The sequence below is a fragment of the Lederbergia wuyishanensis genome (assembly GCF_022900255.1).
GTDB lineage: Bacteria > Bacillota > Bacilli > Bacillales > Bacillaceae_C > Lederbergia > Lederbergia wuyishanensis.
In genome coordinates this window covers 173,015-223,148 of sequence record NZ_JALIRM010000010.1, presented here as the reverse complement: position 1 = coordinate 223,148, position 50,134 = coordinate 173,015, and the positions used below count along the sequence as shown (strand labels likewise).

At 36.4% G+C, this 50,134-nt stretch carries 51 protein-coding genes, 9 tRNA genes, 2 rRNA genes and 1 riboswitch (1 of these 63 only partly in view); of the genes, 39 read left to right on the top strand and 23 right to left on the bottom strand.

Going from position 1 to position 50,134, the window contains the following annotated elements; all coding sequences use genetic code 11:
• From MT489_RS14865 to MT489_RS14815, 11 genes are all read left to right on the top strand, one after another.
• Positions 1 to 118 (top strand): 23S ribosomal RNA (locus MT489_RS14865); the annotation flags it as partial.
• A 107-nt stretch (positions 119 to 225) separates the two neighbouring features.
• Positions 226 to 341: ribosomal RNA gene (rrf, locus tag MT489_RS14860) — 5S ribosomal RNA — on the top strand.
• 12 nt (positions 342 to 353) lie between these two features.
• A tRNA-Asn gene (locus MT489_RS14855) sits at positions 354 to 428 on the top strand.
• Position 429: 1 nt separating this feature from the next.
• Positions 430 to 502 (top strand) — tRNA-Thr (locus MT489_RS14850).
• Positions 503 to 522: 20 nt separating this feature from the next.
• A tRNA-Glu gene (locus MT489_RS14845) sits at positions 523 to 597 on the top strand.
• A gap of 49 nt (positions 598 to 646) precedes the next feature.
• Positions 647 to 722: transfer RNA gene (locus MT489_RS14840), tRNA-Val, on the top strand.
• A 5-nt stretch (positions 723 to 727) separates the two neighbouring features.
• Positions 728 to 803: transfer RNA gene (locus MT489_RS14835), tRNA-Thr, on the top strand.
• A gap of 15 nt (positions 804 to 818) precedes the next feature.
• Positions 819 to 903, top strand: a tRNA-Tyr gene (locus MT489_RS14830).
• 64 nt (positions 904 to 967) lie between these two features.
• Positions 968 to 1,042: transfer RNA gene (locus tag MT489_RS14825), tRNA-Gln, on the top strand.
• A gap of 1 nt (position 1,043) precedes the next feature.
• Positions 1,044 to 1,116, top strand: a tRNA-Lys gene (locus MT489_RS14820).
• Between the two features lie 69 nt (positions 1,117 to 1,185).
• Positions 1,186 to 1,261: transfer RNA gene (locus MT489_RS14815), tRNA-Ala, on the top strand.
• A gap of 17 nt (positions 1,262 to 1,278) precedes the next feature.
• Here the strand turns inward: MT489_RS14815 and MT489_RS14810 are convergent.
• A complete protein-coding gene (locus tag MT489_RS14810; RefSeq protein WP_244682338.1) occupies positions 1,279 to 1,929 on the bottom strand; it encodes a hypothetical protein in 651 nt (216 codons plus the stop codon).
• Positions 1,930 to 2,090: 161 nt separating this feature from the next.
• On the opposite strand from MT489_RS14810, the gene rocF reads away from it, so the two are divergent.
• Positions 2,091 to 2,987, top strand: a complete 897-nt coding sequence (rocF, locus tag MT489_RS14805) for an arginase (RefSeq protein WP_244682337.1) — start codon at positions 2,091 to 2,093, stop codon at positions 2,985 to 2,987.
• A 30-nt stretch (positions 2,988 to 3,017) separates the two neighbouring features.
• Here the strand turns inward: rocF and MT489_RS14800 are convergent, their stop codons facing one another.
• The gene (locus MT489_RS14800; protein WP_244682336.1) at positions 3,018 to 3,188 is read right to left on the bottom strand and encodes an aspartyl-phosphate phosphatase Spo0E family protein; all 171 of its coding nucleotides are present in this window, start codon (positions 3,186 to 3,188) and stop codon (positions 3,018 to 3,020) included.
• 199 nt (positions 3,189 to 3,387) lie between these two features.
• Here MT489_RS14800 and sigW point away from each other — a divergent pair, with 199 nt between their 5' ends.
• From sigW to MT489_RS14770, 6 genes are all read left to right on the top strand, one after another.
• Positions 3,388 to 3,951, top strand: a complete 564-nt coding sequence (sigW, locus tag MT489_RS14795; RefSeq protein WP_244682335.1) for an RNA polymerase sigma factor SigW — start codon at positions 3,388 to 3,390, stop codon at positions 3,949 to 3,951.
• A 10-nt stretch (positions 3,952 to 3,961) separates the two neighbouring features.
• Positions 3,962 to 4,603 carry an anti-sigma factor family protein gene (locus tag MT489_RS14790; RefSeq protein WP_244682334.1) on the top strand — a complete coding sequence of 214 codons (642 nt, stop codon included), beginning with the start codon at positions 3,962 to 3,964 and terminating at the stop codon, positions 4,601 to 4,603.
• Between the two features lie 165 nt (positions 4,604 to 4,768).
• Positions 4,769 to 5,599 (top strand): diadenylate cyclase CdaA, encoded by an 831-nt coding sequence (cdaA, locus tag MT489_RS14785; RefSeq protein WP_244682333.1) that lies wholly within the window; start codon positions 4,769 to 4,771, stop codon positions 5,597 to 5,599.
• Positions 5,592 to 6,836 carry a CdaR family protein gene (locus tag MT489_RS14780; protein WP_244682332.1) on the top strand — a complete coding sequence of 415 codons (1,245 nt, stop codon included), beginning with the start codon at positions 5,592 to 5,594 and terminating at the stop codon, positions 6,834 to 6,836. Before cdaA ends, MT489_RS14780 begins: the two co-directional genes overlap by 8 nt.
• Before the next feature lie 34 nt (positions 6,837 to 6,870).
• Positions 6,871 to 8,220 (top strand): phosphoglucosamine mutase, encoded by a 1,350-nt coding sequence (glmM, locus tag MT489_RS14775; protein ID WP_244682331.1) that lies wholly within the window; start codon positions 6,871 to 6,873, stop codon positions 8,218 to 8,220.
• A 421-nt stretch (positions 8,221 to 8,641) separates the two neighbouring features.
• Complete coding sequence (locus tag MT489_RS14770; RefSeq protein WP_244682330.1) at positions 8,642 to 8,863, top strand: hypothetical protein; 222 nt, start codon at positions 8,642 to 8,644, stop codon at positions 8,861 to 8,863.
• Between the two features lie 33 nt (positions 8,864 to 8,896).
• Here the strand turns inward: MT489_RS14770 and MT489_RS14765 are convergent, their stop codons facing one another.
• The 3 genes from MT489_RS14765 to MT489_RS14755 all read right to left on the bottom strand — a co-directional run bounded on the left by MT489_RS14765 (position 8,897) and on the right by MT489_RS14755 (position 12,128).
• Positions 8,897 to 9,715 carry a flagellin N-terminal helical domain-containing protein gene (locus MT489_RS14765; RefSeq protein ID WP_244682329.1) on the bottom strand — a complete coding sequence of 273 codons (819 nt, stop codon included), beginning with the start codon at positions 9,713 to 9,715 and terminating at the stop codon, positions 8,897 to 8,899.
• A gap of 114 nt (positions 9,716 to 9,829) precedes the next feature.
• Positions 9,830 to 10,936: a 5-methyltetrahydropteroyltriglutamate--homocysteine S-methyltransferase gene (locus MT489_RS14760; RefSeq protein WP_244682328.1), complete on the bottom strand. Its 1,107-nt coding sequence runs from the start codon at positions 10,934 to 10,936 to the stop codon at positions 9,830 to 9,832.
• Between the two features lie 58 nt (positions 10,937 to 10,994).
• The gene (locus tag MT489_RS14755) at positions 10,995 to 12,128 is read right to left on the bottom strand and encodes a methionine biosynthesis PLP-dependent protein (protein ID WP_244682327.1); all 1,134 of its coding nucleotides are present in this window, start codon (positions 12,126 to 12,128) and stop codon (positions 10,995 to 10,997) included.
• 73 nt (positions 12,129 to 12,201) lie between these two features.
• Positions 12,202 to 12,306: riboswitch (SAM riboswitch) on the bottom strand.
• A gap of 190 nt (positions 12,307 to 12,496) precedes the next feature.
• Here MT489_RS14755 and MT489_RS14750 point away from each other — a divergent pair.
• On the top strand, positions 12,497 to 13,603 hold the full coding sequence (locus tag MT489_RS14750) for a GGDEF domain-containing protein (protein WP_244682326.1): 1,107 nt from the start codon (positions 12,497 to 12,499) through the stop codon (positions 13,601 to 13,603).
• Here the strand turns inward: MT489_RS14750 and MT489_RS14745 are convergent.
• The 6 genes from MT489_RS14745 to MT489_RS14720 all read right to left on the bottom strand — a co-directional run bounded on the left by MT489_RS14745 (position 13,600) and on the right by MT489_RS14720 (position 18,466).
• Entirely contained in the window at positions 13,600 to 13,755 is a 156-nt protein-coding gene (locus MT489_RS14745; RefSeq protein WP_244682325.1) for a hypothetical protein, read from the bottom strand. The two genes, MT489_RS14750 and MT489_RS14745, sit on opposite strands and share 4 nt — an antisense overlap.
• 105 nt (positions 13,756 to 13,860) lie before the next feature.
• On the bottom strand, positions 13,861 to 15,000 hold the full coding sequence (locus tag MT489_RS14740; protein ID WP_244682324.1) for a hypothetical protein: 1,140 nt from the start codon (positions 14,998 to 15,000) through the stop codon (positions 13,861 to 13,863).
• 11 nt (positions 15,001 to 15,011) lie between these two features.
• Positions 15,012 to 16,274: a hypothetical protein gene (locus MT489_RS14735; protein ID WP_244682323.1), complete on the bottom strand. Its 1,263-nt coding sequence runs from the start codon at positions 16,272 to 16,274 to the stop codon at positions 15,012 to 15,014.
• 3 nt (positions 16,275 to 16,277) lie between these two features.
• On the bottom strand, positions 16,278 to 17,153 hold the full coding sequence (locus tag MT489_RS14730; protein ID WP_244682322.1) for an ATP-binding cassette domain-containing protein: 876 nt from the start codon (positions 17,151 to 17,153) through the stop codon (positions 16,278 to 16,280).
• Between the two features lies 1 nt (position 17,154).
• Positions 17,155 to 17,916, bottom strand: a complete 762-nt coding sequence (locus tag MT489_RS14725) for a hypothetical protein (protein WP_244682321.1) — start codon at positions 17,914 to 17,916, stop codon at positions 17,155 to 17,157.
• Positions 17,909 to 18,466 (bottom strand): RNA polymerase sigma factor, encoded by a 558-nt coding sequence (locus MT489_RS14720; RefSeq protein WP_244682320.1) that lies wholly within the window; start codon positions 18,464 to 18,466, stop codon positions 17,909 to 17,911. Before MT489_RS14720 ends, MT489_RS14725 begins: the two co-directional genes overlap by 8 nt.
• Positions 18,467 to 18,693: 227 nt before the next feature.
• On the opposite strand from MT489_RS14720, the gene MT489_RS14715 reads away from it, so the two are divergent.
• Positions 18,694 to 19,329 (top strand): hypothetical protein, encoded by a 636-nt coding sequence (locus tag MT489_RS14715; protein WP_244682319.1) that lies wholly within the window; start codon positions 18,694 to 18,696, stop codon positions 19,327 to 19,329.
• A gap of 50 nt (positions 19,330 to 19,379) precedes the next feature.
• On the opposite strand, the gene MT489_RS14710 is transcribed toward MT489_RS14715, so the two are convergent.
• The gene (locus MT489_RS14710) at positions 19,380 to 19,925 is read right to left on the bottom strand and encodes a short-chain dehydrogenase (RefSeq protein ID WP_280518638.1); all 546 of its coding nucleotides are present in this window, start codon (positions 19,923 to 19,925) and stop codon (positions 19,380 to 19,382) included.
• 327 nt (positions 19,926 to 20,252) lie between these two features.
• Between MT489_RS14710 and MT489_RS14705 the strand changes: the two genes are divergently transcribed.
• Positions 20,253 to 20,708, top strand: coding sequence for a GNAT family N-acetyltransferase (locus MT489_RS14705; protein ID WP_244682317.1), 456 nt, complete (start codon positions 20,253 to 20,255; stop codon positions 20,706 to 20,708).
• 90 nt (positions 20,709 to 20,798) lie between these two features.
• Here the strand turns inward: MT489_RS14705 and MT489_RS14700 are convergent, their stop codons facing one another.
• The 5 genes from MT489_RS14700 to MT489_RS14680 all read right to left on the bottom strand — a co-directional run bounded on the left by MT489_RS14700 (position 20,799) and on the right by MT489_RS14680 (position 24,416).
• A complete protein-coding gene (locus tag MT489_RS14700; protein ID WP_244682316.1) occupies positions 20,799 to 21,524 on the bottom strand; it encodes a TerC family protein in 726 nt (241 codons plus the stop codon).
• Positions 21,525 to 21,861: 337 nt separating this feature from the next.
• Positions 21,862 to 22,116, bottom strand: coding sequence for an NUDIX domain-containing protein (locus tag MT489_RS22195; RefSeq protein ID WP_280518637.1), 255 nt, complete (start codon positions 22,114 to 22,116; stop codon positions 21,862 to 21,864).
• Between the two features lie 27 nt (positions 22,117 to 22,143).
• Positions 22,144 to 23,097: a bile acid:sodium symporter family protein gene (locus MT489_RS14690; RefSeq protein WP_244682315.1), complete on the bottom strand. Its 954-nt coding sequence runs from the start codon at positions 23,095 to 23,097 to the stop codon at positions 22,144 to 22,146.
• A 43-nt stretch (positions 23,098 to 23,140) separates the two neighbouring features.
• Complete coding sequence (locus MT489_RS14685) at positions 23,141 to 24,166, bottom strand: DUF2332 domain-containing protein (protein ID WP_244682314.1); 1,026 nt, start codon at positions 24,164 to 24,166, stop codon at positions 23,141 to 23,143.
• Positions 24,144 to 24,416: a hypothetical protein gene (locus tag MT489_RS14680; RefSeq protein WP_244682313.1), complete on the bottom strand. Its 273-nt coding sequence runs from the start codon at positions 24,414 to 24,416 to the stop codon at positions 24,144 to 24,146. The genes MT489_RS14685 and MT489_RS14680 overlap by 23 nt, the downstream gene beginning before the upstream one ends.
• A 73-nt stretch (positions 24,417 to 24,489) precedes the next feature.
• Here MT489_RS14680 and MT489_RS14675 point away from each other — a divergent pair, with 73 nt between their 5' ends.
• Together MT489_RS14675 and MT489_RS14670 are read left to right on the top strand one after the other, a co-directional pair.
• A complete protein-coding gene (locus tag MT489_RS14675; RefSeq protein ID WP_244682312.1) occupies positions 24,490 to 24,894 on the top strand; it encodes a VOC family protein in 405 nt (134 codons plus the stop codon).
• Positions 24,891 to 25,373 carry a tetratricopeptide repeat protein gene (locus tag MT489_RS14670; RefSeq protein WP_244682311.1) on the top strand — a complete coding sequence of 161 codons (483 nt, stop codon included), beginning with the start codon at positions 24,891 to 24,893 and terminating at the stop codon, positions 25,371 to 25,373. The genes MT489_RS14675 and MT489_RS14670 overlap by 4 nt, the downstream gene beginning before the upstream one ends.
• A gap of 22 nt (positions 25,374 to 25,395) precedes the next feature.
• Here the strand turns inward: MT489_RS14670 and MT489_RS14665 are convergent, their stop codons facing one another.
• Positions 25,396 to 26,184 carry an HAD family hydrolase gene (locus MT489_RS14665; protein ID WP_244682310.1) on the bottom strand — a complete coding sequence of 263 codons (789 nt, stop codon included), beginning with the start codon at positions 26,182 to 26,184 and terminating at the stop codon, positions 25,396 to 25,398.
• A gap of 15 nt (positions 26,185 to 26,199) precedes the next feature.
• Positions 26,200 to 27,219 (bottom strand): S66 family peptidase, encoded by a 1,020-nt coding sequence (locus MT489_RS14660; protein ID WP_244682309.1) that lies wholly within the window; start codon positions 27,217 to 27,219, stop codon positions 26,200 to 26,202.
• Between the two features lie 144 nt (positions 27,220 to 27,363).
• Between MT489_RS14660 and cypC the strand changes: the two genes are divergently transcribed.
• The 14 genes from cypC to MT489_RS14595 all read left to right on the top strand — a co-directional run bounded on the left by cypC (position 27,364) and on the right by MT489_RS14595 (position 42,627).
• Entirely contained in the window at positions 27,364 to 28,620 is a 1,257-nt protein-coding gene (gene cypC / locus MT489_RS14655; protein ID WP_244682308.1) for a CYP152 family fatty-acid peroxygenase CypC, read from the top strand.
• 412 nt (positions 28,621 to 29,032) lie between these two features.
• Positions 29,033 to 30,835, top strand: a complete 1,803-nt coding sequence (gene glmS, locus MT489_RS14650; RefSeq protein ID WP_244682307.1) for a glutamine--fructose-6-phosphate transaminase (isomerizing) — start codon at positions 29,033 to 29,035, stop codon at positions 30,833 to 30,835.
• A 1,210-nt stretch (positions 30,836 to 32,045) separates the two neighbouring features.
• On the top strand, positions 32,046 to 32,168 hold the full coding sequence (locus tag MT489_RS22190; RefSeq protein WP_280518636.1) for a hypothetical protein: 123 nt from the start codon (positions 32,046 to 32,048) through the stop codon (positions 32,166 to 32,168).
• A 246-nt stretch (positions 32,169 to 32,414) separates the two neighbouring features.
• Positions 32,415 to 32,786, top strand: a complete 372-nt coding sequence (locus MT489_RS14645; RefSeq protein WP_244682306.1) for a group-specific protein — start codon at positions 32,415 to 32,417, stop codon at positions 32,784 to 32,786.
• Positions 32,787 to 32,802: 16 nt separating this feature from the next.
• Entirely contained in the window at positions 32,803 to 33,318 is a 516-nt protein-coding gene (locus MT489_RS14640; RefSeq protein ID WP_244682348.1) for an RNA polymerase sigma factor, read from the top strand.
• Positions 33,299 to 33,544, top strand: coding sequence for a hypothetical protein (locus MT489_RS14635; RefSeq protein WP_244682305.1), 246 nt, complete (start codon positions 33,299 to 33,301; stop codon positions 33,542 to 33,544). Before MT489_RS14640 ends, MT489_RS14635 begins: the two co-directional genes overlap by 20 nt.
• 222 nt (positions 33,545 to 33,766) lie before the next feature.
• The gene (locus MT489_RS14630; RefSeq protein WP_244682347.1) at positions 33,767 to 34,231 is read left to right on the top strand and encodes an NUDIX hydrolase; all 465 of its coding nucleotides are present in this window, start codon (positions 33,767 to 33,769) and stop codon (positions 34,229 to 34,231) included.
• 113 nt (positions 34,232 to 34,344) lie between these two features.
• Positions 34,345 to 35,016: a 5'-methylthioadenosine/S-adenosylhomocysteine nucleosidase family protein gene (locus MT489_RS14625; RefSeq protein WP_244682304.1), complete on the top strand. Its 672-nt coding sequence runs from the start codon at positions 34,345 to 34,347 to the stop codon at positions 35,014 to 35,016.
• Between the two features lie 248 nt (positions 35,017 to 35,264).
• Positions 35,265 to 35,759, top strand: coding sequence for an NUDIX hydrolase (locus tag MT489_RS14620; RefSeq protein ID WP_244682303.1), 495 nt, complete (start codon positions 35,265 to 35,267; stop codon positions 35,757 to 35,759).
• 329 nt (positions 35,760 to 36,088) lie between these two features.
• The gene (locus MT489_RS14615; protein WP_244682302.1) at positions 36,089 to 36,523 is read left to right on the top strand and encodes a hypothetical protein; all 435 of its coding nucleotides are present in this window, start codon (positions 36,089 to 36,091) and stop codon (positions 36,521 to 36,523) included.
• A gap of 1,076 nt (positions 36,524 to 37,599) precedes the next feature.
• Positions 37,600 to 39,828 carry a bifunctional metallophosphatase/5'-nucleotidase gene (locus tag MT489_RS14610; protein ID WP_244682301.1) on the top strand — a complete coding sequence of 743 codons (2,229 nt, stop codon included), beginning with the start codon at positions 37,600 to 37,602 and terminating at the stop codon, positions 39,826 to 39,828.
• Positions 39,829 to 40,320: 492 nt separating this feature from the next.
• Positions 40,321 to 40,983: a Type 1 glutamine amidotransferase-like domain-containing protein gene (locus tag MT489_RS14605; protein ID WP_244682300.1), complete on the top strand. Its 663-nt coding sequence runs from the start codon at positions 40,321 to 40,323 to the stop codon at positions 40,981 to 40,983.
• A gap of 425 nt (positions 40,984 to 41,408) precedes the next feature.
• Positions 41,409 to 41,846, top strand: a complete 438-nt coding sequence (locus MT489_RS14600; protein ID WP_244682299.1) for a VOC family protein — start codon at positions 41,409 to 41,411, stop codon at positions 41,844 to 41,846.
• A 157-nt stretch (positions 41,847 to 42,003) separates the two neighbouring features.
• Positions 42,004 to 42,627 carry an ECF transporter S component gene (locus MT489_RS14595; RefSeq protein ID WP_244682298.1) on the top strand — a complete coding sequence of 208 codons (624 nt, stop codon included), beginning with the start codon at positions 42,004 to 42,006 and terminating at the stop codon, positions 42,625 to 42,627.
• 302 nt (positions 42,628 to 42,929) lie between these two features.
• Here the strand turns inward: MT489_RS14595 and MT489_RS14590 are convergent, their stop codons facing one another.
• Positions 42,930 to 44,150 (bottom strand): dicarboxylate/amino acid:cation symporter, encoded by a 1,221-nt coding sequence (locus MT489_RS14590; RefSeq protein WP_244682297.1) that lies wholly within the window; start codon positions 44,148 to 44,150, stop codon positions 42,930 to 42,932.
• Between the two features lie 376 nt (positions 44,151 to 44,526).
• Entirely contained in the window at positions 44,527 to 44,937 is a 411-nt protein-coding gene (locus MT489_RS14585) for a MerR family transcriptional regulator (protein WP_244682296.1), read from the bottom strand.
• Between the two features lie 303 nt (positions 44,938 to 45,240).
• Here MT489_RS14585 and MT489_RS14580 point away from each other — a divergent pair, with 303 nt between their 5' ends.
• Positions 45,241 to 45,807, top strand: coding sequence for a sugar O-acetyltransferase (locus tag MT489_RS14580; protein ID WP_244682295.1), 567 nt, complete (start codon positions 45,241 to 45,243; stop codon positions 45,805 to 45,807).
• A 549-nt stretch (positions 45,808 to 46,356) separates the two neighbouring features.
• Complete coding sequence (locus MT489_RS14575) at positions 46,357 to 48,699, top strand: glycerophosphodiester phosphodiesterase family protein (RefSeq protein ID WP_244682294.1); 2,343 nt, start codon at positions 46,357 to 46,359, stop codon at positions 48,697 to 48,699.
• A gap of 217 nt (positions 48,700 to 48,916) precedes the next feature.
• Here MT489_RS14575 and MT489_RS14570 read toward each other — a convergent pair whose 3' ends face one another.
• Positions 48,917 to 49,765, bottom strand: coding sequence for a zf-HC2 domain-containing protein (locus MT489_RS14570; protein WP_244682293.1), 849 nt, complete (start codon positions 49,763 to 49,765; stop codon positions 48,917 to 48,919).
• Positions 49,755 to 50,134, bottom strand: partial view of an RNA polymerase sigma factor gene (locus tag MT489_RS14565; RefSeq protein ID WP_244682292.1) — the 3' portion only. The gene runs 103 nt beyond the window's last position; 380 of the gene's 483 nt are visible here — the last part of the coding sequence; its start codon lies beyond the right edge, outside the window — the gene reads right to left on this strand; it ends in the stop codon at positions 49,755 to 49,757. Before MT489_RS14565 ends, MT489_RS14570 begins: the two co-directional genes overlap by 11 nt.

The following is a 50,134-nucleotide window of genomic DNA, read 5'->3' as shown; positions in this document are numbered from 1 at the left end:
GATTTCCCATCGCGCAAGCGAGTAAGATCCCTGAAAGATGATCAGGTTGATAGGTCCGGTGTGGAAGTGTGGCGACACATGGAGCTGACGGATACTAATCGATCGAGGACTTAATCAATCTATGATACGGTTTGCCTTCTCTATTATTTGGTTTTGAGGGAATGAAAAATTTCTCTTGAAAAATCTATAAAACATATTATAATAAAATATGTCGATTATGAATTGTCTGGTGACGATGGCGAAGAGGTCACACCCGTTCCCATCCCGAACACGGAAGTTAAGCTCTTCAGCGCCGATGGTAGTAAGGGGCCTCCCCTTGCAAGAGCAGGACGTTGCCAGGCAAGACCTATCATTCCGCAGTAGCTCAGTGGTAGAGCTATCGGCTGTTAACCGATCGGTCGTAGGTTCGAATCCTACCTGCGGAGCCATGCTTCCATAGCTCAGTTGGTAGAGTGCATCCATGGTAAGGATGAGGTCACCGGTTCAAGCCCGGTTGGAAGCTTCGAGTAAAAATAATATTATGGCCCCTTGGTCAAGCGGTTAAGACACCGCCCTTTCACGGCGGTAACACGGGTTCGAATCCCGTAGGGGTCACCATTTTAGTTACAAGAAAGCTGTCGCAGGAATGCGCCGCTTATTATGATTTGGAGGATTAGCTCAGCTGGGAGAGCATCTGCCTTACAAGCAGAGGGTCGGCGGTTCGATCCCGTCATCCTCCACCATATATGCCGGCCTAGCTCAATTGGTAGAGCAACTGACTTGTAATCAGTAGGTTGGGGGTTCAAGTCCTCTGGCCGGCACCATTTTTTTTTTATTTCGGTGGGGTAGCGAAGTGGCTAAACGCGGCGGACTGTAAATCCGCTCCCTCCGGGTTCGGCGGTTCGAATCCGTCCCCCACCACCATTTACATAAAAGATGGATACATTTCTGATTAATGGGTATTATACATAATGTAAATTTTATCCGATGGGCTATAGCCAAGCGGTAAGGCAACGGACTTTGACTCCGTCATTCGTTGGTTCGAATCCAGCTAGCCCAGCCATGAGCCATTAGCTCAGTCGGTAGAGCATCTGACTTTTAATCAGAGGGTCGCAGGTTCGAATCCTGCATGGCTCATCATCCATTCGTTAACAGTTGTCTTGATTAGTGTTCAAGGCTTCTTTTACGTTTCATACATCTATTAAAGGGGCCTTAGCTCAGCTGGGAGAGCGCCTGCCTTGCACGCAGGAGGTCAGCGGTTCGATCCCGCTAGGCTCCACCAACCATATTATTTTAATTTCAATTGTGTCCTGGACGTTGTTCAGGGCTTTTTATTTTATAAAAAGATCGCCACGGATAAAATGCTATATTTAAAATGAGCCATTGAAAAAGTGTCAAGAAAACCCCAAGCTGGTCATAATCCAAAAACCTTAATGTGATAAGTTGTAAAGGAAAGATTAAGAAAAAAATAATCAACATCATTCTATTGTTCTTAGTCCAGGATAATTGTCCTTTATGGCGTTTTTTCTTTAAATCACGATAAATCCAAAAGCAAGACATACTTAAAAAGAATAGATCGATTGGGAAGATAATTTTACCTGCATCAAATTGTGTGCCAAGAGTATCTCCCTTAAAATAAATTGTTTCATTTGAGAAAAATATTGCAGCTGATTCAACAACCAATAGGAAAAGCCATATAAGCAATAACCAATGAAATGGTTTTTGAGCTCCTCGCCATCCTAAATAGATAACGGATAACAGTATAGATGCAAATATAAGTAATAACCAATAATCACCTAAAATCCCATTTCCACCTATCCCAAGCCACCCTGACCAGGTATAAGCTGTGCCATCAAATAATCCTCTAATAATTGGTAACCAAATCATAAATCCACTCATCATGACATAAGCAAGGATGAAATGTAAAAGAATATCAGGTCGCCACTTCATTGAAATATCCTCCCTAGCATTATTAGTACCTTTTACTTATTTCCATACTCCAAAGATGTTTACCTCTATTATGTAATGCATATATATACAAAAAAATGTTGAGTTGAGCCATAAGTATTAAAAAAGTTATGATAACTATACAAAGGGGAGGAGGAAAACCTATGAAAAAGATTTCTATATTAGGTGTTCCCATGGATCTTGGTCAGACACGAAGAGGCGTGGATATGGGACCTAGTGCGATTCGTTATGCAGGGGTTTTAAATCGACTAAACAAGTTAGATTATGACGTAGAAGATATAGGAGATATTGTTGTAAAAGTCGATTCTCTAGAAGAAGATAGTCATATTTCATTGAAAAATTTGAAAGCGATTGCAAGAATAAGTGAAGAACTTGCTTGCTCAATCCAAACCATTATTGAAAATAAAAGATTTCCATTGTTATTTGGTGGAGATCATAGTATAGCTATTGGAACAATTGCAGGAATTAGTAAATTTTATAAAAATCTAGGGGTTATTTGGTTCGATGCTCATGGAGATTTAAATACGGAGGAAACTTCGCCATCGGGGAATATTCATGGAATGCCACTTGCAGCAAGCCTTGGCTATGGTCACCCATCACTAACCGGCATTGGAGGATATGGTCCGAAAGTAAAACCAGAAAATGTTGTGATTATTGGTGCTAGAGATCTTGATAAAGGAGAGAGAGAATTTATAAAGAATAAAAATATTAAGGTTTTTACTATGCATGAAATTGATCGATTAGGGATGACACGAGTTATGGAAGAGTCGATTCAGTTACTAAAAAATAGAACGGATGGCGTTCACTTATCGGTTGATTTAGACGCTCTTGATCCTCACGATGCACCTGGTGTCGGAACGCCAGTTTTAGGAGGAATCAGTTATCGAGAAAGTCATTTAGCAATGGAGATGCTTGAAGAAACAAAACTGATTACTTCCGCTGAATTCGTGGAGGTAAACCCAATTTTAGATGAAAGGAATAAAACAGCCGAGGTGGCCGTAGCCTTGATGGGTTCGTTGTTTGGGGAAAAATTATTATAAATATAAAGCAGTGGCATGCATGACAATGGATTATCGTTTTCCTGTTTTACACGTCACTGCTTGATATTTATTTAAAAGAATATCTAGTTCATAGCTTATTTGGACTACACGCTCATCTAAAAAAGATGAAGCTAAACCAAGTTCGACCATTTTACTTCGATGGGATTCAATTTTTACTAATAATTCTTCCGGATTCAACAATCATGAGCCTCCCCCATATTTATTATCATCTTTATATCCATTTTACAAAATATTAAACAAGATACGGTAAAATTTGTTAATATAGAGTTAATGTGATTTTTTATCGAGAAAAAATTAAAAGGTCAAACCTATACGTGAAACCTTTTTAATATTCATACGTATAAATGGATAACCGCATAGAGCGGGAGGTAGAGAGAGAATGGATTTGATTGTTAATCAAAGAATTAGGGATGTATTAAAGGGCGATCAGGAAGCATTTGGGGAAATCGTAGAATTGTTTAAAGATAAAGTGTTCCAGTTATGCTATAGAATGCTAGGGAATCGACACGAGGCAGAAGATATTGCACAGGAAGCTTTTGTAAGAGCCTATGTGAATATTCATAGTTTCAATCAAAGTAGAAAGTTTTCTACATGGCTTTACAGAATTGCAACAAATCTTTGCATCGACCGTATTAGAAAAAAGAAGCCAGACTATTTTTTAGATGCGGAGCTTGCTGGAACAGAAGGTTTGACAATGTATTCTCAAATTGCTGCTGAGGGGAAATCTCCTGATTCCGAAGTGGAGACGATGGAACTTCAAGAAATTGTTCAACGAGAAATATTGCGACTCCCAGATAAGTATAGGGTTGTCATAGTTTTAAGATATATTGATGACCTGTCATTAAATGAGATTAGTGAAGTGTTGGAAATGCCGCTTGGAACGGTCAAAACCCGAATACACAGGGCGCGTGAAGCACTTCGAAAACAGTTGAACAATTTGTAGAAAGGTGAGAATGAAAGTGAAGGCATGTCCCGAAGAGATTATTCTCTATATGCAAGAGTCTTTAGATAGTGACCTATCTCATGATGAAGAGCAAAAATTAAAAGACCATTTGCAAAAATGCCCTGAATGTCAAAAGCATTTTCAAGAACTTAAAAGAACTGAAGCTTATGTAAAAAGCTCGTCACATATAAAAGTTTCTAGCGGATTTACCGCTGATGTTATGGCAAGATTACCTAAAGAAAAAAGCAGTGCAGGTGTAAAGCGCTGGTTACGCAATCATCCTATTTTGGCGGCAGCTTCTTTATTTTTAGTACTGATGGCTGGCAGTGTATTAAATATATGGAACGATGATCAGAAATTTTCTGTTACAAAACAAGATAATTTAATAGTAGAAAATAATACAGTAATTGTCCCTGAAGGTGAAGTTGTGAATGGGGACATTACCGTAAAAAATGGAAACCTTCGTATTGAAGGAAAGGTTAATGGTAATGTGACCATTATTAATGGAAAGATCATTAATGGAGAGAAATATTTAGCTTCAGCTGGTGATGTTACTGGAGATATTGAAGAAATCAATGAATTGTTTGAATGGCTTTGGTATAAAATTAAAGACGGTGGCAAAAAAGTCGTCAATTTGTTTGAGGAAGAATAAAGAGGATTGAGAGGATTGCATTTTGCAGTCCTTTTTTTCATCTTTGTTACTTGCTCTTTCCTCTGTAGTTGGTTTCGCTGAAATTATGTTATAATGGATTAGTTATTATCCATACTTTAAAAGTATAGTACTTCTCAATTCGATTAAATAGGTGGAGGAAAGAACATGCCGTTTGAGAACCTTACCATCTTGGGTGTCTTATCCCATATAGTGGACATTTTCCTCGTTTGGTACGTTATATATAAATTGATTATGTTCATCCGTGGCACTAAGGCCGTCCAACTTTTAACCGGGATTTTTGTCATCATCCTTGTTTGGATTTTAAGTGGTGTACTTAATCTAAATACATTAAACATGTTAATGGAAACAGTAATGACATGGGGATTTTTAGCGATAATTATTATCTTCCAGCCTGAGTTAAGGCGTGCACTTGAGCAGCTTGGACGTGGAAAGTTTTTTGCAAGAAGTGGTATTCATGAAGAGGAAGAACAAAAGCAAAGACTGGATGCTATTATAAATGCTGTAAATTATATGGCTAAAAGGCGAATAGGTGCCCTCATTTCGATTGAGAAGGAAACGGGAATGGGTGATTATATTGAAACAGGAATCCCGCTCCATTCAAAATTGACTCATGAACTTTTGATTAATATTTTCATACCGAATACACCTCTTCACGATGGTGCCGTCATTATACAAAAAACGCAAATTGCTGCGGCAGCTTGTTATCTTCCGTTGTCAGAAAGTCCCTTCATTTCTAAGGAACTAGGAACGAGGCATCGTGCAGCGTTAGGTATTAGTGAAGTTACAGATTGCTTAACCATTGTTGTTTCGGAGGAAACAGGTGGCATATCTGTTACCAAAAACGGTGAATTACTTCGGGATTTATCTTTAGAGCAGTTGCAAACAGTATTGGAAAAAGAGCTTACTGATGATAACAAAGCTAAACAGTCTTCCTCATCAATTTGGAAAAGAAGGGAGAAGACGAAAAATGGATAAATTTATGGAAAATCCATGGTTTGTCAGAATCATATCAATGCTTTTGGCAATTTTGCTTTTTGTTACTGCAAATGATTATTTTGGCGGAAAGAATTCTGGGACCACGCCAAACGATATGGAAAATGCAAATACAGATACGATAACCAATGTACCTGTTGAAGTATATTACGATTCCGAAAACCTTGTCGTTACTGGAATTCCTCAAACGGTTGATGTGAAGGTTGAAGGGCAGCGTCGATTTGTAGAAGCTGCGAAAAGACAAAGAGATTTTACAGTATATGTTGATTTATCCGACTTTGAAATAGGAAAACATCGTGTTCAATTTTTATATAAAGATATATCTGATAAGTTAAAAGTTACGATTGAACCGTCCTATGCAGATATTTCTCTGCAAGAAAAAGTATCGAAGGAATTTGGAGTAGAGGCTGAATTTAACCGCAGTATACTTGCGGAAGGATTTGAAGCCGAACGCCCTGATGTAGACCCGAAAACAGTAAGAATTACTGGTGCTAAGGATGTCATTGATAAAATTTCTTATGTGAAAGCAACCATTGATGCAAGTGGTCTAATTAGCGACACAATCAAACAATATGCAAAAGTAACGGTTCTTGACCGAGAATTGAACAAGCTTGATGTTATCGTTGAACCTGAATCAGTATTAGTGACAATTCCTGTGACAAATCCTAGAAAAAACGTACCCGTAAAGATTAATACAACTGGTACTCCACCAGATGATATTCATATCAAAACAATCAGCACGGTTACACCTGAGGTAGTCATATTTGGAAGAACTGAAATATTAAAAGATGTTGACGAACTTGAGGTTACAGTCGATGTTAGCGACATTCGCGAAGACACCGAACTTGAAGTTCCACTTAAATATCCACTTGGTGTTAATAAAATTACACCGGATAAAATAAAAGTTAAAATTCTAACAGAGAAAAAACAGGAAGAAAAAACTTTGAAGGATATAAAAATTGAAAACAAAGGGCTTAGTTCAGATTTAAATATGGAGATAGTATCTCCTGTAAATGGAACAGTATCGCTAAAGGTTACCGGTGAAAAGGATAACCTGGAAAAGGCTCTTGATAGTGATTTTCATGTATTGTTAAATTTGAGCGGTCTTAGTGCCGGCGACCATGAAGTTGATTTAGTAGTAGAAGGTTTAAAAGATGTACAGTGGGAACTATCGGAAAAAAAGGCGAAAATACGCTTAACAGAAAAGGAAAATGTGTAAATGATCATTGTTCGAAGAAGGAGCGATAGATATAATGGGTAAATATTTTGGAACTGATGGAGTACGAGGGGTAGCGAATTCAGAGCTGACACCAGAGTTGGCTTTCAAATTAGGTCGCTTTGGAGGTTATGTTTTAACAAAAAACTCAGAACGCCCTAAAATTCTCATCGGCCGCGATACCCGAATTTCTGGCCATATGCTGGAAGGGGCTCTTGTATCGGGATTATTATCGATTGGAGCAGAGGTCATGCGCTTAGGTGTGATTTCTACACCAGGAGTGGCTTATTTAACGAAAGCGTTAGGTGCTCAAGCTGGAGTAATGATTTCTGCTTCACATAATCCAGTTGCAGATAATGGAATCAAATTTTTTGGACCAGATGGATTTAAACTGTCAGATGAACAAGAAGAAGAAATTGAAGAATTGCTAGAATTAGAAGAAGATACATTACCTCGGCCAGTCGGAAAAGATCTTGGACTAGTGAGTGACTATTTTGAAGGTGGACAAAAATATTTGCAATTCCTTAAGCAAACTGTGGACGAAGATTTCTCTGGGATTCATGTTGCGCTGGATTGCGCTCATGGAGCCACTTCATCTTTGGCAACCCATTTATTTGCAGATTTGGAAGCTGATGTATCGACAATGGGCTCCTCTCCAAATGGTTTAAATATTAATGATGGAGTTGGGTCAACTCATCCAGAGGCGCTGGCTGAATTTTTGAAAGAAAAAGGAGCAGATGTGGGACTGGCGTTTGATGGAGATGGGGATCGCGTTATCGCTATTGACGAAAATGGTGACATAGTCGACGGCGACTATATTCTTTACATATGCGCAAAACATATGAATGCAGAAGCACGACTTAAACAATCAACCGTCGTTTCAACTGTTATGAGTAATTTGGGGTATTATAAGGGTCTTGAAGAATTAGGCATTAATAGTGCTCAAACAGCTGTAGGTGATCGCTATGTTGTTGAAGAAATGAAAAATAACGGCTACAATCTCGGCGGCGAGCAGTCCGGACATATTATTTTCCTTGATTACAACACAACAGGTGACGGACTTTTAACAGGACTTCAACTGATTAATACTATGAAGCTTACCGGAAAACCACTTTCAGAACTTGCCAATGGAATGAAAAAATATCCGCAAAAGCTAGTAAACATACGAGTAACAGATAAACATCATGTTACCGACAACGAAAAAGTAAAAGAAATAATTGACCAAGTAGAATCCGAAATGAATGGAAACGGTCGAATCCTCGTTCGCCCATCCGGCACAGAACCACTTGTTCGTGTAATGGCAGAGGCACCGACAAAAGAAGCGTGCGAAGATTACGTTAATCGCATTTCAGCAGTAGTAGAAGCAGAAATGGGCTTGGCGGAGTAAATAGTTTTGATAAGGTGCAATAGAGCGGAATTCTTGCTCTGTTGCATCTTTTTATTATGGGAAAATCCCTTTTTACGAGGAAAGGCAGAACTTGTAATGGATTCGATTTGTAATGGCGTATTAGATATACTGTTTTAATCTCGATGAAAGTCCTGGGTTTATTGATTTGGTAGGTAATCTGGCTCTAATTCCCGAAGAACCGAGGAGATATTCCCATATGATCGGTAATTCAGTTCTAATTCTCGATGAAAGTCCGAGGTTAATTGATTTGATCGGTAATCCAACCTTAATTAACAATGAATCAAGGCGATATTCCAATTTGGTCGTTAATTAGATTCTTATTCTCGGTGAAAGTTCGAATTAATTGGATTTGATCGGTAATCCAGCTTTAATTACCGATGAACCAAGGTGATATTCCAATTTGGTCGTTAATTCGGTTCTTATTCTCGATGAAAGTTCGAGTTATTTGGATTTGGTCGGTAATCCAGCTCTAATTACCGATGAAGCGAGGGGATATTCAAATATGATCGGTAATTCGGATGTAATTCTCGATGAAAGTCCGAGGTTAATTGATTTTATCGTTTATCCTTCTTTAATTCCTAGTGAACCAGGTAGTTTCTCTAATTTAGTCGATAATCAATAGTCGAAAAACAGATATTCATACCAAGTTGTTTTTTTATTTTAACAATTGCAAAACCGAATACGCTTGTTGCATATGCAAGCTCATGACATATTGATTTGCCTGTAGTAAAATATTCGCTTTTGTATAATCCATGATTTCTTTTGCGATGTCTGCATCTCGAATTCTTGATTCGGCCGCAATAAGGTTTTCCTCCATATTCATTGCGTTGTTATAAGCATGTTCCAGTCTATTCATATAAGCCCCTATTTTAGAGCGCTCAGAAGAAACCTTGGTTATAGCCTCGTCAAGCTTTGACATAGCTTTATTGGCGCCATCTCTGGTACTAATGGATAGCTTTTCAATATTGATTCCCGTATCATCGACACCCATATCCCCAATCGACAATTCAATATACTGCCCTGCGTTCGCTCCCGCCTGAATACGAATAGAACTTCTCGAACCATCAAGCAAAGGCATAGAGTTAAACTGAAGATCCTTAGAAATTCGTTGTATTTCTTTTTTCAGTTCTTCAAATTCTAAAGCCAACGCTTCACGATCAGCATCTGTATATGTATCACTTGCAGATTGGACGCTTAATTCTCTCATTCTTTGTAAAATAGCATGTGTTTCATTCAAGCCACCTTCTGCTGTTTGCAGCAAAGAAATCCCGTCTTGAATATTTCGCCCCGCCATATGGAGACCACGAATTTGTGCACGCATTTTTTCCGATATTGCCAGTCCAGCAGGGTCATCACTTGCTCGATTAATCATTAGCCCAGTTGAAATTCGCTCTAGTGATCGCTGTGATATGGCGAGATGCCGATTCATTTGGTTGATCATCGATAATCCTGTACTATACCATTTACCCAGCATCCTTCTCGCTCCTCTCAGCAATAAAAAGTATTTTGGATAATATCGGCATTTTTTACAAATTATGAAGTAAAAACCTGGAGAATATACCTCTCCAGGTTTTTTATCCAGTAAAACTTATCCCCAAACTTCTTTCGCAATCTCAACAATATACTTTAGTTTTTCCCATTGCTGTTCTTCGGTTAGTTTATTCCCATGATGTGTTGAGGCGAATCCGCATTGTGTGCTAAGGCAAATCTGCTCCAATGGAATGAATTTTGAAGCTTCTTTAATGCGGGCGATGACCTCATCTTTATCTTCTAATTCACCTCTTTTGGATGTTAACACACCAAGAACGACTTTCGCTCCTCCTCTTGGAATGTATTCTAATGCTTTGAAGTCTCCTGAACGCTCATCGTCGTATTCTAAGAAGAAACCGTCGACTTTTTCTTTCGCTAACAATGTCGGAGCAATTAAATCATAACTTCCCGAAAATGCCCAATTGGAACGATAGTTTCCACGACAGAGGTGAGTTGTAATATATAAATCCTCTGGTTTGCCTTCCAACACGCCATTTACAACTCGAAGAGCCAAATCAATCAAATATTCCCTTGAATAAGCTCCATCGTTAAAAGGAATATCTGGTGAAGAAAGTCCTGCTATATACACATCATCTAATTGTAAATATCGAACTCCTGCATCATAAAACGCCTGAATCGCATCACGATATGCTTGAATAACATCATTTGCGTATTCTTCAATGTCAGGATAAATACTTTCATCGCGAATTCCAATATTAAATAATTGGTTAGGGCTTGGAATTGTTTGTTTCGCAACCGCACGTCCACCGACTATCTCATTAAATTCAATAAAATCTTTTACGTGTGGGTGAGCAGGGGTGAAAGAAATTTTTCCTGTATTACGGATGTTGTATCTTTCTGTTTCTTCATTGTCATTAAAAATATAGCCAACCTCAGGAACATATCCTTCGATACCATTTAAATGCTCCAAGAAATCTGTGTGCCAAAATCTCCGTCTAAATTCCCCATCTGTTACTGCTTCTAGCCCAACCTCAATTTGCTTATCAACAATTCGTTTAATTTCTTGTGTTTCCACTTCACGTAATTGTTCCGCTGTAATAGTTCCTTCGGCAAAATCTTTTCTTGCTTTATGCAAGTTTTCAGGTCTTAATAAACTTCCCACTTGATCTGCTCTAAATGGTGCTTTTACTAATGTTTTTGTCATGTTTCATTTCTCCTTTTTGTTTTAAAATGTATAACGAATAAAACAGGTTTAGCCGCAATCAGCGACCACCTCCCTTTATAAGGGACAACTCATGCAAGCTTGAAAAAACTTGTTTTAAGTCGGCAATAATATCTTCTGCATTTTCAATTCCTACAGAAAAACGCAGCAGTCGATTGCATATTCCTCGTGCGTATCGCTCTTCTTCAGGGATATCTGCATGAGTTTGGGTGGCAGGGTATGTGATAAAACTTTCGACTCCTCCAAGGCTTTCTGCAAAAAAGATCAACTTAAGATTTCGTAAAAAGAAGTCTACCCATTCACTCTCCCTAAGGCGAAACGATAACATGCCGCCTATTCCGGAGTATAAAACATCGGTAACGAGAGGTTCATTTCGTAAAAATTCTACAATTTTTTTCGCGTTTTCATCGTGCTGTTTCATTCGTAAATGAAGGGTTTTTAAACCTCTGATCAGTAACCAAGAGTCCGTAGGTGAAAGTGTAGCTCCGATGGAATTATGTAGAACGAATAATCTTTCACAAAGATGATTCCCTTTCGCAACGACAAGTCCCGCCAGCACATCATTATGACCACCAATATATTTGGTAGCACTATGTATCACAATATCTGCTCCTAATTCGAGCGGTCTTTGGAAGTAAGGTGTAAAAAAAGTGTTATCCACTATGAGCAGAAGATTATGCTTCTTAGCTAGATGTGAATATTGAATAAGATCAATTTCCTCCATTAGCGGATTAGTAGGAGTTTCAATGAAAAGAGCTTTCGTTTTCTCTGTAATATGTTTCTCAATCTTATTAACATCCTTGAAATCTAAATAGTTCGTCTTTATCCCATAAACATCTGAGTAGTGTTTTAAGAGGCGATATGTTCCTCCATAAATATCTTCTGGGAGTATCAATTCATCTCCTGTTTGGAATAAGGATAAAACTAATTGGATTGCAGCCATCCCTGAGCTGCAAGCAAAGCCTTGATCTCCTCCTTCTAAAGTGGCAATTCCTTCTTCAAGAATGGTGCGAGTAGGATTTTTAGTCCTTGTGTAGTCATAGCCAGTAGACTCTCCAAGCCCAGAATGTTCATAAGCTGTAGATAAATAGATAGGGGGATTAATAGCTCCAGTTTTTGAATCACTTCGATTCCCTAATTGAGCCAATTTTGTTTCAAATCTTGTAACTACCATGTTGTTCAGCCTCCAGCAGCAATAATAAAAAGGACCTTCTAGAAAATAGAAGGTCCTTATAAAAGAAAAGATCTTCTTATCTTCTAGGTTAAAAACCTATTGGAATTAGCACCGGTGCCTTAAAGGTCGGTTGCTGAGACTTCATAGGGCCAAATCCCTCCGTCTCTCTGGATAAGAATAAATATTAAATTTTATTAGTTAGTGTATCCTACTTTAATACAGTTAAAGATAAAGTGCAAGGGAAAATAAAAATAAATCTCAGTATAATAGAAAATGTCAAATAAAATCTTTTATTCCAATAGAAGGTCCGGTACAATAAGAAATAACCAGAAAGGACCTTTTACCCAGGAAGATAGGAGGGAGAAACAATGAGAGACGAAGGTGTTATTCACACTACCAGTTTAATTCGTGATATTTTAAATGCACTTTGGATTATTATCGGAATTTATATCATAGCTACAAGTGTGGATGCTTTTTTCACGACTAAGAATACGTGGCTCTTTGTTCAACGTGTAATTTTCTATCCTTCTATTTTTATGATAATCACGATAGGAATAATCGAAATATGTCTTCGAAAAATAAAAAATCATTTAGAATACATCTTGATTTTAGGTATTAATATTATAGCGAGCGCTATCATATTAACATTATATGAGAAGCCCATCCTTATTTTTCTATTAATTTTTCCAGTGATGGTCTCATTATACTTTTATAAGTCAAAACTATTAAAATTTGCTTGTATTACGGGGATTCTATCAGGGGTGTTTATATACGTTTTTTCCGAACAAGTTCGTGCCCATTTTAAACACTCAGATTTAATAATAATGATTGCTGTTATATTTGGGACCTCTTTATTAATTAATAGTTTAATGAAGCATAGCCATCGACTGGCGAATGATTTATTGCAAACAACAAAGGAAAAACAATATTTATTTTCACAAAACATCCAAATGGAAAAGCTTACTCGAATGGACCCCGTCACTGAGCTGTATAATCATAGATCCTTTCATGAGTATTTAGAAACGTTATTGAAAATGGAATTAATTGATGAGCTAGAAGTGCATATAGCAATTTTGGATATTGATAATTTTAAGAAAATCAATGATACATATGGCCATCAAATGGGAGACTTGGTTATAGTTGAAGTTGCAAAACAAATCAAATCCTTTATGGATAATGATGACTTTGCATTTCGTTATGGTGGTGAGGAATTTGCCATCATCAATATTGGATTGACGACTGAAGAGTTTTTAGAAAAAATGGAAAATATCCGACTTGGAATATCAAGCGTATGCATGGAAGAATTGGAAGGGAATTGTGTAACCATCAGTGCAGGAATCCAAAAATTATTGCCTGCTATGAGTAAGGATATTTTATTTAACGGGGCAGATACATCTCTTTATATTGCTAAGAAATCCGGAAAAAATAAAGTAATTGTCAATTCCGTCCAACAAGCGGTAGTGGGAGCTTATTAAAAACCTTTGAAAAAAGAGTTCAGGATGATAAAAGCAAAAATGATAGCTGCTATGATGATAGCTTCTATAGTATGCCTTTTTGCAAATTTCTTTTGCTGAATTTTTTCCCTATAGTCCATTTGAATTTTTTTCTTTTTGTGATCTAATTTCATAATTGCCTCCCAAAAAGCAGTTTATATACTATTTCTATATTTTGTGAAAAAAACCTTTATGCATATCAAAAACGCCAAGAGAGCTTATCCTCTTGGCATTTTTGCTTACAATACAATATCTAATTTCTTTTCCCTCTTCCATAAAAATACGATGGAGCCAATTACAATTATGTTTAAAGCGATATAACAAGCAGGGACAAGCCAAATTGGAAGCCACATGCTGATGATGAGGTTAAGTAGATATTTTAATCCGAATAAGAGAAGTGCTAATATAATTGGCACTTGAATTCCAATAAGAGCAATATAGCTTGGAACAAGGTTAGATACTCCTAAAGACACGAAGGTTAATAAGGATCCCAACACATAAATTGCGATAGTAGATAGTACGATATATTGGAAAAACGTTAAGTTATACCAAGAAACTCCGCCGATAAACGAATTAACAGGTACTTCGAAAAAAATCGAAGGGTTGTTTAATGAGTAAAGGCATAAATAGATTGCAAGTAATCCTGTAATGACAACAAATGTAGAAATAAGCCCGGCAATAAGCTTCTTCTTAAAAATGGATCTACCAATGTTTGATGTGTATTGTAAATCAACTATATTTCTTGTTCGGTCACTAAGAAAAATAGGGGAGATGACAAGTACGACACTAATTAGAACAGCAATAGCAATATTCATAATTATATCTTTAAAATTCATTAAGGAAACTTCCGGGTATAGGTCAAATTGACCCGTCTTTTTCAATTCGACTAAATGTTTTTGTCCGATGGAATCAGCTCGGTTGATTTCATTTTCAATAATCATTTCTTGATCTTGATGGAATTCTAATAATCTCTCCCTCTCTTGAAGCTCCCAGAATAAATCAACTTCTTCTTCAAAAACGATCTTATCACGAAGCTTCATTTGAGCTTCATTATTGCGGTCCATATTTACAAAATCCTCATAAGATTGGACTCCAACTTTATTAAAATCATCATACGATTGTATGAATTCATCCGCTTTCTGTACTTCTTCTTCGTATTTCTTTTTGAAATCGCCCTTTTCAGACACATCCATTACAGGTCCATAGTTTTTAACCATTTCCGCACCTATCCGGTAAGAATCCAAGGATGGTCTACCGTTAGGAAAGTGTTTGATATTAAAATCAATCAAAAAGTAGTACAAAATCAAATTGACGAAAGCTACAACGAGGAGTATTCTCCAGTTTAAGATTTTTCGAATTTCTAGTAATAAAATCTGCATATTATTTCTCCTTACGAGATATCTAGTTTCGCGAACTTTTTCAAAGCTACATAACAACAAATGGCGAAGATCACTGTCCACGCTAAGATAGTGCTTACTTCATAATATTTAAACATTGTAAGCCCACCCGTCCCCATCCACCATTGATGAGGATTTAAAACGAGACTGGATAAATTAAATCCAGCTAATATTTTTAATTGTAAAGAGCCTGGTATAAATGCAGGTAAAATAAACAAGGCAATAAAGATCACAGCAAATAAAATAAATGTAAAATAGCTGTTTTTCAGCATTACAGATAAGCTAAAAGTAAAGGTTGAAAATAATAACATGCAAATATATGAAATGATGATTGCTAAAAGCAGATAAGTCAAAAAGGAGAAATCCCACCAGGGTACGTACGGGAAATTGTAATCCCAATTAAAACCGCTGCTAATCACCGTTTTCCATAAATAAGAATAATCAAACGCCATAAAAAATGACGCTAACGTAATAATGAGTAAAAACAAGGTAATGATGGAGGTTGTAATTAACGATGCTATAAATTTATCCAACATTAGCTTCCTGCCTCTACGCGCCGTATACGTTACAAGTTGGGTTCGATTTTCAAATTCGAAATTTGTAATCAAGGCAGTCGAAAGTACGACTAAAATCATTGCTTCGATTAAGACGGTTATAAACAAAGTGCGAAATAATAGACTATGCATCGCGTATGGCTTACCAGCAAAAAACCAGTGCATGTATTCCTTGTTCTTTTTCAATTCTTCGAAACGAGTTGCAAATTTTGTGTATTCATTCCTAAGCATTTCGGCTGCAGTGCCACTCAGTCGAGAACCATTTATCGCTTCTTCGCCCATCTTATTTATATTAAACTTAGCATAAGTAGGATCAAATGATTTTGCCATTCCAACATACATTTCTTTCAAATGCAGCTCGTAAAAAGATTGCAGCTCTTTTGATGTAAATAGTTCTTGATTCTCATAGTTTAATTGAGCAAAAAAGTCTGATGCATGCTCAAATGTTTGCCCCGACTTTTTTTGAGTAACGGAATTCAAATGGGACAATCCTGGCTGCAAATCATCTTCCAGCTTCAAAAGAGATTCATCCGTAATCTGAGTTCCATATTTTTTAGCAATTTGATTAACAACACCCAATTCCTCTTTAAAATCAGAAGAGTCATAGACTAAAAAGACATTCCAAGCGGAAAATAAAAGCAATAAGGCAAGAATGATTGGTGAGGAGAGCGCTTTTTTACATTCTAATAAAATAATCCTCATGATCTACACTTCTCCTTGCAAATCATCGCGATATTCGTACAAAAACACATCTTCCAAATGAGGAATAACCGGCACCCAATCCTTGTCCATTTCGCCTTTATGAACAAAGCGTACTAACACATTGCCACGTTCTTGTTTTTCACCAATAAGAGCATATTTTTTTCGAAAAGCCTCTAATTCATCGTTCGAGATGGAGGTTTCATAGATGAACCCATCTAACTTATCGCAAATAGATTGGGCAGTGTCTTTAAACAGAAGCTCCTGATTCTTTATCATAATGACTTGATTGGCAATTGATTCGATATCTGAAACGATATGGGTAGAAATGATGATTAGTCGGTCTCTAGATAAGCCAGTCAAAAGCTGACGGAATCGCGCCCGTTCTTTTGGATCGAGGCCAGCTGTAGGCTCATCCAGAATCAATATTTTGGGGTCATTTAATAATGCCTGAGCGATACCAACACGCTGGATCATCCCACCAGAAAATTTTCTCATTTTCTTATTAGCGACTTCACTGAGCGCCACTTTTTCGAGTAGCTCATCAATAATAGTCAATGCCGTTTTTTTATCAATTCCTTTTAGAGCGGCAAGATACAATAAATACTGTTTCGGCGAATAGTGCTTATAATAGCCGAAGTTTTGCGGCAAGTAGCCAAGGATATCGCGGTAATCCTCATCAAGGTCGATAATATTTGTTCCGTTATAAAGGATTTCTCCTTTTGTTGGGGAAATAAGTGTTACGAGCATTTTAATCAATGTCGTTTTCCCGGCACCGTTTGGAGCGAGAAGCCCATAAATTCCTCTATCAAATTCAAGGTTAATTTGTTTTAATGCAGTAAAGTCTCCATATTGTTTACTAACATCTTTTACAACCAACATATTAAAAAACTCCCTCCGCTGGCTTTGTTTGGACCAGCTTGCTTAAGTAAAGTAGATACAGAATTGTGCTACCAACAAGAACGATTCCGTAGATAAAAATTGGAATGGTCATTAAAAAATGAATATAAGCTTTATTGTTTAATAAACTGAGGACAATATTAAGCCCAATCCAGCCGGCCCCAACCTGAAGAGCAGTCAATCCAGAACCCCTCTTCATGAAAACTATTAGAAAAATAATCGAAAACAGGAATAGAGCCGTCGTTGAGATCATGAATGCTCTAAAAAATTGCAGCGTGTCGAACATAGAAACAAGTGAGACTATGCTGACGGTGTTCACGATGATAGAAATCACGCTGAAATTGAACATCCGAAAGGCAGCCACTTGATACAGGTTATATTTTGTAACCATCTCCAATTCGAAGGTTGCACTATGCTTTTTATGGAAAAGGTCATAAAGCGATAGTGCCATAAAGAGTAGCGGTGAAATCAAAAAGACAAACGCATACACATCTGTTTCATTAACATTTGATGGCTCGGTAATCGTAAGGAATAAAAAAACAAGGACAGCGAGCACTGATAATGTAATCAAGACTCCATCCCTCGGGTTCGTAAATAGATATCGAAATCCGATTTCTTTGTAAAGATTGAGTAAAAAAGATGGGAAGGATTCTTTTCGTTTCACTCCAGCTCTGACAATCGTTTTAATTTCTTTTTGAATAATCTGATCATCAGGCAAAGGAATATGGAATTTTTCTTTATTCATGATGATGCACCTGCATTTCCTTTTTAATAAGTTTGATAGCTGCATAGTACCTTGTTTTTACAGTAGATAGCGGAACTTGTACCATTTCAGCAATTTCCTGCAAAGTATACTCTCCAAATAACCTTAGACGGATAATTTGCTGTGAGCTTGTCTCCAATTCGTTAATAATTGAGGTAATTTGTTCAACATCCTCTTTGTACTCAAAGGAGATTGTCATATCCTCTAGCCTTTCAAAATCATGCCCTTCCAATGACTCTGTTAGCTTCCGATATTTATAGTTTTTCGAACGGAAGTAATCCACCAGTCGATTAGAGGCAATTTTGTATAGCCACGTCCGAAAAGATGCCTTTTTATCATCGAATTGTCCAATTGATTTTAGTACACTAATAAAAATATCCTGAGTCAGATCTAGAGAAAGATCCGAATCAATCGTTTGCTTGTATACAAAGGCGTACATTTCCCGATAGTACTTGGAAATTAGTTCATTGGCGGCTTCATGACTTCCGTTTTTCTTTATTTTCTTAATCCAACGCTGTTCTTGTTTCATCATCTCACTGCCTTCTAACCATATATTCGTAAGAAGAGGGAAAAAAGTTTGAATAAAATTAAATAAATTTAAGCTTACTCCGAATTAAATACAAAAAGTTTCTTATAAAAAGAATAGTAAATAGAGAGTTTAAAAAACACTTTTTAGCTTTAGGAATAAGTGTTAATATATGAGTGAATACAATTGGAAAATATTTCATTATATGTACGTCTGTTTAAAGGGGATGGAAAATGAAGAACATCAAGGGGCTTTCAGTCAAAATCATAGTTTCACTACTGATCATTTCATTGTTTTATAATTTTAAACTAATGCAAAGTACGAAGAAGTTAAATGAGGAACTTATAATTAATTATGAAACAAAGCTAAATAGTATAAATACGGAGTTATATTCCGTTTTAAAAACGATGAATTTATCCATTTCAAATAATAAAATATACGTAGGAGAAACTGGAATTGTTAAAGATTATTATGAAAGAGATCTAAGGGAAATATCTATTACGTTTGTAGACTTATCACGTTTAAATAATACAACATATTCTAATGCAGATTTAAAAGAGATTGATATTTCTTCATTGCGAAATACACTGAGTTCTTACTCTGAATTTTTGGATTTATTATATAAGCGTCATGAAAAAAGTCGAAATAAATCAGAACAATATATCGATTTAAATTCAAATGATTTAGAGGGAATTACTATAATAAAAGACTCAATGGAGGATCTTTTAAATGTTATTACTAGTACTCAGGGAAATAAAGATAGATTGATTAATATAATGCAGGAATTAACAAATTACTCAAAATCAAAGGAATTTGAAGAAAAGAGATTGAAAATAAAAGAATTAACTAAATCTTTGAGTCAAGGTTGAGAACTGTATCGTAAAGGAAAGTGCCAGATTTACAATGGCACTTTTATTTATTAAGGTCTCATATCCCAAGGTTCTACTGTTCCAATAGTGTGAACAGATTGGTCTTGAAAGATGGCTTTTATGACGCCTGCTGAAATTTCCTGGTGAGTAAGCCAGCGTGAGCGGTTATGTTCAATGATAAATCCAAGATGAATTTGTCTATAAAGGCTAGAATCAGGAACTCTTACACGATCAATGACTTCTTTTAAATTCGTACTGCTTCCTAAAATGTGAAAAAGTCTCCAAGGATGCTCAAATAGATTGTTCTCTTCAGCGATGATTGGAATTGTATTGTCAGCGCCAGAATGAATCCAAGCAACTACAATATCGAAAGGGCCATTCATTTCTATTAAATTCTTAATTTTATCCCTAAACAATTCTTCAGCTTGATAATTGACCAAAGCCGGCGTAATCGCTGTTGAATGATTCGCCCGCTTAATAAGTTCAGCCATCCGCACTTCGTTCCGAGCAATAACAGAAACACGATATTCGTTAGCAAGAAATAATGAGACATCAGCCAACATTCCAGTGCCGCCTATGACTAGGGCATGCTTCATGACAGATCAGCTCTCACGAATAAAGACTATTAATTTTTGACTACTTATGATAGATATGGCTATTAACACTGGGATAATTATTATAAGGAAGACTAAGTTAAAAGCAGAGTGAACTTCGATTCCGATTGTGTTAACAGTAAGCTGTATCAATTTAAAATATAGAAAAAAGAACACAGCACTTAGTGAAAATTTTACTAAGGTCATGATCTCACCTACTTTATCATTATATTAACTTAATTGTTGCAGAAAAGTCTGCAAACTTCAATCTAGCTTTTTCGTCAATTAAGGTATTATCATAGTTAAAACACAGTGAAAGAAGATGAAAAAATGGAAGTAAGTAGTACAAAAGATTACGAACTAATCGCCACCCTTAATAAAACTGTTCATGAACTTCATGTTCAGTTATACCCGGAATATTTCAAAGAATATCATTTTGAAAATGTTAAAAGCTTCTTTGAGGGTCTCATCCAAAAGGACAATCAGTTATTCTTGATTATAAAAAGGGAGGACGAAGCTTTAGGGTATGCATGGATTGAACTAAAAGATTACCCGGAAAACGTTTTTAAAAAAGGATATAAATCGGTATATGTTCATCAACTGAATGTCTTAAGACCTAATCAAGGGCTTGGCTCTTTGTTAATGGATAAAATTTATGAAATTGCGAAAGAGCAAAAGATTAAATTGGTTGAGCTTGATTATTGGGCTGATAATCATGCAGCAGAGAGATTCTATCACAAACAGGGCTTTACAAAATATAGGGAGTTTTTGTATAGGGATTTATAAGAAGGGATAAAAAAGCTATGCTATCCTTTTTTTTTCATCCCTTATGTATTATTGGAAAGTCCAATTTTATTCTTAGACTGGATTCCTGTTTTAATTTCTTTCTTTGGATAAAAACCACCCGCCAATAGCGATTAGAAGCATAACCGCCCAAAAGATTGTGTTCCATATAGGGCCTTCAACAAATTCATGTGAAATGATGTGTAAAGCTGGATGTGCAAGAGTGTGCATTAATAACTTAACTCCTACCCAGCCGACAATTAACATCGCTGCAGTTTCCAAACTTGGACGTTTCGTCAAAATCTTTACGAAGAAGCCGGCTGCAAATCGAATGACGATTAGCCCTGCAATCGCACCTAATAAAATGACAATAAACTTTGCACCATCCATACCCCCTATTTGAAACATTGGGGTATCAGGTAATGCAATAACTAGAGCCACAGCAGCTAATATAGAATCAATCGCAAATGCTATATCGGCTAATGCAATTTGGGTAACAGTTAAAGCATAACTTTTCCCTTTCTTCTCTCTATTTTTGTCTCTTTTAAGTAAATGTTTTAAAGCAATGAATATTAAATAGGCGGCTCCAATTGCCTGGACTTGCCAGACGTGGAAAAGGAACGAAATGATAAAAATGGCACCTATTCTAAAAATAAAAGCCAATAACAATCCAATATTAATTGCTTTTTTTCGCTGTTTTTCTGGTAAATGTTTTGCCATGATGGCTAAAACTAAAGCGTTGTCGGCAGATAATAAACCTTCCAAAAAGATTAAAACAATTAAAACCCATCCATATTCTAATAATAATGATATCTCCATTTGTCCACCTGAAATCCTATTTATAGTGAGGAAATATATTAAAGATTTATCCATTTTTAAATCCTAAATATAGTGCCCTAGTAACGACTACATTATTCTAATATTCAGTGTCTACTTAATCACCATGTATCATGTTTAGGAAAGTCCTGTTTTATATATTCTTGAATTCGTTTTTTGCTACCGGGCGAAATATCTTTGGGTAAATCGTGAAGATTAAAAAATGCTATTTTTTCTATTTCTGTATTATTTTTATGATTCAAAGTAAATTCATTGTATAAGAAAACGGTAATATGATCATTTTTGTATTCATAAAAATTACTATACACACCAAAAAGCGTTAACCCAAAAGGTCTGCTCCAATTTCCTCTTTGCATTCTCTTCTAATTGCCCGCTCAAGAGTTTCGCTTTTCTCTACGCCTCCACCGGGAAGATACCAGTGATTTTGATAAGTGTGTTTCACAAGTAAGACTTTCTCATCTTGAATCAATAATATTCTTACACCTAACGTAATCGGCCTTGATATATACCATTTCAGCTTGTATATTTTGTATAACGTTTTTTTAAATATGCTTATGAGATCATCCTTTAACAAAAATAGTTTTTCGAATGATTTCTTAGTTTAAATAGATGGAGCTTCAAATTTCATTTTATATTTTTCAACAACTTTGCTATACAAGGATGCTAATACTTGTTGGAATAGCATACCGAATACAACAGGCATCGCTACTTTCGCAGGGAAATAAGTTGTTGCAACAATCACGCCAATAGCGATGTTCCGCATGCCGCCGATAAAAACAAATGTTGTGACGATACGGGTATCTTTCCAAATTATATGTCCAAGGATTAGGGCTATGGCATAACCGGATGCAGCAATGAAAAGGACAAGAAAAATAACACTAACTAATTCCCATGTTATTTGTTTTAAATATGGAGCTATAGCACTGCTGTTAATCATGACTACGCCAAACAAACATAGCTTAGAGAATGGAGCAAGCTTTGTTCCGAGGGTCATTTGGATATTGCCTTTCGTTAGTTCGTTTAACAATACACCTACTACAGTCGGTAATACGATCATCCAAAGTAAATCCAATATTAGTGAGGATGTATCAATAGCAATTGATTCTCCAACAGCAATATGCAACAAAGCAGGCATTAACAGTGGCGACAATAATGTATCAATCAAAATAATCGATAAACAAAGAGGAAGGTTACCTCGACAAATACTTACCCAAATAACACTTGTAACTCCTGTTGGTACAGCGACCGAAATAACAAAACCAATCGTCAGTAAATGATCGTCAAAAATGATGGTTGATAAAAAATACGCCCAAATAGGCATGATTATATGTAAAAAAGCAATGCTGCCCAAAATAATGGCGGAATGTTTCGAAAAACTTTTAACGTCTTTAACGTTCATACTTAAACTACTGGAAAACGTCATAAATGCAAATAACCAAGAAACTAAAAATAATAAATGCACACCAATATTTTGAAATATTACACCAATCACTAAGCTAAGAGGTGTCAAAATAGGCAACAATTTTTGAAGCCATTTATTCAAGTTGTCAAACACAGTCAGTTCCTTCTTCTTTCATTGGATTTGCTTGAAAATAGTCTTAGTGCAGCCCCCATTCAAACCATCTTCCATGCCCATCTGTTTCCCCGATAATAAGTTGTTCTTCACCGCCGTTCAAATAGGAATCAAGATGTAGTTTGCGGTCCCACATATTATTGTAGAGATGAAATACGTCCCTTTGGGTGCCTAGCTTTTTAACAATATTAATGAGTTCATGCTTTAATTGTTCAGGCATTTGATTCGCCACATGGGTATGGAAAATGCAAATGGCACTATCTTCAGGAGTCTGTTTAGCAATATCATATAATAATGAAACTCCATCGCCTTCAATTAAATTCACTGGATTTTCGCTAAAAAGTTGAGCAGCTTTTTCAAAAAGCTTCACTCTATCTTGGTGTTCAGGCCAAATGAGTGACCTAAGCCAAAGCTCGTTTTCTGGATCTGTAATATCACAAACATGTAAATCCAATCCAACCTTTGATACGACAGGAGGAATATTTTCTAGGTGGGATGGGAATAGTTCACCCCGAATTTCAGCATAGATTTGCAATTTGGATGTCTTTTTTCCATAGAGATGACCATCTCCATAGGAATAACAATACTGATCCCATAACAACTGAAGTCCGGCACTCGTTCCAATTTCTATTAAGGACAATGGCTTCTTCACTTTATCATACATATAGCAAAAGCTTGGATACAAATAAGCACTGCGTCGCACTTCATTTGTCTGCACTCGCTTTGTTTGCAGCAGATGTAAAACTTCACTTTTAAAAGCTAAGCAGAAATTTTTAAAATGAGGAAAAATGCCTTCTAGATTCAGCGGTTGCTTCACTAAACTAGGATAATATTCTTTCAATGGATGCTTGAACCCTGATTGTAAAAGATAATGGACAGCTCCTAAAAATAAATTAGGAATCGGTTGGCCTTCTTTGGCATGAGAGCTTAGCTCAAGTAAGTCTTTATCTTCGGAGATTTTTAACGACAAATATTCATATAATGGGCTTGAACCTTTGCACTCATGTTCTGCAAAGTTTATAAATCGATTAGATTGTTGAGTGATCTCCATTTTTGACTCCTTTAGACTTTTTATAAGAGAAAATTAGAATCCCGCAGATGAGGGCAACCCCTATAAAGGTAAAAACCAAAAAGCGAGGGTCGACAGCATATCCAAATGCAACTTCAGAATCCAATTCGACTGCGTTTTCTATATTAGGTGTAAAATTTTTAGTAAGAATATAGCCATATAGAATAGTCCCACCAAAATATATTAAGTGAAGCGCTAAGGATGCAAGCAATGACTGAATAAAGATTTTCATATGTTATTTACCTTTCGAAATGATTTAACTCTAGTATAATATTCAGTATTAAGAAAAAACAGGTGATAAAAGAATGATTCATCATATTGAGTTATATGTTTCCAATTTGAAAAAGTCCATAGAATTTTGGGGATGGCTCCTTGATGAGTTGGGATATAGTGTTTATCAAAAGTGGGATAAGGGTCAAAGCTGGAAGCTGGGTGAAACGTATATCGTTTTCGTACAGGCGGAGGAACGGTTTTTAGATATACCGTATCATCGCTGCCGTGTAGGACTTAATCATCTGGCATTTCACGCCCGTTCCCGTGAGCATGTGGACGAAATGACTGCCAAGTTGGAAGAGAGTAACGTTCAAATTCTATATAAAGATAAACATCCATTCTCAGGAGGGCCTCAACATTACGCAGTGTATTTTGAAGATCCGGATCGGATAAAAGTAGAGCTTGTTGCTCCTGGGAGTGGAGGCGAGAACAATTGAAACAGCTGGAAGAAGCAATTGAACTTCGAAATAGTGGTAGTCATTTAGAAGCGAATGAACTTCTCGTTCGCCTTGCTGAAAAGTTTTCTACTAACGCCGATGTCCAATATCATTGCGCTTGGAGTTTCGATGTATTAGGCAAGGAAGCTGAGGCTGTTCCATATTATGAATTAGCTCTAAAATTAGGGTTAAATGATTCAGATGCAAAAGGGGCCTTTTTAGGCTTGGGCAGTACATATAGAACACTGGGAGAATATGAAAAAGCAGGGAGAGTACTAGAAGAGGGCATCAATCGGTATCCAGATTTTCTTGCTTTAAGAGTTTTCCAAGCAATGACACTATATAATGTAAAAAATTATGAAAAGGCAATGGAAATGATGTTGCTAACACTCACACAGACTAGTTCTGATGAATCTATTCAATCGTATAGAAAAGCAATCGAGTTTTACGCCAAAAATTTAAATGAAACTTGGAAATAACGAACGAAGGTTGTCGATTATATTAATCGACAACCCCAATTGATTTCAATCCGTTGTATATCCCTGAATCCGTAACGGCTGTTGTTCTTCTGCTTCCGTACGCAAACAAATTTGGATTTGAATTCCCCATTGCGAATCCTTCTCCCACCGCAGATAACATTTCTTTATCGTTCATCCCATCTCCAAAAGCAATAGCTGCTTCTTTCTGTATGTCCATGATTTGCAATATTTTTTTTACGGCTTCACCTTTATTGACCGTATCTCGAATGACGTCATAGCAATGCCGTAAGCCATCGACATTTACTTGTGAAAAATGGTAGCTCGAATTGATCTCGTATAACTCTACTTCTTCCGGCCTCAAGTTGATCAACGTTGCACCTAAAATTTGATCTGCGACATCTGTTGTGAACAATTCATTATACTTTGTCTGGAATTTTTCAATAAAAAGATCGACATGTGGTGAATCCATCGAAGTAAAATAATTTTTCTCACTCGTGTATAGGACTATTTCATGACCATGCTTTTTTGCAATTGCAACAAAATCCAACACGATATCACGGCTCATCGGTTCATCTACGATTGTTTCACCGTGATATTTAGCTAATGCTCCATTATAGCCAATGAAGGAATCGACATTCAGCTCATCTGCTAGATCGGAAATTTCATGGAGCGGTCTTCCCGTTGCTAGAAAAACTTGAATTCCTTTTGATTGAGCTTGTAAAATCGCATTTTTAGTTGATTCTTCATAAGTGTGGTCTAGCTTTAAAATAGTGCCATCTATGTCTAAAAATAACGCTTTATAGTCTGTCATCAGTTTCTCCTTTAACTATTTTAATTCCATTTTAACAGATGCTTGCCCATTTTCGACCTCGACCATAGCTCTAGCCCCATTAACAAGAGTAATTTGTGGTGGCATATGGCCAATATCTGCCTCATATGCGATTGGGATTCCGGTTAGTTGAGAAAGGCGCTCCATTGCATCCATTGTAGTAAACCCCTCAACCTCTTCCCCTGCAGGCGTTCTTCCAAAGATGATTCCACCGGATTGCTCGAACCAACCGGCATAGTGCAACTGCAGCAAAGAACGATAAAAATCAGTAGCGCTCATTTCACAGTTTTCAAGATACCAAAGGATTTTTTCATCCTTCATATATTTTTCCCGATAAGCTTTTATATCCGCATAAGGCGTCCCGACTAAATTTTGTAATGTGTCGATACATCCTCCAATAAGCCTACCTTCTATTTGAAGAGGTTTTCCATCTAGTGTCTTCCAGTTTGTTGGCGTATCCAACTCATATACATAAGGATTAGGTTCTTTATCATGATTCCATTCAGATTGATATTTTTCAGAAGAAGTTTGAATAATTGTATCTCCTTCCGTTCCCACGAGCACATCCATAACCCGTTTTGTCGTATCATCCCATTCATCACTTCGCAAATCAACTAAGTTTGTACCGTGGGCTGTTGCAATTCCTGTCATGACCGTAATCGCAAATAATAGAGTACTAGTATCAGAGTAGCCTAATACCCATTTTGGTTGAATACGATCCCATTCTATATGTGGGAGAATTTCCATCAGAATTTCTCCACCCCATGGAGGAATAATCGCTTCAATATTTGAATCTTGGAGCATATAATTCAATTCTACCGCACGAATGCTCGCTTCTGCTGAAGCAGCTTTTTCCTGGGTCCATGGTGTTTTTCCAACCTCCACTTTGAAGCCGCGTTTTTTAAATTGTTCAATACCACCGATTAATATAGAGTGTAGTGCTTCGGGTACACCAGAAGAGGGAGCGGTGATGCCTATTGTACCTCCAGCTTTTAATGGTTTTGGATAACGAATCATCGAATCTCTCCTCTCTAATTGAGACTATTTTAGAGCATTCACCATGTAAAAGAAAGACTTCAACCTAAAAACGTTTTCTTACGATTAATTAGGGAAGAACTTACAAATAATATAGTCATATTTTTTGTAAATGGAGTGAAGTATATGTCGAATGTAAATCCAATGCCGAAAGAAGAAGGTTTGGATCATACGTTGAGCTTTGCAAGAGAAGGATATATGTACATCCCAAACAGGCGTCATAGTTTTAATTCCAATATTTTTGAAACACGTTTGCTCGGCAAAAAGGCCATTTGCATGGGTGGGAAGGAAGCTGCAGAGCTTTTTTATGATAATGAGAAATTCATGAGGCAAGGTGCTGCTCCAAATCGAGTATTGCAAACCTTGTTTGGCGCAAAAGGTGTTCAAACATTAGACGGGACCGAACATAAGCATCGAAAGGAAATGTTCATGTCGCTTATGTCTCATGAAAGAATCGAGCAACTAATCATATTACTTAGAAAAGAGTGGGAGTCTACAGTAACGAGATGGGAAGGAATGAACGAAGTCGTATTATACGAGGAAGTCAAAGAAATATTATGTCGGGTTGCATGTGAATGGGCGGGTGTACCCATTCAAGAGGATGAAATAAAATCGCGGTCTAAAGAGTTTGGTTCATTATTTGAGTCAGTTGCAGCCATTGGGCCGAACCATTGGCTAGGAAGAACGGCACGGAATAATATTGAAAAGTGGATTATTGGATTGGTTGAAGAAGTCCGTAATCAAGAGTTAGAATCAACGGAAAATACAGCGTTGCACCAATTTTCTTGGCATCGCGATTTAGAAGGAAATCTTTTAGATGCAGAAGTCGCTGCGGTCGAAGTTGTGAATATTATTCGTCCCATCATTGCAATTTCCATCTTTATTAATTTTACTGCGCTCGCCATTCATCAGTTTCCTGAGGCAAAAGCAAAACTTCAATCAAGTGGAGAAAAATATACAGAAATGTTCATACAAGAGGTACGCCGATTTTATCCTTTCTTTCCACTTGTGGCAGCAAGGGTAAAAAAAGACTTTATTTGGAATGGTTATACGTTTGATGCCGGTACATTAACACTGCTTGATTTGTACGGGACAAATCATGACCCAACTATTTGGGACAATCCAGGGTTGTTTAATCCCGACCGTTTTTCCGAATGGGAAGGCAGTCCATTTTCTTTCATCCCCCAAGGTGGCGGTGACTATCTTACTGGACATCGCTGTGCTGGTGAGTGGATCACTGTGGAAGTGATGAAAGCAGTAGTTGATCAGTTAATAAACCGAATGGAATATAATGTTCCCGAGCAGGATCTAAGCTTTAGTTTAGTCAGTATGCCAAGCATGCCGGCCAGTAAGTTTGTGATTAATCATGTGAAAAGTACGTAATATCAAGCAGACATTCTGGCTGTCTGCTTTTTTATATTGGGAAAAACTGCTATCAACTAACTTCATATTTTCATATATTATCATTGACCATGAGAAAATATTTATAGTATGATATTCCTGTTTCGCTTTTTACTCAATTATAGAAAGGAGCATCGTTGGTTTAGGAAAAATAAGCGCCAGAACTAATCTGTTCGTAGAAGTTTTTTAGATTAGTTGACGAGGTGGAGGTTTATCGAACGTTCGGCGGATGCCTCCCGGCTGTGACACACAGTCGAACTTTCTTTCTCAAATCACTAGAGGCGACTCGGTGGACAAAAGAAAGAGAATGTGCACATACAGAAAAATAAAACAGAGATAAGGGGGCAAGTATGCCCCCGTGCCTGCTTGCCTCCTTATGTAGGAGGAAAAACTTATGTGCGGCATTACAGGTTATATTGGAAATCAAGATTCGAAAGAAATTTTATTAAAGGGCTTAGAAAAGCTTGAATATAGAGGGTATGATTCTGCGGGTATTGCTTTGAACAATGATAGCGGCGTTCATATTTTTAAAGAAAAAGGACGGATTGCCGATTTAAGAAGTGCTGTGGACGAAAGAATTTTTGCGCATGCTGGAATCGGACATACACGCTGGGCGACACACGGAGTACCAAGTCGTTCTAATGCACATCCGCATCAAAGCACTTCAGGTCGTTTTACTTTAGTCCATAACGGAGTCATTGAAAACTATACATTATTGCAGCAAAAATACTTACAAAATGTTTCATTTCAAAGTGATACGGATTCTGAAGTGATTGTCCAGCTGGTCGATAAGTTTGTGAACGAAGGAATGACCGTCGAAGAAGCAATCCGCAAGGTGCTGACTTTATTGGAAGGATCTTATGCCATCGCCATTATCGATTCGGAAAACCCTGATACGATTTTCGTTGCGAAAAATAAGAGTCCGCTGCTCGTAGGTGTTGGAGATGGATTCAATGTCGTAGCTAGTGACGCCATGGCCATGATTCAAGTAACCGATACGTACATCGAATTAATGGATAAAGAAATGGTGCTTTTGAAAAAAGATGAAGTGACGATTAAAAACCTTGCTGGGGAAATCGTCAATCGTGATCCATATAAAGCAGAAATTGATGCAAGCGATATTGAAAAAGGCACATATCCTCACTATATGTTAAAAGAAATCGACGAACAGCCCCTAGTGATGAGAAAAATCATTCAAGCTTACCAGAATGAAAAAGGGGATCTGGATATCGCAGAAGACATTATAGAAGCAGTTAAGGAATGTGATCGAATCTATATTGTAGCGTGTGGAACGAGCTATCATGCAGGTCTTGTCGGAAAGCAATTCATAGAAAACATGGCAAAAATTCCAGTTGAAGTTCATGTCGCAAGTGAATTTAGCTACAATATGCCACTTTTATCTGAAAAGCCACTGTTCATTTTTATTTCTCAAAGCGGGGAAACAGCGGACAGTCGAGCGGTTTTAGTTCAAGTAAAAGAAATGGGCTATAAAGCTTTAACGATCACCAATGTTCCCGGATCAACATTATCACGTGAAGCAAATTTCACGATGCTACTCCATGCAGGACCAGAAATTGCTGTTGCTTCGACGAAAGCCTACACTGCACAAATTGCGGTATTAGCCATTCTTGCAAATGTAACAGCCCAATCTCGAGGACTGAATGATGGATTTGATCTCATCCATGAACTTGGAATCATCGCAAATGCTATGGAAACCCTCTGCGATTCAAAAGAAGAATTTGAAAAAATCGCAAGCGAATTTCTACCATTTACACGCAACTGCTTCTTCATTGGGCGTTCATTTGATTACTTCGTATGTCTAGAAGGAGCTTTGAAATTAAAAGAAATATCCTATATCCAAGCTGAAGGTTTTGCAGGTGGAGAACTCAAACACGGAACCATCGCCCTAATTGAAGACGGTACACCTGTCATCGCCTTGGCAACCCAAGAAAACGTCAACTGGAGCATACGCGGCAACGTCAAAGAGGTCGTCGCCCGCGGCGCCAACCCATGCATTATCTCAATGGCAGGACTCGAAACAAACGATGATCGTTTCGTTCTACCAGCAGTAAACGAATTACTAACACCTCTTATCTCTGTCATCCCACTCCAACTCATCGCTTATTACGCATCCTTGCATCGTGGTTGCGATGTTGATAAACCTAGGAATCTAGCGAAAAGTGTAACGGTGGAGTAGGACTCAAAACGATTGATTTTGTAAATTGTCTCTATCTAAAATTAACGGTTCTTAAATAAAAATAACGTTCCTTAAATAAAAATAAAGTTCCCAATCCGAAGGTTTTTTCCGGTGCTTTTTCCGGCAGACCTTCGGTTTTTTTCACCAAAATTGGGGAGAAATCAGACGGAATTCTATATCAATCCAATCCCATTTCCAGTCGTATTTACAATCTCCAGTATCCTCAAAATCCTTGTCCAGTAAGGATTCTAGTTTCTCTCAGTTAGTTTCCCCACGGTATAAGATCGGTCTCCTTTCCGGTGTTTTTCCTCACCCTTTAGATCAAATGAGCCCTTCATTTTTCATTCAGATTCTGTCTACTATGGAACGTAATTTTTTTATCAAAATCATTGCAAAATCAGTACAATTTCAAGCGAAAATCGGCAAAAAGGCGGGAACATAATTTTTTTATAACGGAAAATGGAAGGATGAGTGAAAGGGGCGTGAGCCCTTGGGAGAGAAGGGATAGAAGAGAGTGAGAGGGAGGAGGGGCGATGGAACGTTAATATTCGATGGGGACATAGTAGAGGATAATGGGATTGGAATTAAGGTTTAAAAGGGAAATTAGTATAATAAATAGAAAAGGTTATAGGAAGATATATTAGGATGTGAAAAGATGCTTTCTCTTGAAGAGTACATTTCAAAAAGAAAAAAGGAAGATCGAATCAATGAATTTGATATTGAGTCAAAAGCTCAAAACATGCAAACGTGTATGAACTTATCCCCCTGTAACTCCCTCGATACCCATGGAACTTTGTTTTCCCTTGCTGTAACTAGGTTGGTACCTAAAAGGGAAAAAGGGGAGAGAAGCTCCAAAAGAATCGCGATGCGTACCAATAGTACGTCTTTCTCGGTTCTTTTTTGTTCAATCAAACGTTTGATTAGTTTATCCAATATGCCCTATAACCCTTGTTCCATAAGGCTTTTCAGTTTCTTTTCCACTCCATAAACCCGTAGGATCTCCAATCTTTCTTCGGCTCTTTTCTTTACTCTACTCTGTCCCAAAATTGTTACATTTCCATTCTTTTCTCCTGATTCTTTCCTCTGTTCAAGTTCGAACTTAGTTACAATGGCAGAATATTCTATACAAGCCAGAGTGGAAAAAAGAGGGCAAAAATGGGCGTTTTCGGTACCAACTTAGTTCCATTGCCTAGAGGCTAAAAAGAGGGGGGTGGAGCCAAGAGGGAGAAGGGGTGGAGGTGGATTTGGAGAAGTACCAACTAAGTTAACAGATACATATAGTAGACGAGTAGTGGAAATGGACATTAGAGGGATGAGGAAAAAGTTGGGTTAAAAATATTTAGAATATATGGTAAAATAAGGAAGATATAAGATTTTGTGAAAAAATGTACTTACACTAATGAGGCAGTTTAGTTCAATAAGAAATAATGGATTTTTGATAATTAAAATGGGATTTAGTTGAAAAGTGGAAATAATTCTATTTGAACAAGGAAAGAAACAAACTTCTTTCATTTTAAATGAACCTTTTTGTCTTCTCATTTGTATAGTTAGAAAAGAAGGTAGATTGGGGATGTTACAAATGGATACTGGTTGGATTGTTTCTCTTATCATTTCAGGATTTTTATTGGTTTTAATTTTAGCTATTGCTATTCCAATTGATCGAAAATATGTTGTCCGTGAAAATGGTAAAATTAATTATAAGAAAACGAAAATATATTTAAGATGGAACGTTTTTGATACACTTACACTTGGTCTAGCCGTATATTCCATTATTTGTGTTCAGGTTCTTAATTTTTTAGTCTTTAGTGGTGAAACAGTTGAGAATGTTTTTGTGCTATTTTTTACAAACCAAGCACAATTATGGACAATTGTATCAATTATTTACTTAATTTGTAGGGTATCCATGACGTTGAAAGCTATCAAGGAACGCTGGGGCGATGAGATTGAATGAACGTGAAGATGAATTAATGATCGCTTATCAAGATGGTGATAACAAAGCGTTAGAAGGGATCTACACTCTATTAAAACAACCTCTTTATTCGTTTATTCTCCGTTATTCAAGAGATGAGCAATTAAGCATTGATATCGTTCAAGACACATTTGTCAAACTACAACGTTATAAGTACGATTACAATCCAAGTAAGGGAAAACTAAAATCATATCTTTTTCAAATTGCATATCGATTGATGATAACAAAATTAAATCGCCGCAAGAGATGGAGGAACCTTTTGCCTTTTCTTACTCCGATACACATCGAAGAATTTCATCAATTAGATAGAATAAGCATTCGGGAAGCCGTTGCACAGCTCCCTGAAATACAACGTGCCGTTGTATTACTTTTCTATTATCACGATATGCCACAAGAGGAAATAGCAAAAATCCTTGGAATTCCGAAAGGGACGGTTAAATCAAGATTACACATAGCAATCAAAAAATTAAAAGAAGAATTGGAGGTAGATGAATATGAGTCAGGATCCCTTTAATAAGGATCATCATCTGTGTACGAAGTTGGATGAATATCACATAGATATACCGGATTTCCCAATGAAATCTAATAGATGGGAACGATTCATCAATCTTCTAGCTTCACCTGCAAAAGACCCAATTGACCCACTAATTTCAACAACTGGTGGACTAATGCTATTAAAAATTGCACCAATAATAGGAACTGCTGCACTCGCATTAATACAAGCTTTAATTTTTCTATAAGGGGTAACGCTAGGAGAAAAACAAAATTTCTCATGCCAATAGTCATTAATAATCGCTTTTTCTTATTAAACTAACAGGTGCGATAGTCCAAGAAGGATTATCGCTTATTTTTGTTGAAGTTATTGTACTAAAGGGCAGTTTAGTTTATGAACAAGTGGAAAAAAACAAGCATTGTACATGGTTTAGCAAGTAAAAAATTATTAACAAAGTAAGGGGGAATGTATTTTGCATACGACACCAAAACATATAATTGCAGTTTCTGCTTATGTTACTAATGAAAATGGAGAAGCTCTTTTAGTCAAGACACACTGGCGGTCTGATACTTGGGAAGCTCCAGGAGGACAAGTAGAAGAAGGAGAACCTCTTGATAAAGCTGTATGTAGAGAAATATTAGAGGAAACAGGAATAGTGATCTTACCTATTGGAATAACAGGAGTGTATTACAATGCCACAAAACATCTATTATCTGTGGTGTTTAAGGCGAAATATGTTAGTGGCGAAATAAAAATTCAACCAGAAGAAATTAAAGAGGCTAAATTCATTAAACTTACCGAGGAAAATATTGATAAATACATAACTCGCCCACATATGAAATCTCGCACAATTGATTGTATAAAAGCCAAAAACTTTATCCCTTATGAAACTTGGGAGATAAATCCTTATAACTTAGTAGGTAGATTATATTAATTAAGCTAACGGACAGGTTAGCTTAAAAAAACCTATATAATTATGGATTTGCAAGAAGTAGGTGTTTATGGATAATAAAGTTCTTAAATTACAAATAGTATGGTGATAAGTCGATGATAGGAATAAGTATAGCAACAAAGTGGGAATATGAAGCGACATTGGAATACTTTAGCATAAAAGATAACGAACGTTTCGGTTATCCTTATGGAGAATATTTCATGAGAACAATTAATGATACTGAACTTGTTTTTTATAGTACCGGTGTAAGAAAAGTAAATGGTGTTGGTGGTAATCAGTATATGATTTCTAAATTTAATTTAACCAAAGTAATCGTTGCTGGAACATGTGCAGGAATAGATGATAAGTTCAGTAATTTGGATATTTTTGTACCCGATAAAGCCGTTCAATATGATTGCACAGTAAAAGAAATTGAGCCTTTTATTAAACAGTCTTTCATAGTCGATATTGATTTATCAAAATATGGAAATGATTTTTATACCGGAACAATTGGCACCGCTGATAAAGCAGTAGTTATGTGGAAGGATTATTTAGAACTTAAAGAAAACAAAATAATAATAGCCGATACAGAAGCGGGTGCAATTGCTTATATCTGTAAGAAGAATGATGTTGAGTGCATTATTATAAAAGGAATATCTGATTTTCCAACAGAAGAAAGTAACTCTGATAATTTCGATTCGAACATTGAACAAATTAATATTTATTTAGAAAACACCCCCAAAGTTATGAACAAAATATTTGGCGAATATTTAAAGAGATTTATATAAATTAATTTGAAGTTAATAGAAAGATTGTGATTGTTGATGAAACTTCTCTTTTAATGGAGTCTCCTTTGTTCTGCTTTCAATAGCAAGATTGTGAAAAAATGTACTTATACGAAAGGGTGCTTTAACTGAGGAAGGATTATCGCTTTTTAAGTTGAAGTTATTAAGCAACAGAGCAGATTAGTTAAAGGAAAATAATTACAGATTATGCTTGAGCAACAAAACCTTTAAGGAAAGTGATGGTTTTTATTATGATAGGTATGACGCTATGTATTATTAAGAGGAATAATGAACTACTTTTACTAAATCGAGATTCATCCCCAGCCAAAGGGTTATGGAATGGAACTGGAGGAAAAATAGAATGCAATGAAACTCCATTGGAATGTGTAATTCGAGAAGTCAATGAAGAAACCTCCATAAATATAATGAATTTTCAAGTTTTTTATAAAGGCCAGGTCACTTGGACAGTAGATAACAATGATGCTGGAGGTTTCTATATTTATCTTGTAGAAATTCCATATGATTATAGTTATCCAACTCCGATAAAGACTGATGAGGGGATATTAGACTGGAAAAGTATAGATTGGGTATTATCAAATAATAACTTTGGTTTAGGAGAAGCAATACCAAGATATCTTCCTTTTGTGTTATACGAAGATAATCCATATGATTTCCATTTTACATTGTTAGAAAACAAACTTATAGATTTTTCATTCAATATAATGGATGAAGAAAAAAATACATAAAACATTGATTGTATGAATTCAGTCTCTCCACCAAATTAATCTGCATAATTTCCAATCTCTATCCAGTATTATTCCTTACTGTTACACCATCCCAAAAATTGCTGCATTTCCCGTCTTTGGTCATAGCTCTTTTCTTTGTTTACAGAAGGATTTTTTAGCAGACAAATATATGGGAAACGTGTTGGAAAGATCGAGTTAAAATATCTCCTTTAATTTTTGATGTATATCTACTTCATATAGTGCTATCAAAAAACAACTATATTAATATTATTTTCTTTGGTACCATTTAATGGAATAGTATACGAGTATTGGAATGTAGGGGGATGAATATGGAGAAAAAACAAACTTTTGGTCTCGTTATCGTTATTTTCCTAATAGGAGGATATATGCTATATGACCAATTGCAAAAAACAACGTACCAAGAAGTTCTTTCGAGTGTAATCGGGAAAGATGAAAGTATTATAGAAGTGAGTGTGGTTATAGATGAACCACTTTTGAGTAAAAGTGAAAGTGTGACGATTCAAGATCCAAAAGTAATTAAACAATTGATGGACCTAGATTTCAAAGTGAAAAAGAGTAGAAACCATGAAGACTTAAAAAATAGCATCAATATACGAACCAATAAAGGTTTACACCAGATTTACTTTAGTTACAATTATGTTGTCGTAGGAGGGGAAACCTACTATAAAATTGACCCTGTGATAATCCCTCTTTATGATTATATAGAAGAACATGATTTTGATTGGGAAGTTGCTACAGAATAGATAAAAACCCAAAGCACAGACGGGTTCTGAACTTTGGGTTTTTTTAATTCTTCACCAATACAGTAAATTTCAACCTTTCCTAACCTCATATCTCTCCGCTAAATTCTTCTTCCCTTACCAGTAGTCGTTACCTGCAGTTAATGTTGATATCTTAGTAGCAGAAAAAACAAAATGATTAGTAATGGATTGAAATGAATCGTAAAGTTATTGCTGGTATGTTTTCTGGGTTACCATAGACTATAATTAATGCTATAGCATTCACTACTCACCAATATCCACTTACTAACACCGCTAATTATTCATACTCACTCTCTAATTGATCATTAACAATCTTCAACTGTTTATCATTATTCTTTAATTACTCATTGATGTTCGCTGCTCATTCATCGCCACTCTCTATTTATTTAGGGTGTGAAGCCGATTTGGGTGAAAACCAACTTTTTAGAAGGGATATAGGTACGTCTTTCTCGGTTATTTTTTGTTAATCAAACGTTTGATTAGTTTTGGTTTCCGATCGTTTTTTTTTGTTCAGTATGCCCCCAATCCCTTGCACAATAATGCTTTTCAGTTCCTTTCCACACCATAAATCTTCAAAATTTCTAGGTTCTATTCAATTAGTTTCCTCACTTTAATTACATCCAAAAAGTACTGCGATCCGGTCTTTTTTCTGGACTCTTTCCTCCATTTCGGGGTAGAACTTAGTTACAATGGCAGTATATTCTATACAAGCTAGAGTGGAAAAAAGAGGGCTAAAACGGGCGTTTTCGGTACCAACTTAGTTCCATTGCCTAGAGGCTTAAAAGAGGGCGTGGAGCCATGGGGGAGAAGGAGTGGTGGTGGATTTGGGGAAGTGCCAACTAAGTACAGATACATATTTCTTTTGTAGATATTATTTTTACAACTCGTTAACAATAGATTAATGTTGTTTACAAATAATAAAAAAATGTTCGGACTTAGGGCAAAAATTTGGGTATAAAGTATCGTTTTTTGTTTAATCTTCGTAAATGAGGTTGACCTACTTATATGGATGCAGTAGTTTTAAAATGGGTGTCATAGAAATTTAAGGGAGGATAACCATGAAGAACTTTTTGGAGAAAAAACTACTATCTTTGTTAATGGTCACTAGTTTAGTAGTTCCATGTACTCTAGTAAATTTTGCTCCTGTGGTTAGTGCCGCAGAATTAACAACAGGATCAGCTGAAGATTCTACAGATTTATCCAATGAAAACTTTGAATTAACCGTCATGCATACGAATGATACTCATGCTGCGTTAGACAACATGCCTAAGACCGTAACTGCAGTAAAAGAGGTAAGAGCAGAAAAACCAGATTCACTTCTTCTACATGCAGGAGATGCATTCACAGGAACATTGTATTTCAATGAATTCCAGGGTCAAGCAGACCTAGCGTTTATGAATTTAATGGGGTTTGATGCCATGACATTTGGCAACCATGAATTTGACTTAGGTTCCTCTCCTGAAGGTCACCAAGCTTTAGCTGACTTTATTAACGGAGCAGAGTTCCCATTTGTTAGTGCAAACGTTGATTTCTCAAATGACGATAAAATTAATGGGTTATTTAATAACTTTATTACCGAAGAAATTGAAAATGGCCAGATTTACAATGGAATTATTAAAGAAGTCAATGGAGAAAAAGTCGGTATCTTCGGACTAACAACAGAAGAAACAATTGATATTTCCAGTCCAGGTTCAATTGCATTTGAAAACTACCTCGAGGAAGCAGAGAAAGCTGTCGAAGCTTTCGAAGCAGAAGGTGTTAACAAGATAATTGCATTAACACATATTGGTTTTGACGATAATGCACTGGTTGACAATGACTTAATCCTTGCCGAAGCTGTAGAAGGTATTGATATTATTGTCGGTGGACATAGCCATACTACTTTATCTGAACCAGTAGTAGTTTCTAAAGATGCAACACCTACAGTCATCGTTCAAACTGGTAATGCCAATAGTAATTTAGGTGTACTCGATGTTGTCTTTGATAAAAATGGTGTAATCATTGAACAAGCTGGTAAATTAATAGCTATTGGTAGTCAAGAAGATGACCAAGAAGCAGCTGGAATTTTAGCACCGTACAAAGCAAAAGTGGATGAAGTAGCGAAAGAAGAAATTGGTGTGTCAACCCCGTTAGAATTAGAAAACCCACGAACAAATGGAGATGACACAAAACCAAGTGTACGTAAAAACGAAACAATTCTAGGAAACTTAATTACAGATGGAATGCTTATAAAAGCAAGAGAATTCACTGGACAAAATGTTGTTATGGCGTTGCAAAACGGTGGTGGTATCAGAGCAGCAATCGATGCTGGTCCGATTACCGTTGGTGAAGTTATTACTGTTTTACCGTTTGCTAATACATTGGCAACTATGGAAGTCACTGGATCCGAGTTAAAAGAAGCATTTGAAATCTCCTTAAGTAGATATCCAGGAGAAAATGGCGGTTTCCTACATGTCGCAGGTGGTAAAGTAGAATTCGACTCTACTAAACTAGCAGGAGAACGAGTAGTAGAAATTTATATTAAAGATGCTAACGGCAACTTTGTACCAGTGGATAATAATACAACATATACAATTGCAACCAATGCTTTTACAGCTAAAGGTGGAGACGGATATGATGTATTTGCAAAGGCCTATGAAGAAGGCCGTGTAACAGACCTGGGACTTTCTGATTGGGAAAACTTCCGTGATTATTTAATAAGCTTAGGTAGTGAAGGGATTCCGACTGATATTGAAGGAAGAATTGTAGATGTTAATTCAATACCAAATGAAGAACCGATAACTGTAGTTGTTAAACCTGAAAGAAAAGGTAATAAATATCAAGTTGACGCCAATCTATTAGATGAAGTAGAAAAAGAGGCTACTGTCATTGTTGAGATTTCTGAGCAAAAGAATACAATCATTTCCTTAAATGGAGGAGCGATTGCAAAACTAAAAGAAGCTGATGGGAATCTAGTAATTTCTAATGGAGTTTTCGATCTCCAAATACCTGCATCAAACCTACCAGATGGTGCAACAGACATTAAAGTTAAGGAAGTCAAAGTAAAGGACAAATCAGCCTTAGTTGTATATGACTTTACAATTAATTCTATGGGCAAAAATTATAGCTTTAGCAAAGAAGTTACTTTGTCCTTTACTATTGATTCTAAACAGGTTAAAAATCCTGAAGATGTAAAAGTTCTCTACGAAGGTAAAAAAGCATGGGAACTAGTCGGTGGTAATTATAATGAAGGAAAAATTACTGTAACAACTGACCGTCTAGGTACTTTTGGTGTATTCGAAAAATAAAATAATAGCAAAAACTTCTCAAGGCCATAGAACAAGATTCTATGGCCTTATATTGTGTAAAAATTGACATGGTTTAGAATGAAATGCTGGGTTTATTATTATTGGTATGAGGAACTACCATCAGCTAGTTGACACATCAAATACGAGTGCCATAGGGGATATTAATTGCTTGAAAGCCAGCCGTTTTTTGCCCTTAGCATCTCTATTGAGGCTAAATTTGGGACGATTCACCCTACATAAAGTTTTTTTGTTTTATTGAATGTATGAATGTACTTAAAACCTTACATCGAAGAGGGTTGCTGCTATTGAACTAACTGGCAGGTTAATTTAAAAGGATTTTTGATTGAAAGTGTAGAATTTTTAATAAATCGATCTAAAATTTTTTAGAGGATATATTTAAAAATATTATGAATCGGGTAGAGGTGAGTGTCGATTATCAATCATCTTTCATCATTCATCAAACATTATTAAATATTGGGGAGGTTGAAAAATATGAAATTTCTGCTCACATCTGCAGGCGTCAATAACAAAAGCATACACGACGCGTTGGTTGACATGCTGGGCAAGCCGATTGCCGACTCCAACGCCCTGTGCATCCCAACTGCGATGTACGGACACCCCTGGGTCGGCCCCGGCGTCAAAACCTGGCAGTTCATCAGCGGGAACTCTGATAATCCCATGGTCGACTTGGGTTGGAAGTCTGTCGGCGTGCTAGAGCTCACAGCGCTGCCAAGCATCGACGAAGACCGCTGGGTGCCACTGGTACGGGAGACGGACGTACTGTTGGTGGCGGGAGGCGACGCCCTCTACCTATGCCACTGGATGCGGGAATCTGGAATGACAGACCTCTTGCCGTCGCTGCACGCAGTCTATGTGGGAATGAGCGCTGGGAGCATGGTTATGGCACCTAATATCGGGGAATATTTCGTTGGCTGGACTCCACACAACGGTGGTGATGAAACTCTGGGACTGGTCGACTTTGCAATGTTTCCGCACCTGGGGATGCTGCCATATAACACGATGGCTGCTGCAGAGAAATGGGCCGCCGGGATGCAAGTGCCGGCGTATGCAATAGATGATCAAACCGCAATCAAAGTGATCGATGGAGAGGTCGAAGTTGTATCCGAAGGGAATTGGAAACTGTTTTCGCTCTGATATTTCTCCGCCGCTAAACACTGAAATTGCAAAGTTTCTAAAACTTAGCTCTACAATATACTGATGGGACTGAGGCAGATGTTATTTCTGTAAAAAAGGTTATGATATTCAAATTCATGTTCGAGAAGTTTCGAGTCTGCTATGAAGAACTGAAGAAAACAAAATGTGATGAAATGTACTAAAAGTAACGTGGGCTTAAGTGAATAACGAAGAGCCGATCCATCTTTCATATAGATGGATTTTTTTGTTTTTTCGAATGTATGAATTTGCATAGAAACTTACTTCGAAGAGGGATATGCTGTTATTGAACTATCGGGCAGGTTATTTGAAGAAGGATATTTTCTGTTTTAAGTGAATTAGAATTTCAAACAAACCTTACACTAATACAAGTATTGAAATCAACAGGAACATAGGAGGTATGAGATATGAAGATCAATAGAATAGATCATGTGAGTATAAACGTAAATGATCTTTCAGAGGCTAAAGCGTTTTTTCTTGATTTAGGACTTGAAGTGCAAGCGGAATGGGAATTGGATGGAGAACAGTTGGACAGAATAGTTGGACTTAATGATGTTAAAACGGCATGTGTAGGATTGGGGATGCCAGATGGTCAGGCATGGATAGAGCTAGTCAAATTTTATACACCATCAGATGAAAAAGGTATTCAGCAAACTTTTGCAAATACGCTGGGTATCCGACATATTTGCTTTGCAGTTGAAGATATTGAAGCGATTGTTGCAAAATTGAAAGAGAAGGGCACGGAAATCTTTAGTGAGATACAGCAATATGAAGAAAGTTATAAGTTATGCTACGTTCGTGGTCCAGAGGGAATTATTTTAGAGTTGGCTGAGAAAATTAGATAGATATTGAATGGGACTTTAAATGCTCTACATCTCAAACTTTAAAGATTTCTTCTTTATGAAGAAGTTGAGAGGACCTTTGAGGAAGGTCCATTATAAATCGGTTTTTATTTGATGTCTTTAGGTAGATGAAAAAATAGTTTACTAAAGGAGTTAGAAGTTGAAAATAAAAGATTTTACTTTAACCGCAATTTTTTTATCCATTATTTTATTGCTTGCTTTTACACCATTTGGGTTTATACATTTAGGTGTAATTAAAGCGACATTGATTCATATCCCAATCATTATAGCTTCGATTATTTTAGGTCCAAAAATTGGTGCTTTTCTAGGACTTATGTTTGGATTCACTAGTATTGCAACCAATACGATCAGTCCAACATTGCTATCATTTGCTTTTTCACCAGCAATTCCTGTTTTAGGAACAAGTCACGGAAGTTTTTGGGCGTTATTTATTGCCATTGTTCCAAGAGTAATCATTGGGTTTATTCCTTACTATATATTCAAGGTTGTTCAAAAAGTTATAAAAAAGAATGAGTCGAATCAAAAGCCAGCTTTATTTTTAACTGCCTTAATTACAACGTTCATTCATACATTTTTAGTTATGGGTTCAATCTCTTTAATATTTAATGAAGCCTATGTTCAAGCAATTAATGCCGATAGCATTAGTGCCATTTATAAAGCCATTATAGCTGTGTTTTTTACAAATGGCCTTGCTGAAGCAGTCCTTGCTGGAATTGTAACAATGGCAGTGGCACCACCGTTATTGAAAGTATCCAAAAAATGAATATTTCTTTAACTAGGTCTACTGAATATTGTTATAAAAAGTAGGTTACCTACTGCTAAATAGTTGGAACCCTAACTGGCAAAGGAAGCGGGAAGATTAGCGGGCAGTCCTTTATGTATTCAATCGTTACTCAGCCAGTTTTTTCAATCAAAAATCAATTAAAACTAGGGGCAGATCCCTGTTTTATTTCAATTCCTTTCCAACCAAAAACGATAAAAGTCGCCCTACGTCATTAGGAGGGGCGACTTTTACCTTATTTTACTTTATATGAGGATGAGTAATCATTTGTATCCAAAGATATTTTATGCGTGTTTTTCCTTCTTATCGTCAATAACAAGTGAACCGACAATATCCCCAATTACATTCGATGCGGTTCCTCCCATACCGATAATTGCATCCACTCCCGCAATAAGTGCGACAATTTCAAGTGGAAGGTTAAATAAGCTAAGTACAGCGGATAATGTTACAAGACCTGCGGCAGGTACCCCAGCAGTCCCGACCGATAATAAAGTTCCAATTAAGACAATCGTAATAAAATCTGTGACAGACAAATTTAGTCCGGTTATATTCGCGGCAAAAACAAGTGAAACCCCCATACGAAGAGCACCGCCATCTGAATTGAAAATAGCCCCTAACGGTAGTGAGAAGTTAGCAATTCTTTCCGATATTCCCGCTTTTTTAGCTGCATCAATAGCAATTGGCAATGAAGCAATACTACTTGATGTAAAAAATGCTGTCGTATAGGCATCCTTTGTACTTTTAAAAAAATGTAGAACAGAATTTCCCGATAGTTTGATAAACCCGCAATAAACAAACGCCCATAAAATTATAATTCCTAAATAAAATACAGCTGTAAAGGAAAATAATGACTTTAATGTAGACCACCCTTGGGTTCCGAATGTTGTAGCGGCAATAGCAAAAACTCCAATTGGAACATAAAGAAGAATTCCATTTAAAATTTTATAGAACATTGTATTTAATGCTGTGAAAAAACGATCCAGCAAAACGCCATATTCCTTCAACTTTACATCTTCGGAAAATATCATTGTCGATATTGCCATGCCGATAATGATGGCAACAAATAAAATGGCCATTAAATCCCCTGTAGAAAAAGCCTCAAAAATATTCTTTGGAACCATTTGTAATAGAATATCTGAAACATGTGGGATTTCCGGTTTATCAACGGTTGTGTTTGGCAAGGATAAATTTTTCCCCGGGCTAAATGTAAGAGCAAGTGTAACTCCAATTATGACGGCTGCTGCAGTGGTTGCTATGTAATAAAGCATTAGTTTCCCGCCTAATTTTCCCAACTGTGCAATATTCATTTTATTTACTGCAAGTACAACGGTTAGGAAAATAACGGGGATAGCAATAAGACTAAAAAGATGAATAAGTAATGTACCCAATGGCGCTAAAATTACTGCACGTTCTCCTAAAGCAAGACCTACGATAATTCCCAAAAGGAAGCCAACGGACATTTTCAATACAAGTGGTGATTTTTTATATCTTGTCCAAATGCTCATTATTTCACAACCTATCTTAAACAATAAATTTATACCACCTATTATAGCAGAATATGTATATTACATATGATGAAAATATCGCAATTATTCATTAAATCTTATTTTAAAACTAGTGGCGCACATAGTCTGCATCCAGTTTCTTGGAATGCAGGCCTGTTAGTCTAGCTATAAGGCAATCGTTAAAGGGGAAATTTTTGTTCAGTTAAAAGACCATAAAGTTAGAAATCTATGAGAAATTTCAAATTAAAAAAGGGCTTGGAAAATGCTTCAAACCCGTAATTTTTAGCAGAATGATTCTAATATTTTTCTATCAACTCCGGTGTAAAATACTAACTTCAATTATAGCCACTTTATCTAATTAGATTAATATTCAACATTAATTAGGAATCTCTATTTTATTGATTTTATGAATATCTTCCGTTCTGTTCTCCAAAGCAGTCCTGTAATACCAACATTTATGCTCGATGAGTTCCATTGCTTTTTTAAATTCTTCTATCTGTGCTTCTACACTAGCTTTTCGTTCCATGAACATGTCATATCTTTGCTGCAACGTGGAATCACCTTCAGAACACCAATCAATGAAATTTTTAATTTCTTTAATAGGCATACGGGTGGATTTCAGACATTCAATGACTCTTAATGCTTCAATATCGGATTCTTTAAATAAGCGTGTTCCGCTGGCTGTCCGTTCGACAAAAGGCATAAGGCCCTCTTTGTCATAATAACGTAAGGTATATACAGTAAGGTTCAATTCCTTTGCGACTTCACTGATCGAATAAGTTTTCAATATTTAATCCCCTTCTCTAAAAAAACATCGAGTTCGCTCTATCTCTATGGGGGATTTTATCACCACATTTGTTGAGTGTCAAAGTCACTTAAAAGAAAAAATCTAAATTAATCGCTTGACCTCGAGTTAACTCTAGGGTCTATTCTTGTTTTATAAGAAAAAATAAGTTAATTCTCAAGGGTTCTATCTATATTTGTTCTCCATCTCTTCTAATTAAATGTAGTATAGGGAAAATGTAGAAACTAAACCAGAAAGGAAAAAACTATTGATTGTTATTAATAGTAAAATTGATAGGTGATTAAAATGGACATGAAAGAGTTTATTGATTTTTGTAAGCAAGGTAATCCCATTTCTGGGGAGGACACAGTATTACATGGGCTATTAATTCAATGCAGTTATGAAGCTCAAAGAATAACAATGACATTGAATACATCATATCATTCAAGAGAAGAAATAGTTGAGATTTTTAGTGAGTTGATAGGAGAAAAAGTGGATTCGTCTTTTATGTGTTTTCCGCCGTTTTACACAGACTTTGGTAAAAATATCACTATTGGAAAAAACGTGTTTTTTAATACAGGTTGCTCCTTCCAAGATAGAGGTGGAATTACTATTGGAGACGGTACAATGATCGGTATGAATGTCACGATTGCTACACTTAATCATGGGTTATCTTTAGATAATAGAAACACAACATATCCATCTCCAGTTAATATAGGTGAAAATGTATGGATTGGATCAAACGCAACAATACTACCCGGTGTGACAATTGGGGATAACTCCGTTGTTGGAGCAGGAGCAGTTGTTACAAAAGATGTCCCAAAAGATACTGTTGTTGCAGGAGTGCCAGCAAAAGTCATTAAAAAATTATAATAGGTTAAAGCGGATTTAGCTTTTTCTACTTTCCTCATGTCTTCCTGCCTCATAGTCGTTTCCCAAATGGCAAAGGAACCGGAAAGGGCAGGAAAACTATTATGTAATTAAGCGGTTTTTTAATCAAAAATCAATCATATTTGGGATTGGGTCCAATTTTGATCCAGTCTTATTACTTTGTACACTATTTTTTCAAATCCCTTGTCAAACAACGGAAAAAAGGGAGTGAAGGGCTTTTTAGTAGTTATATAAATGTTTAGTGACAATAAAAATGTTTAATTACAAACAAAACGTAAGCTTTACGAAAAGGCGATACCACTAATATGGTTCGCCTTATTTAGTTTCTATTTCCGTTCATCCACATTAATATGAAACAGGACTACTGAACTATTCAGAGTCATGATACTAGGGAGAAATAACTGATTTTACTGAGTTAATTGAACATTTACATAAAATTAACCTTCTACATAAATCCTGAGATTATAATTGGGTCGTCATCATGAATAAGAACTTCCATGAAAATTATTAAAATCTAAGGGAGGATGGGTTATGAAATTCTTGCAATCTAAGAAAAGTTTTTTTGTGAAAATGGTAGTTGCTGCAGTCTTGTCATTGGCCGTAGTTCCTTCAGTCTTATTGATTGGGATTAAGGTGCATGCTGCTGAAGAACAGAACGTTTTAGTAAAAGAGAATTTTGATCAAATTGCCAATGGAACTATTCCAGATGGTTGGAAAGTGATTCAAGGAGGTGCAGAAGTTCAAAATGGGAAGTTAACGTTGAACTCCCCCTCAACTTCAGTTCCTGCAAGAGTGGTGGTTCCCTTGAACACAAAAACAGGAGATTATGTTTTTGAAGCTGATATGACTTTTCTTTCTGCTGTTGAAGATACAAGATGGGCTTCAATGATGTACCGAATCCAATCAGATGATTTTCCATATTATCAATTTGCGATCAGAAGAGGTACAACAGCACTAAATGGTTTAGAGTTTGCGGAAAGAAATTCTAAAAATCAATGGGTTGTTCCGGAAGCAACATTCTTTACTGAGAAATTTGAATATAACCAATCATACCGCATCAAAATTATTGCAAGTAAAAATCGTGTCCAACAGTTTATAAATAACAAACTTGTTTTAAATACAGATCAAGCTAACAATTGGTCCACAGGGGATATCGGTTTTCAGGCGAGCGGTTCAACTGTTCAATTCGATAATGTTAAGGTGACCACTTTTGAAGGAGAATTGCCGCCTATCGAAAACTCAGGAGCTTTTCTTCCGAATGAACCAGAAACAAACATTATTAATCCGCCAACATTGATTGCCAGTTCTTTAGAAGTAATTAATAAAACAGATGTTTCATCCGCAGTATTACAAGTCAAAAAAGGCAACGGCGATAGCTTGATGGTAGATGAAACAACGTTAGGAGATGCTCTATCTTCTATTAAAAACAAACAGATTCCAATCATTCAAATTGAAGATAAAGGGATTGAAGAGCAAATCATCAACATTTTGAATGAGAATCAAATGACCGATTTCCATATCTTATCGACCCAGCCTTCGATCGTAAAATCTTTTACAACACTATACCCAACGGCTCGCGGAGGTGTTGTCTACAACAAAAACTCTTTTAACAAGCATGATGTAAACAAGCTTATTAAAGACGTCCATTCTAGCAATTCTAAAGTAGCGATTATCCCTCAGAAAGTCCTTTCTGCTGAAATCGTACATACTTTGCATACACGGATGGTTTCTGTTTGGGGTGCTGGAGCGGAATCAGAAAAAGCCGCCCATGAATTAATTCACTTTGGAGTAGACGGAATTATTACGGATCACCCTGAAGCTACTGCTCAAGCATTTAGTAAATATCCTGAGAATACAATTGTCCAAAGGCCTATTATCGCTGCTCATAGAGGAATCCCTTCAATCGCACCAGAAAACACAATGTCTAGTTTTCGCCTGGCTTATGAACATGGTGCTGATTTGATTGAAACAGATGTTAAAGTGACAAAGGACAATCAATTAGTCATCATGCATGATGATACCGTCAACCGGACGACAAATGGTACAGGTAGAGTTGCGGATTTAACCCTTGAAGAAATTAAACAGCTCGATGCAGGGAGCAAATTCAGCGCGGAGTTTGCAGGTGAAAAAATCCCTACATTCGAGGAGTATTTAAAAGAATTTAAAGGTAAAGATGTTATTTTACTCGTGGAATTAAAAGATACTGGTATTGAACAACAGGTTATCGAAGAAATTGAACAGGAGGAAATGGTCGATCAAGTTGTTCTTCAAAGCTTTAACTTAGAGAGTATGATTCTAACAAATCAACTTAAACCGGAAATTCCTGTCGGCTACTTATTCTCTGCTGCTGTTCCTGGAACTAAAAGTGCAAAGATAAAAAATTCCCAAAAAATGTTGGATTACGGAACAAATTATAATGTAACACTAAACGCAAGCTATGGAAGCATTTACGAAGAATTTACAACGTACATGCGCCAAAGAGGAATATTAAATATGCACTGGACATTTAGGGACGAAGCGCCTTTCGCGGATAAATTAAAACAAGGGTTAATCGGGCCTATTACTGACTATACTCAATGGCTAACATACTCTCCAATCAAAATTGATACACCGATTAAGAAAATCAATCTAAAAATAGGTAAGACTGCCACTGTCCAGGCAAAAGGCTTTGTAGATTATAGAATAGCTAAAAAAGAGAATATAGCATCGGAATTATTTGTTACAGGCGATACAAAAGAAGTTGTAGTAAACGGCAATACGATTGAAGCAGTTACTCCAGGTAAGGCTCAAGTGTTTGTTAAGCATACATTTACAATGCTTGGTCAGGAATGGAATATAGTAGCTGAACCTATTGAGGTAAACGTATCAGAATAATAATGGTTTATTCACGAACGCACATATATTGTATAAGCAGCGATTAAATTTCGCTGCTTATTTTTCTAAAAAATAGACGACATTTTTTTAATCAAACGTTTGATTAGTTTGGTTTTTTTATCAAATATACTCCCAATCCCTTTCCTTATAAGGTCTTATCTGAAAAATAGTGAACTGGGTTATTCTTAACTCTATTATTAAAATCTAAAAGGAGATGTTACTCTAATATGTTTTCCACTGGTTTGGTAATACGTTTTTGAAATAGGTAAGCCCCTAAAATGAACAAAGTAATGATGGTAAACACAAATGGTAACTGAAAGATTGTCCAATTAGAAGGTGCATAATACTTAACTTGATGTGCATTTTCAACCTTTTTAAGATATGACTGCTTATATTCATATTGTACAATCCATTGATCATTAGCCATTGCTACAGTCCCAATATCATAATCATTTGGAATGATTGGCTCTGTAATTTTTCCATTTTCTCCAATCACAATTGCTGCTTGTGAATAATCGATAGGGAAAGTATTGGTTGGACCATTCTGTAAACGTGCGGCATCGTCTATATTTTTAGTAGAAAACACAGCTAAATGCTGTAATTGAGCACTATATTCATCGAAAACAACTTGGAGCGCTGTTTCATCTATATTTGCTTGTGTCGTTAATGTTGCAAATGCCTTTGACATAATATCCTGTTTTTGTTGTTCAACTACTTGTGCCTCTTTTTGCTTCTCGTTAAAATCGGATAATACGTTCAAAGAGTAAATGAAAGATCCCAGCGTTACGATGAGTGCAATCCAAAAAGATATATGTAAAAACTTTGCGAATTTGTTCTGTGCGTTAAAAAAGTGTGCAATTTTTTGAAATGGCTTTTTTTGTTCTAGTCTAGCTGAAATATCTGGTTGCTCTTGTGTATCAAATTCTACACTCATTTGATGCAGAAGCTGAGAACATTTTTCGCAATTCGCGATGTGCTGTTCAATAAATCTTGCGCTTTCCTCACTGCATAGTTGATCGATATAAGATGGTAATAAGTCACGCACGATATAACATTCATTCTTCATTCATATTTCCCCTCTCTCTTAATTTCAATTTGGCTCGATAAAAGGTAACTCTTGCCCAATTCTCATTTTTTAGATGTATTTCTCCAATTTCCTTAAAGGTTAAGCCGCCAAGTATACGAAGTAATAATATTTCTTTATATGGCTCCTCTAACAAATGAATCATCCGATAAAGGGCAATTTTATTTTCATTTTCGATGAGATTCGTTTCTACTGATGGTAAATGGTTCATTAAATATTCTGATTGTGGTTGTTTAACTTGTTTATCCACGTACTTATAATATGTATGCTTTGCAATTTGGCAGAGCCAAACTGACATTTTACATTCACCATTATAAGAATCAATTGAACGAACAGCTTGATAAAAAGTCT

Coding starts and splice junctions, on each gene's coding strand:
- MT489_RS14725 (WP_244682321.1), bottom strand. CDS start 17,916: ATGAATAAAGAAAAATTCCATATTCCTTTGCCTGATGATCAGATTATT.
- MT489_RS14645 (WP_244682306.1), top strand. CDS start 32,415: ATGGATACTGGTTGGATTGTTTCTCTTATCATTTCAGGATTTTTATTG.
- MT489_RS14590 (WP_244682297.1), bottom strand. CDS start 44,150: ATGAGCATTTGGACAAGATATAAAAAATCACCACTTGTATTGAAAATG.
- MT489_RS14660 (WP_244682309.1), bottom strand. CDS start 27,219: ATGATTCGTTATCCAAAACCATTAAAAGCTGGAGGTACAATAGGCATC.
- MT489_RS14705 (WP_244682317.1), top strand. CDS start 20,253: ATGGAAGTAAGTAGTACAAAAGATTACGAACTAATCGCCACCCTTAAT.
- MT489_RS14810 (WP_244682338.1), bottom strand. CDS start 1,929: ATGAAGTGGCGACCTGATATTCTTTTACATTTCATCCTTGCTTATGTC.
- MT489_RS14790 (WP_244682334.1), top strand. CDS start 3,962: ATGAAAGTGAAGGCATGTCCCGAAGAGATTATTCTCTATATGCAAGAG.
- MT489_RS14740 (WP_244682324.1), bottom strand. CDS start 15,000: ATGCAGATTTTATTACTAGAAATTCGAAAAATCTTAAACTGGAGAATA.
- MT489_RS14605 (WP_244682300.1), top strand. CDS start 40,321: ATGAAATTTCTGCTCACATCTGCAGGCGTCAATAACAAAAGCATACAC.
- MT489_RS14665 (WP_244682310.1), bottom strand. CDS start 26,184: ATGACAGACTATAAAGCGTTATTTTTAGACATAGATGGCACTATTTTA.
- MT489_RS14615 (WP_244682302.1), top strand. CDS start 36,089: ATGGAGAAAAAACAAACTTTTGGTCTCGTTATCGTTATTTTCCTAATA.
- glmM (WP_244682331.1), top strand. CDS start 6,871: ATGGGTAAATATTTTGGAACTGATGGAGTACGAGGGGTAGCGAATTCA.
- MT489_RS14625 (WP_244682304.1), top strand. CDS start 34,345: ATGATAGGAATAAGTATAGCAACAAAGTGGGAATATGAAGCGACATTG.
- MT489_RS14710 (WP_280518638.1), bottom strand. CDS start 19,925: ATGAAGCATGCCCTAGTCATAGGCGGCACTGGAATGTTGGCTGATGTC.
- MT489_RS14575 (WP_244682294.1), top strand. CDS start 46,357: ATGAAATTCTTGCAATCTAAGAAAAGTTTTTTTGTGAAAATGGTAGTT.
- MT489_RS14765 (WP_244682329.1), bottom strand. CDS start 9,715: ATGCTGGGTAAATGGTATAGTACAGGATTATCGATGATCAACCAAATG.
- MT489_RS14700 (WP_244682316.1), bottom strand. CDS start 21,524: ATGGAGATATCATTATTATTAGAATATGGATGGGTTTTAATTGTTTTA.
- MT489_RS14685 (WP_244682314.1), bottom strand. CDS start 24,166: ATGGAGATCACTCAACAATCTAATCGATTTATAAACTTTGCAGAACAT.
- MT489_RS14750 (WP_244682326.1), top strand. CDS start 12,497: ATGAGAGACGAAGGTGTTATTCACACTACCAGTTTAATTCGTGATATT.
- MT489_RS14780 (WP_244682332.1), top strand. CDS start 5,592: ATGGATAAATTTATGGAAAATCCATGGTTTGTCAGAATCATATCAATG.
- MT489_RS14680 (WP_244682313.1), bottom strand. CDS start 24,416: ATGAAAATCTTTATTCAGTCATTGCTTGCATCCTTAGCGCTTCACTTA.
- MT489_RS14610 (WP_244682301.1), top strand. CDS start 37,600: ATGAAGAACTTTTTGGAGAAAAAACTACTATCTTTGTTAATGGTCACT.
- sigW (WP_244682335.1), top strand. CDS start 3,388: ATGGATTTGATTGTTAATCAAAGAATTAGGGATGTATTAAAGGGCGAT.
- MT489_RS14620 (WP_244682303.1), top strand. CDS start 35,265: ATGATAGGTATGACGCTATGTATTATTAAGAGGAATAATGAACTACTT.
- MT489_RS14570 (WP_244682293.1), bottom strand. CDS start 49,765: ATGAAGAATGAATGTTATATCGTGCGTGACTTATTACCATCTTATATC.
- MT489_RS14580 (WP_244682295.1), top strand. CDS start 45,241: ATGGACATGAAAGAGTTTATTGATTTTTGTAAGCAAGGTAATCCCATT.
- MT489_RS14730 (WP_244682322.1), bottom strand. CDS start 17,153: ATGTTGGTTGTAAAAGATGTTAGTAAACAATATGGAGACTTTACTGCA.
- MT489_RS14715 (WP_244682319.1), top strand. CDS start 18,694: ATGAAGAACATCAAGGGGCTTTCAGTCAAAATCATAGTTTCACTACTG.
- cypC (WP_244682308.1), top strand. CDS start 27,364: ATGTCGAATGTAAATCCAATGCCGAAAGAAGAAGGTTTGGATCATACG.
- rocF (WP_244682337.1), top strand. CDS start 2,091: ATGAAAAAGATTTCTATATTAGGTGTTCCCATGGATCTTGGTCAGACA.
- MT489_RS14635 (WP_244682305.1), top strand. CDS start 33,299: ATGAGTCAGGATCCCTTTAATAAGGATCATCATCTGTGTACGAAGTTG.
- MT489_RS14640 (WP_244682348.1), top strand. CDS start 32,803: ATGATCGCTTATCAAGATGGTGATAACAAAGCGTTAGAAGGGATCTAC.
- MT489_RS14735 (WP_244682323.1), bottom strand. CDS start 16,274: ATGAGGATTATTTTATTAGAATGTAAAAAAGCGCTCTCCTCACCAATC.
- MT489_RS14675 (WP_244682312.1), top strand. CDS start 24,490: ATGATTCATCATATTGAGTTATATGTTTCCAATTTGAAAAAGTCCATA.
- MT489_RS14745 (WP_244682325.1), bottom strand. CDS start 13,755: ATGAAATTAGATCACAAAAAGAAAAAAATTCAAATGGACTATAGGGAA.
- MT489_RS14600 (WP_244682299.1), top strand. CDS start 41,409: ATGAAGATCAATAGAATAGATCATGTGAGTATAAACGTAAATGATCTT.
- cdaA (WP_244682333.1), top strand. CDS start 4,769: ATGCCGTTTGAGAACCTTACCATCTTGGGTGTCTTATCCCATATAGTG.
- MT489_RS14760 (WP_244682328.1), bottom strand. CDS start 10,936: ATGACAAAAACATTAGTAAAAGCACCATTTAGAGCAGATCAAGTGGGA.
- MT489_RS14755 (WP_244682327.1), bottom strand. CDS start 12,128: ATGGTAGTTACAAGATTTGAAACAAAATTGGCTCAATTAGGGAATCGA.
- MT489_RS14720 (WP_244682320.1), bottom strand. CDS start 18,466: ATGATGAAACAAGAACAGCGTTGGATTAAGAAAATAAAGAAAAACGGA.
- glmS (WP_244682307.1), top strand. CDS start 29,033: ATGTGCGGCATTACAGGTTATATTGGAAATCAAGATTCGAAAGAAATT.